This is a genomic window from Burkholderia sp. KBS0801 (assembly GCF_005937855.2).
GTDB lineage: Bacteria > Pseudomonadota > Gammaproteobacteria > Burkholderiales > Burkholderiaceae > Burkholderia > Burkholderia ambifaria.
Window position 1 is genome coordinate 1,585,871 of record NZ_CP042177.1, and the last position, 55,988, is coordinate 1,641,858.

The 55,988-nt window shown below is 66.3% G+C and carries 53 protein-coding genes and 4 tRNA genes (2 of these 57 running past the window's edge); 31 read left to right on the forward strand and 26 right to left on the reverse strand.

Features of this window, described 5'->3' with window-relative positions; all coding sequences use genetic code 11:
• Both zapE and FFI87_RS07610 read left to right on the forward strand, forming a co-directional pair.
• Positions 1–642: the 3' portion of a cell division protein ZapE gene (gene zapE / locus FFI87_RS07605; protein ID WP_006752278.1), read on the forward strand. Its footprint begins 456 nt before the window's first position; the window shows 642 of its 1,098 coding nt (coding positions 457–1,098); its start codon lies off the left edge, out of view; it ends in the stop codon at positions 640–642.
• Positions 643–786: 144 nt separating this feature from the next.
• Positions 787–1,197, forward strand: a complete 411-nt coding sequence (locus FFI87_RS07610) for a transposase (RefSeq protein ID WP_138847813.1) — start codon at positions 787–789, stop codon at positions 1,195–1,197.
• A 99-nt stretch (positions 1,198–1,296) separates the two neighbouring features.
• Here the strand turns inward: FFI87_RS07610 and FFI87_RS07615 are convergent, their stop codons facing one another.
• From FFI87_RS07615 to FFI87_RS07630, 4 genes are all read right to left on the reverse strand, one after another.
• Positions 1,297–1,758 carry a DUF2147 domain-containing protein gene (locus FFI87_RS07615; protein WP_138847812.1) on the reverse strand — a complete coding sequence of 154 codons (462 nt, stop codon included), beginning with the start codon at positions 1,756–1,758 and terminating at the stop codon, positions 1,297–1,299.
• Positions 1,759–1,923: 165 nt separating this feature from the next.
• Entirely contained in the window at positions 1,924–3,609 is a 1,686-nt protein-coding gene (locus FFI87_RS07620; protein WP_012363752.1) for a ShlB/FhaC/HecB family hemolysin secretion/activation protein, read from the reverse strand.
• Positions 3,610–3,751: 142 nt separating this feature from the next.
• The gene (locus tag FFI87_RS07625) at positions 3,752–5,023 is read right to left on the reverse strand and encodes a collagen-like triple helix repeat-containing protein (RefSeq protein ID WP_138847811.1); all 1,272 of its coding nucleotides are present in this window, start codon (positions 5,021–5,023) and stop codon (positions 3,752–3,754) included.
• Positions 5,024–5,063: 40 nt separating this feature from the next.
• A complete protein-coding gene (locus FFI87_RS07630) occupies positions 5,064–6,647 on the reverse strand; it encodes a collagen-like triple helix repeat-containing protein (protein WP_138847810.1) in 1,584 nt (527 codons plus the stop codon).
• A 665-nt stretch (positions 6,648–7,312) separates the two neighbouring features.
• On the opposite strand from FFI87_RS07630, the gene FFI87_RS07640 reads away from it, so the two are divergent.
• The 14 genes from FFI87_RS07640 to FFI87_RS07705 all read left to right on the forward strand — a co-directional run bounded on the left by FFI87_RS07640 (position 7,313) and on the right by FFI87_RS07705 (position 20,914).
• Entirely contained in the window at positions 7,313–7,477 is a 165-nt protein-coding gene (locus FFI87_RS07640; protein WP_011656702.1) for a Flp family type IVb pilin, read from the forward strand.
• Between the two features lie 80 nt (positions 7,478–7,557).
• Positions 7,558–8,058 carry a prepilin peptidase gene (locus FFI87_RS07645; RefSeq protein WP_043174773.1) on the forward strand — a complete coding sequence of 167 codons (501 nt, stop codon included), beginning with the start codon at positions 7,558–7,560 and terminating at the stop codon, positions 8,056–8,058.
• Positions 8,055–8,525, forward strand: coding sequence for a TadE/TadG family type IV pilus assembly protein (locus tag FFI87_RS07650; RefSeq protein WP_011656704.1), 471 nt, complete (start codon positions 8,055–8,057; stop codon positions 8,523–8,525). Before FFI87_RS07645 ends, FFI87_RS07650 begins: the two co-directional genes overlap by 4 nt.
• An 88-nt stretch (positions 8,526–8,613) precedes the next feature.
• Entirely contained in the window at positions 8,614–9,519 is a 906-nt protein-coding gene (cpaB, locus tag FFI87_RS07655; protein WP_138847809.1) for a Flp pilus assembly protein CpaB, read from the forward strand.
• A 64-nt stretch (positions 9,520–9,583) separates the two neighbouring features.
• The gene (locus FFI87_RS07660) at positions 9,584–10,918 is read left to right on the forward strand and encodes a type II and III secretion system protein family protein (RefSeq protein ID WP_138847808.1); all 1,335 of its coding nucleotides are present in this window, start codon (positions 9,584–9,586) and stop codon (positions 10,916–10,918) included.
• Positions 10,919–10,963: 45 nt separating this feature from the next.
• Entirely contained in the window at positions 10,964–12,244 is a 1,281-nt protein-coding gene (locus FFI87_RS07665; RefSeq protein ID WP_138847807.1) for a fimbrial protein, read from the forward strand.
• Between the two features lie 3 nt (positions 12,245–12,247).
• Positions 12,248–13,618, forward strand: coding sequence for a CpaF family protein (locus FFI87_RS07670; RefSeq protein WP_138847806.1), 1,371 nt, complete (start codon positions 12,248–12,250; stop codon positions 13,616–13,618).
• Positions 13,611–14,579 carry a type II secretion system F family protein gene (locus tag FFI87_RS07675; RefSeq protein WP_138847805.1) on the forward strand — a complete coding sequence of 323 codons (969 nt, stop codon included), beginning with the start codon at positions 13,611–13,613 and terminating at the stop codon, positions 14,577–14,579. The genes FFI87_RS07670 and FFI87_RS07675 overlap by 8 nt, the downstream gene beginning before the upstream one ends.
• Positions 14,580–14,583: 4 nt before the next feature.
• On the forward strand, positions 14,584–15,597 hold the full coding sequence (locus FFI87_RS07680; protein ID WP_138847804.1) for a type II secretion system F family protein: 1,014 nt from the start codon (positions 14,584–14,586) through the stop codon (positions 15,595–15,597).
• Positions 15,598–15,621: 24 nt separating this feature from the next.
• Positions 15,622–16,509, forward strand: a complete 888-nt coding sequence (locus tag FFI87_RS07685; RefSeq protein WP_138847803.1) for a pilus assembly protein — start codon at positions 15,622–15,624, stop codon at positions 16,507–16,509.
• A gap of 23 nt (positions 16,510–16,532) precedes the next feature.
• A complete protein-coding gene (locus FFI87_RS07690) occupies positions 16,533–16,865 on the forward strand; it encodes a DUF3613 domain-containing protein (RefSeq protein WP_138847802.1) in 333 nt (110 codons plus the stop codon).
• 11 nt (positions 16,866–16,876) lie between these two features.
• On the forward strand, positions 16,877–18,742 hold the full coding sequence (locus FFI87_RS07695) for a TadG family pilus assembly protein (protein ID WP_138847801.1): 1,866 nt from the start codon (positions 16,877–16,879) through the stop codon (positions 18,740–18,742).
• Between the two features lie 17 nt (positions 18,743–18,759).
• Positions 18,760–20,151: a sigma 54-interacting transcriptional regulator gene (locus FFI87_RS07700; RefSeq protein WP_011656714.1), complete on the forward strand. Its 1,392-nt coding sequence runs from the start codon at positions 18,760–18,762 to the stop codon at positions 20,149–20,151.
• A gap of 55 nt (positions 20,152–20,206) precedes the next feature.
• Positions 20,207–20,914 carry a DUF2968 domain-containing protein gene (locus tag FFI87_RS07705; RefSeq protein WP_138847800.1) on the forward strand — a complete coding sequence of 236 codons (708 nt, stop codon included), beginning with the start codon at positions 20,207–20,209 and terminating at the stop codon, positions 20,912–20,914.
• Between the two features lie 83 nt (positions 20,915–20,997).
• Here FFI87_RS07705 and hfq read toward each other — a convergent pair whose 3' ends face one another.
• Positions 20,998–21,588, reverse strand: coding sequence for an RNA chaperone Hfq (gene hfq / locus FFI87_RS07710; RefSeq protein WP_138848487.1), 591 nt, complete (start codon positions 21,586–21,588; stop codon positions 20,998–21,000).
• Positions 21,589–21,883: 295 nt separating this feature from the next.
• On the opposite strand from hfq, the gene FFI87_RS07715 reads away from it, so the two are divergent.
• Positions 21,884–22,165 carry a hypothetical protein gene (locus tag FFI87_RS07715; protein WP_012363770.1) on the forward strand — a complete coding sequence of 94 codons (282 nt, stop codon included), beginning with the start codon at positions 21,884–21,886 and terminating at the stop codon, positions 22,163–22,165.
• 27 nt (positions 22,166–22,192) lie between these two features.
• Here FFI87_RS07715 and FFI87_RS07720 read toward each other — a convergent pair whose 3' ends face one another.
• The 4 genes from FFI87_RS07720 to FFI87_RS07735 all read right to left on the reverse strand — a co-directional run bounded on the left by FFI87_RS07720 (position 22,193) and on the right by FFI87_RS07735 (position 27,357).
• Positions 22,193–23,113 carry a DUF1571 domain-containing protein gene (locus FFI87_RS07720; protein ID WP_138847799.1) on the reverse strand — a complete coding sequence of 307 codons (921 nt, stop codon included), beginning with the start codon at positions 23,111–23,113 and terminating at the stop codon, positions 22,193–22,195.
• A 29-nt stretch (positions 23,114–23,142) separates the two neighbouring features.
• The gene (locus tag FFI87_RS07725) at positions 23,143–24,897 is read right to left on the reverse strand and encodes an AMP-binding protein (protein WP_138847798.1); all 1,755 of its coding nucleotides are present in this window, start codon (positions 24,895–24,897) and stop codon (positions 23,143–23,145) included.
• Between the two features lie 192 nt (positions 24,898–25,089).
• Positions 25,090–25,920: a TetR/AcrR family transcriptional regulator gene (locus FFI87_RS07730; protein WP_138847797.1), complete on the reverse strand. Its 831-nt coding sequence runs from the start codon at positions 25,918–25,920 to the stop codon at positions 25,090–25,092.
• 216 nt (positions 25,921–26,136) lie between these two features.
• Positions 26,137–27,357 (reverse strand): MFS transporter, encoded by a 1,221-nt coding sequence (locus FFI87_RS07735; protein ID WP_138847796.1) that lies wholly within the window; start codon positions 27,355–27,357, stop codon positions 26,137–26,139.
• A 290-nt stretch (positions 27,358–27,647) separates the two neighbouring features.
• Between FFI87_RS07735 and FFI87_RS07740 the strand changes: the two genes are divergently transcribed.
• The 3 genes from FFI87_RS07740 to FFI87_RS07750 all read left to right on the forward strand — a co-directional run bounded on the left by FFI87_RS07740 (position 27,648) and on the right by FFI87_RS07750 (position 30,699).
• Complete coding sequence (locus FFI87_RS07740; protein WP_138847795.1) at positions 27,648–28,190, forward strand: GNAT family N-acetyltransferase; 543 nt, start codon at positions 27,648–27,650, stop codon at positions 28,188–28,190.
• Between the two features lie 139 nt (positions 28,191–28,329).
• Positions 28,330–28,956 carry a ParB-like protein gene (locus FFI87_RS07745; protein ID WP_138847794.1) on the forward strand — a complete coding sequence of 209 codons (627 nt, stop codon included), beginning with the start codon at positions 28,330–28,332 and terminating at the stop codon, positions 28,954–28,956.
• 24 nt (positions 28,957–28,980) lie between these two features.
• Positions 28,981–30,699, forward strand: coding sequence for a SulP family inorganic anion transporter (locus FFI87_RS07750; RefSeq protein WP_138847793.1), 1,719 nt, complete (start codon positions 28,981–28,983; stop codon positions 30,697–30,699).
• Positions 30,700–30,736: 37 nt separating this feature from the next.
• Here the strand turns inward: FFI87_RS07750 and FFI87_RS07755 are convergent, their stop codons facing one another.
• The 5 genes from FFI87_RS07755 to FFI87_RS07775 all read right to left on the reverse strand — a co-directional run bounded on the left by FFI87_RS07755 (position 30,737) and on the right by FFI87_RS07775 (position 36,717).
• On the reverse strand, positions 30,737–31,687 hold the full coding sequence (locus tag FFI87_RS07755; RefSeq protein ID WP_138847792.1) for a carbohydrate kinase family protein: 951 nt from the start codon (positions 31,685–31,687) through the stop codon (positions 30,737–30,739).
• A 133-nt stretch (positions 31,688–31,820) separates the two neighbouring features.
• Positions 31,821–32,765, reverse strand: coding sequence for an ABC transporter substrate-binding protein (locus FFI87_RS07760; RefSeq protein ID WP_138847791.1), 945 nt, complete (start codon positions 32,763–32,765; stop codon positions 31,821–31,823).
• A gap of 86 nt (positions 32,766–32,851) precedes the next feature.
• Positions 32,852–33,889, reverse strand: coding sequence for an ABC transporter permease subunit (locus tag FFI87_RS07765; protein ID WP_012363780.1), 1,038 nt, complete (start codon positions 33,887–33,889; stop codon positions 32,852–32,854).
• Positions 33,890–33,929: 40 nt separating this feature from the next.
• Complete coding sequence (locus FFI87_RS07770; RefSeq protein WP_138847790.1) at positions 33,930–35,483, reverse strand: sugar ABC transporter ATP-binding protein; 1,554 nt, start codon at positions 35,481–35,483, stop codon at positions 33,930–33,932.
• Positions 35,470–36,717, reverse strand: coding sequence for an ROK family protein (locus FFI87_RS07775; RefSeq protein WP_138847789.1), 1,248 nt, complete (start codon positions 36,715–36,717; stop codon positions 35,470–35,472). Before FFI87_RS07775 ends, FFI87_RS07770 begins: the two co-directional genes overlap by 14 nt.
• Before the next feature lie 142 nt (positions 36,718–36,859).
• On the opposite strand from FFI87_RS07775, the gene FFI87_RS07780 reads away from it, so the two are divergent.
• Positions 36,860–37,069: a hypothetical protein gene (locus tag FFI87_RS07780; protein ID WP_138847788.1), complete on the forward strand. Its 210-nt coding sequence runs from the start codon at positions 36,860–36,862 to the stop codon at positions 37,067–37,069.
• A 102-nt stretch (positions 37,070–37,171) separates the two neighbouring features.
• Here the strand turns inward: FFI87_RS07780 and FFI87_RS07785 are convergent.
• From FFI87_RS07785 to FFI87_RS07800, 4 genes are all read right to left on the reverse strand, one after another.
• Positions 37,172–37,258: transfer RNA gene (locus FFI87_RS07785), tRNA-Leu, on the reverse strand.
• A 247-nt stretch (positions 37,259–37,505) separates the two neighbouring features.
• Positions 37,506–37,592 (reverse strand) — tRNA-Leu (locus FFI87_RS07790).
• A gap of 110 nt (positions 37,593–37,702) precedes the next feature.
• Complete coding sequence (locus FFI87_RS07795) at positions 37,703–38,692, reverse strand: aliphatic sulfonate ABC transporter substrate-binding protein (protein WP_138847787.1); 990 nt, start codon at positions 38,690–38,692, stop codon at positions 37,703–37,705.
• A gap of 182 nt (positions 38,693–38,874) precedes the next feature.
• A tRNA-Leu gene (locus FFI87_RS07800) sits at positions 38,875–38,961 on the reverse strand.
• Between the two features lie 250 nt (positions 38,962–39,211).
• Here FFI87_RS07800 and rnr point away from each other — a divergent pair.
• The 6 genes from rnr (at position 39,212) to FFI87_RS07830 (ending at position 46,442) form a co-directional block, all read left to right on the forward strand.
• Positions 39,212–41,665: a ribonuclease R gene (gene rnr, locus FFI87_RS07805; RefSeq protein WP_138847786.1), complete on the forward strand. Its 2,454-nt coding sequence runs from the start codon at positions 39,212–39,214 to the stop codon at positions 41,663–41,665.
• A 151-nt stretch (positions 41,666–41,816) separates the two neighbouring features.
• Positions 41,817–42,560 (forward strand): 23S rRNA (guanosine(2251)-2'-O)-methyltransferase RlmB, encoded by a 744-nt coding sequence (rlmB, locus tag FFI87_RS07810; RefSeq protein WP_011656749.1) that lies wholly within the window; start codon positions 41,817–41,819, stop codon positions 42,558–42,560.
• A 128-nt stretch (positions 42,561–42,688) separates the two neighbouring features.
• Positions 42,689–43,558 (forward strand): N-acetylmuramoyl-L-alanine amidase, encoded by an 870-nt coding sequence (locus tag FFI87_RS07815; RefSeq protein ID WP_138847785.1) that lies wholly within the window; start codon positions 42,689–42,691, stop codon positions 43,556–43,558.
• 103 nt (positions 43,559–43,661) lie between these two features.
• On the forward strand, positions 43,662–44,354 hold the full coding sequence (gene rpiA / locus FFI87_RS07820) for a ribose-5-phosphate isomerase RpiA (RefSeq protein ID WP_138847784.1): 693 nt from the start codon (positions 43,662–43,664) through the stop codon (positions 44,352–44,354).
• A gap of 283 nt (positions 44,355–44,637) precedes the next feature.
• The gene (locus tag FFI87_RS07825) at positions 44,638–45,354 is read left to right on the forward strand and encodes a FadR/GntR family transcriptional regulator (RefSeq protein WP_006751033.1); all 717 of its coding nucleotides are present in this window, start codon (positions 44,638–44,640) and stop codon (positions 45,352–45,354) included.
• Positions 45,355–45,455: 101 nt separating this feature from the next.
• Positions 45,456–46,442: a Gfo/Idh/MocA family protein gene (locus tag FFI87_RS07830; protein ID WP_138847783.1), complete on the forward strand. Its 987-nt coding sequence runs from the start codon at positions 45,456–45,458 to the stop codon at positions 46,440–46,442.
• A 55-nt stretch (positions 46,443–46,497) separates the two neighbouring features.
• Here FFI87_RS07830 and FFI87_RS07835 read toward each other — a convergent pair whose 3' ends face one another.
• From FFI87_RS07835 to FFI87_RS07865, 7 genes are all read right to left on the reverse strand, one after another.
• A complete protein-coding gene (locus FFI87_RS07835; RefSeq protein WP_006758016.1) occupies positions 46,498–47,190 on the reverse strand; it encodes an amino acid ABC transporter permease in 693 nt (230 codons plus the stop codon).
• Between the two features lie 122 nt (positions 47,191–47,312).
• A complete protein-coding gene (locus FFI87_RS07840) occupies positions 47,313–48,107 on the reverse strand; it encodes a cystine ABC transporter substrate-binding protein (protein WP_138847782.1) in 795 nt (264 codons plus the stop codon).
• A gap of 100 nt (positions 48,108–48,207) precedes the next feature.
• Positions 48,208–49,245: a quinone-dependent dihydroorotate dehydrogenase gene (locus FFI87_RS07845; RefSeq protein ID WP_006751029.1), complete on the reverse strand. Its 1,038-nt coding sequence runs from the start codon at positions 49,243–49,245 to the stop codon at positions 48,208–48,210.
• A gap of 180 nt (positions 49,246–49,425) precedes the next feature.
• Entirely contained in the window at positions 49,426–50,256 is an 831-nt protein-coding gene (locus FFI87_RS07850; RefSeq protein WP_126227785.1) for an arginyltransferase, read from the reverse strand.
• Between the two features lie 33 nt (positions 50,257–50,289).
• On the reverse strand, positions 50,290–51,054 hold the full coding sequence (aat, locus tag FFI87_RS07855; protein ID WP_006751027.1) for a leucyl/phenylalanyl-tRNA--protein transferase: 765 nt from the start codon (positions 51,052–51,054) through the stop codon (positions 50,290–50,292).
• An 11-nt stretch (positions 51,055–51,065) separates the two neighbouring features.
• Positions 51,066–51,611 carry an NUDIX hydrolase gene (locus FFI87_RS07860; RefSeq protein WP_006751026.1) on the reverse strand — a complete coding sequence of 182 codons (546 nt, stop codon included), beginning with the start codon at positions 51,609–51,611 and terminating at the stop codon, positions 51,066–51,068.
• A 172-nt stretch (positions 51,612–51,783) separates the two neighbouring features.
• A tRNA-Met gene (locus FFI87_RS07865) sits at positions 51,784–51,860 on the reverse strand.
• A 226-nt stretch (positions 51,861–52,086) separates the two neighbouring features.
• On the opposite strand from FFI87_RS07865, the gene FFI87_RS07870 reads away from it, so the two are divergent.
• The 3 genes from FFI87_RS07870 to FFI87_RS07880 are packed head-to-tail and all read left to right on the forward strand — an operon-like array spanning position 52,087 to position 54,118.
• Positions 52,087–52,584 (forward strand): heme-degrading domain-containing protein, encoded by a 498-nt coding sequence (locus FFI87_RS07870; protein ID WP_012363789.1) that lies wholly within the window; start codon positions 52,087–52,089, stop codon positions 52,582–52,584.
• Between the two features lie 3 nt (positions 52,585–52,587).
• Complete coding sequence (locus FFI87_RS07875) at positions 52,588–52,926, forward strand: DMT family transporter (RefSeq protein WP_011656759.1); 339 nt, start codon at positions 52,588–52,590, stop codon at positions 52,924–52,926.
• Between the two features lie 31 nt (positions 52,927–52,957).
• A complete protein-coding gene (locus FFI87_RS07880) occupies positions 52,958–54,118 on the forward strand; it encodes an enoyl-CoA hydratase/isomerase family protein (protein ID WP_138847781.1) in 1,161 nt (386 codons plus the stop codon).
• A 119-nt stretch (positions 54,119–54,237) separates the two neighbouring features.
• Here FFI87_RS07880 and FFI87_RS07885 read toward each other — a convergent pair whose 3' ends face one another.
• On the reverse strand, positions 54,238–54,666 hold the full coding sequence (locus FFI87_RS07885) for a hypothetical protein (protein ID WP_012363791.1): 429 nt from the start codon (positions 54,664–54,666) through the stop codon (positions 54,238–54,240).
• 341 nt (positions 54,667–55,007) lie between these two features.
• Between FFI87_RS07885 and ssuD the strand changes: the two genes are divergently transcribed.
• A protein-coding gene (ssuD, locus tag FFI87_RS07890) for an FMNH2-dependent alkanesulfonate monooxygenase (protein ID WP_138847780.1) crosses the window boundary here: on the forward strand, positions 55,008–55,988 show its 5' portion. It continues 177 nt past the right edge of the window; 981 of the gene's 1,158 nt are visible here — the first part of the coding sequence; the start codon lies at positions 55,008–55,010; the stop codon falls past the right edge of the window.

Consider the following 55,988-nt stretch of genomic DNA (forward strand, 5'->3'; position numbering starts at 1 on the left):
GGCGTGCAGTTCGTGATGACGTCCAATTACGATCCCGACGACCTGTATCCCGATGGCCTGCATCGCGACCGCATGCTGCCGGCGATCGCGCTGATCAAGGAAAAGCTCGACGTGCTGAACGTCGACGCGGGCGTCGACTATCGCCAGCGCACGCTCGCGCAGGTGCGGATGTATCACACGCCGCTCGGCGCGGACGCCGATCGCGAACTGCGTCATGCATTCGCGAAGCTCGCCGCGGTGCCCGACGAAAGCCCGATCCTGCACATCGAGAAGCGCGAGCTGAAGGCGTTGCGCAAGGCCGATGGGGTCGTCTGGTTCGATTTCGCGACGCTCTGCGGCGGCCCGCGTTCGCAGAACGACTATCTCGAGCTGGCGAGCCGTTTTCACGCGATCGTGCTGTCCGAAGTGCCGCAGATGTCGCCGCGCATGGCATCGGAGGCGCGGCGCTTCACGTGGCTCATCGACGTGCTGTACGACCACAAGGTCAAGCTGCTGATGTCGGCGGCGGTGCCGGCGGAGCAGTTGTACGTCGAAGGGCCGATGGCGAACGAGTTCGCGCGCACGGTGTCGCGGATCGTCGAGATGCAGTCGAAGGAATACATCGAAACGCCGCGTCGCATCGTCGATACTTCGCTGACCTGAGCGCAGTTTTCGATAAATGACGGGCTTTAAACGTCAATTCCGGTCAAATCATCGCGATCATCGGGTATTTTCGGACTTGTCTTATGTTCATCGTTGAGGTCGGCCGATATCGTTGTGTCATGGTTCCTAAGGCTGGAGATATCCATGACACCGTATCGCGATCTGACCGACCACCAGTGGCACTGCGTCGTGCCGCTTCTTCCTGAAATGCAGCCGCGCACCGAGTTGCGCGGCCGGCCGTTGGCCAACACGCGCGCCGTTCTGAACGGCGTTCTGTGGGTCATCTATAGCGGCGCGACCTGGTCCGCGATGCCGCGTCGTTACCCTTCATACCAGACATGCCATCGCCGCTTCAAGGTCTGGCACGAGACCGGCACGTTGATGCAGGTGATGCGCGAGCTGTATGGCGACGCAGGCGTGAATCTGTGCAACGAACTGTCCACGCGGATGCGCAAGCACACGCAATCGAAGGCGGCAGAGGCGCGGGGTGCCGCGGCGCCGGTATATCGTGCACCGGGCAGCTATGCGTCGGATGCGCTGAAGCACGCAGCGTGATGTCGCCCGGTTTCATTCACGCACGCACCCAAACAAAATCGGCCTGACTACGTCGCAGGCCGATTTTTCATTGCGCCGCGCGTATCGACGCGCGTCGCGTTATTGTGCGCGAACCCAGGTCTGCGACCGGCCGAGCAGCGATACGCCGATGTAGCCGCGCACGACGAGCTTCTGGCCGCCGTCTTCCAGCGACATCTTGCACTTGTAGACCTTGCCGTTTTCCGGGTCGAGAATGTTGCCGCCGTCCCAGTGGCCGCCGTCCTTCTTCATCGCCTTGATGATCGTCATGCCTTTGATGAGCTGATCCTTGCGCTCGTCCGTGCACGCGGTGCAGCGGCGATCGGGCGTGTCGTTGGCGCCGAGGCCCTTGACGACCTTGCCCGACAGCGTACCGTCGCCGTCTTCGGCGATCTGCACGAGTGCCTTCGGCTGATGCGTGTTGTCGTCGATCGTCTGCCACATGCCGACGGGGTTGTCGGCCTGCGCGTAGGTGGGGGCGGCGCAAGCGAGCAGTGCACTTGCGACGGTCAGTGCGCGCAACGGGCGGGTCAGTTGAATCATCGTCTTCCTCCTTGTTTCATGTCGTGTTCGATTCGCCCGCACGACCGCCTGCATGGGGCGTGGCATGTTGCGAGCTTTCCCAGAATACGTGAAACGGCGCGCTGCGTTTGATAGAGGGGGCTCTAATCCAAACAGCCCGCGAGACGCGAGCTGTCTGGTGACCGATCAGTTCAACTGATACGAGAATGCGGCATTCACGCGCGGGCTGCGCGATGCGCTTTCGACCGGTGCATCGCCCACCGGCTTCGCGATATTCAGGTCGAGACTGTAGTAGCGGCTGTCCGAAAATCGTACGCCGATACCGACCGACGACAAGCGGCTCGGCGACGGCGTGCCCGTATGCAGGTACACACGTGCCCTGTCATAAGCGATGTACGGCGTGATCGACTTCATGTACGTCCAGCCCGGCGTGAAGGCGCGATTGACCTCCAGCGACATCCCCCAACCCGAGTCGCCCGACGTTTCGCCGGGCTGGTAGCCGAGCGCATAGCGCGTCGAACCGAACGAGATCTGTTCGGACGTCGGCAGCGAATCGGGGCTGTACTGGCCGGTCAGCGACACCGACGTGCCGATCTTGAACGGCCATTCGTTGGTTTGCGTGAAGGTCGCGCCGGTGCGCACGAACGTCAGCGAAATCGGGCTGTCCACCGACGTCGTGTTCGAGCCGAGCGTGATGTCCTGCGATTTCGACGCGCCGAGAATGTTGAAGCCCTTCGCGACGTTGACGCTGAGTTTCTGAACCTGCTTGGCCGACACGCTCGTGTAGTCGAGCTGCATCTGCAGCACGCGGACCTGCGAGCGCGTGTCGATGCTGTTGCCGGTGATCGTGTTCTGGTAGCGGTCTTCGTTGTGCGACGCATAGCCCGACACGGTGCCGAGCAGGCTGCGCTGGTTGTTCAGCAGCAACGGATAGGATGCCGAAAGACCGAGCTTCTCGTTCTTGACCGTGCGCTCGACGGTCGACGGCAGGCCCGGGTTGTCGGTCGGCTTGCCGCGATACGTGCTGGCGTCGAGTCGCGTGACCAGGCCGCTGCTGCCGACCGGCACCGCGCCGCTGAATGCGACGTAGGTCTGCTTGTCGCGTCCGGGCGGCACCAGCGCGGAAATGCTCAATTGCTCGCCGAACGACGTGAGGCCGTTCTCCGTCGCGGTGATGAGCCCCTGGACGCCCGGGTGATTGAAATCGATGCCGGTGCTGATGTTGAATGCCTTGCGGTCGACGGCGAGTTCGAGCGTCGTCGCGCCGTCGGTCGTTTGCGGCGGCGGCACGTTGGCCTTCACCGTGACGCCGGGCAGGAGGCCGAAGGTGTTCACGTAGCGTTCGAACGTCGCGCGGCGCAGCGGGCGATCGGCCGTGATGTGCGCGGCGATCGCGCGGATCTTCGATTCCATCGCGCCGGGCTTGCCGGTGACCTTGACGTCCGACACGTAGCCTTCGACGACCGTGACGCGCACGACGCCGTTCTCGAACGTCTGCGCGGGAATGAACGCGAACGACAGCGCATAGCCGCGATCCTGGTACAGCCTGGTCACGCCGTTGGCGGTTTCGATCAGCTCGCCGATCGTGATGTCCTTGCCGACGAGGGGCGTGAAGCGACGCGAGATTTCGTCGAACGGCACCGACTTCACGCCTTCGACCTGGAACGTTGTCGGTGTCACGTGCCGCGACAGCAGCTCCTGCAACTGCGGTGCCTGCGGCGCGACCTGCACGGTGACGCTCGGGCCTTTCTTCGGCGCGTTGATCTGGGGGAGGGAGTCGAGGGGGTTGCCTGCTGCGCGCGTCTGTGCCTGTGCCGTGCCTGCTGCTGCGATGGCGAGCAGCATCATCCATGTATCGAATCTGGATTTCATTGTTCTTCCTCGTAGGCCTTTCTTTTCGTCTTCGTTCTAATGCGGGCGCGACATCGGAGTGTCGCGCGCCGCGTGCCGCATGGCCGGTTTGTTTTGTACGGCCGCGCCTCCTGCTCCGGCTGCAAAGGCGCGACCGTCCTCCTTACTTGCCGACGCTACCCAGCGTGCCCAGCAGCCCCGTTACCGGCGCCAGCAGGCCCGTCGAGCCGCCCGACGAGGCCGTCCCCGACACCCCGCCGACGAGCGACGTGACCGGCGCGAGCGGATTCGACGAAGCCCCGGATCCCGCCGCACCACCCACTGCTCCGGTGACAGTATTCAGCAAACCGGTGACCGGCGCGAGAGGGTTTGCCCCGCCTGCGCCACCCGTCGCGCCGCCGACCGCGCCCGTGAGCGAACCGAGCGGCGTCGAGCCGAGGCCGGACAGCAGGCCGCCGAGCGGGTTCGTCGAGCTGGAACCCGACGACGAGCCGTTCTGAACGGTCGTGGTCGAGCCGCCGACGAGGCTCGTGATCAGGCCGGGGATCGGTGCCGCGCCGTTCGGGCCGTTCGGATTCACGAGACCGCCCGCGTTGGTCACGGTGTTGCCGACCGCGGTGACGAGCTGGCCGACGTCGCCGACGAGCGGTTGATTCGACGTGCTACCCACTTGCTTGCCCGCCGAGCTGATCGCGCCGCCGACCTGGCCGAGCAGGCCCGAAACCGGTTGTCCGAGGCCCGTGGTCGTGCCGACCTGTTGCGTGACCTGACCCGCGGTGATCACCAGCGGCGTGATTGCGGAGCTGAGCGGTTGCGTCACTTGCTGCACGGCACCCGACGACAGCGTCGAGCCGATCGTCGTGCCGGCGGCCGTCAGACCGTTGGCGACGGTGTCGAGCACGGTGCCGACCGGCGTCGTCACAGGGGCGAGCGGCGAGAGCTGCCCCGTGCCGAGCGACTTGACCGTCGCGCTCAGCCCGGACACGGTGTTGCTCGTCGCGCCGACGACGTTCCCGAGGCCGGCGACCGTCGTGCCGACGGGGTCCTTGATCGTGCCGGTCTGTCCCAGCCCGTTGCTCAACGCATCGGCGGCCGCGCCGACGATCGTGCCGGTGCTCGAGATGGTGCTGCCGACGCCCTTCGTCACGCCGTCGCCGAGGCCCGGCACGCTGATGTTGCCGACCGTGCTGCCGAGGTCGGTCGCGGTCTGGCCGACCGTGCTGACGACGCCGTTGGTGCCGGTCGGCGTACCGCTGGTGCCACTCGTGCCGCTGGTACCGCTCGTCCCACTGGAGCCGCCGCCGTTGTTGGCGGTCGGCGGCGTGCTGACGCTGTTGCCGCCGCAGGCGGCCAGCAGGCACGCAGCGGCGAATACGGTGACGGGCATGCGCCACTGGCGCAGCGCGACTGTCGTGATGGAACGTTGCTGGGACATGATGGACTCCTCGCTGTCTTGTCGATGAATGGATGTCTGATTACTTGCCGTGCGTGCCGCCGAGCAGGCCGCCGATCAGCGACGTGACCGGTGCGAGCAGATTCGAACCCGAGCCCGAGTTCGTGACGGCGCCGGTGGTGCCGCTCAGTGACGGTGCGCCGCTCGTGCTGGTGACCGCGGTGACCGGAGCGGCGATTGGATTGCCACCGCCCGTTGCGCTGCCGAGCGCGCCGGTGACCGTGGAGAGGAGGCCCGTGACAGGGGCGAGCGGGCCGCCGCTCGTGCCGCCGGCCGCGCCACCGAGTGCACCAGTGACGGTGGAGACGAGGCCGGTGACCGGTGCAAGCGGGCCACCGCTGGTGCCGCCGGCTGCGCCGCCGAGTGCGCCGGTGACGGTGGAGACGAGGCCGGTGACCGGAGCGAGCGGTCCGCCGCTGGTGCCGCCCGCTGCGCCGCCGAGTGTGCCGGTGACGGTGGACACGAGGCCGGTGATCGGAGCGAGCGGTCCGCCGCTGGTGCCGCCCGTTGCGCCGCCGAGCGGGCCGCTGATCGTCGAGAGGAGGCCGGTGAGCGGTGCGAGCGGGTTGGTCGCGCCGCCCGTGCTGCCCGTGAGCAGGCCGCCGACAGCCTTCACGGCATTGCCGGTCGACGAGACGGTGTTGCCGAGGCCGGTCGTGACGGGGTTGCCGCCCGTCGAGGCGATCAGCGCGCCGCCCTGGTTCAGGCCGTTGCCGATCGTGCCGAGCAGCGTGTTGACCGGCGCGCCGAGGCCGGTGGCCGTCCCGATCGTCTGCGTCGTCTGACCGACCATCGTCGTGATCGGCGTGATGGCCGAGCTGACCGTCTGCGTGATCTGCTGGATCGGGCCGGTCGACAGCGCGTTGGACAGCGTGGTGCCACCGTTCGATACCGCGTTGCCGACTTGCGTCACGAGGCCGCCGACGGCGCCGGTGACGGGGGCGAGCGGCGACAGCGGGCCGCTGCCGAGGCTCGTGACGAGGTTGCCCGTCTGCGTGACCGCGCCGCCGAGCTGGTTGACGACGCCGCCCGTGCTCGCGACCGTGACGCCGACCGGGTCTTTCGTCGCGCCGAGCTGGCCGAGGCCGTCGCCCACGCCGGTGCCGAGCGCCGTGACCGCGCCGCCGACGTACTGGATGATGCCGCCGGCGGCCTGCGTCGTGGCCGGATCGACGCCGGGCAGCGACTGGTTCGCGACGGTGCTGCCGAGGCCCGACGCGGTTCCGCCGAGACTCGTGATGACGTTGCTGCCCTGTGCGAGGACACTCCCTACCGGGTTCGCCGACACACCCGAGGTGCCGCTCGTACCGCTGGACGTTCCACTCGTCGTTCCGCTGGTGCTGCCGCTCGTCGAACCGCTCGTGCTGCCGCTGGTCGAGCCGCTGGTGCTGCCCGAGGTGCCGCCGCTCGTCGAACCGGACGTGCCGCCCGAGGTGCCGCCGCCCGACGTGGAGATCGAGTCGCTGCCGCCGGAACCGGAGCCGCCACTGATCCCCTTGCTGATGGAACCCGAGCCGCCGCACGCGGAGAGGGAAAGCATGGCTGCCACGGTGGCCGCGATCATAGTCGTCCGAAGCATGCCATGAGGGATAACCTGAATGTCCATTTCGTCCTCGCATTGAAGCTGATGTTGTGTTGAGTGCTGCGAGGATTACTCTGCAACTGTCGTGCCATTTCGCGAGCCGTCGGCTCGACGATTGGCTTTAAACGACGCAATTCCTTGTCGGAAAAGGAATTTGGGGAAATTGAAAGATTGTTGAAATTATTTAAAAGCAGTCAGATGAGAACGGTTTCGGTCGTTTCGTAACGTAACGTCACAACATTGGCGTTACGCGTGCGGCGTAACGTAGGGCCGGTGCAGGCCCCGCGGGCGGTCTGTTGTTTTACTGGTGGATTAGGCGTGCACATCTAACCTATCGTAAATCCTATGTGTAAGTCGTACCGAAACGCCGTACAAATGCGTGGTGCTCCCGGAAAGTTTTTTCGACCCGTCTTGAAAGAGGTTGGAACTTAAATAGGAACGGATATAGAATCCGGAGCAGATGTAAGGAAATGTACGGATTGGTACACGACGTTCGAGGAGGGGCGCTATCGCGAATGTTAACTTCCATCAAATTGTGATACTCACCCCTCGGGGTGACATATAAAGAAAGCGCACCCGCTTGTCGTTACACAGATAACGAACGGCGCGGGGCACGGGCCAGATATACGGGGATGTACAACGTATAAAAGGCCAAAAAACACGTACATACAGGCACGAGGAATTAAAAAATGAAAGCACTTATCAAGCGCTTCCTCAAGGAAGAAGACGGGGTGACCGCGATCGAGTATGGGTTGATTGCGGGTCTGATTGCAGCCTTGATCATTACCAGCGTGACGACCATCGGCACGAAGATCGCGGCTCTGTTCTCCACGATTGCCAGTTCGCTGCCCTGACCATTGCGGTTCGTTGGGGGCGAGCGAGTCGCGGTCGCGGCTCGCTCGCCGTTACATCGGCATGCGCAGTCGTTCGCGATATGGCACATCTCCTCAGCACCAGCATTTTTTTTGCCTGGGCCGCTCTCGTTGCTGCCGGTGATATTCGATTTCGGCTCGTTCGGAATTCGCTTGTCATCTGCGGAGGCACTGCTGCGCTCGTCAGTTCACTGATACACGCAAATCCATTCGGTATTTCAACCGGGCAGGCATTGATCGGCATGCTGGTCGGTTTGGTCAGTTTCTTCCCGCTTTTTGCGATGCGCGTCATGGGCGCGGCGGACGTCAAGGTATTCGCGGTCCTCGGTGCGTGGTGCGGTTTGCCGATATTGCTTTGGCTGTGGGTGATTGCCAGCCTTGCCGCCGGCGTGCACGTCCTGGGATTGATGCTGCTCACTCGCACGCCGCTCGGCGCGTTATGGGTGCGCGGATTGCCGGCAATGGCGCTGGGCGGACGGCGCTCGACACCGTACGCGGCGTGTCTCGTCGTTCCCGCGGCCATTTGGCTGGGCTATCTGGTCGTTACCTGGAGCGGGCGATGAAACGACAGTATCGACCGGCCGCGTGCTCGAGGGAGCGAGGAGCGACTGCCGTCGAATTCGCGCTGGTATTTCCGCTGTTTTTCCTGATTCTGTACGCGATCGTGACGTTCGGGCTCATTTTCGCGGTTCAGCAGAGCCTCACGCTTGCGGCGACCGAGGGCGCGCGTTCGGCACTGAACTATGTGTATGAGGCCAACGGTTCGGGTTCGCAGGCGCTGACGGACCGGGCGAGCGCGGCAAAGACGACGGCTGCCGGCCTCACTTCATGGCTGGCCCATGTCCAGATCCCCACGCCGGTATCAGGAGCCTGCAGCTACGACCCGGCGATGTATTGCGTGACAGTTACGGTGACCTATCCGTACCAGGCGCATCCGCTGGTTCCGTCGCTGCCGTTGCTGGGTCTCGTCACGCCGGCGCAGCTTACCGGCACGGCCACCGTCCAGATCAATCCGGCAACCATCCTATGAGCCGGGCAGCATACACGGCGGGTCACATGCATACAGCGGTGTCCACGCGCGAACATAACAACATCAATCTACGGCACCGACATTCACCATGGCCAACAACTTGACGAAGATCATCGCCGGGCTGCTGATCGCAATCGCAGTTCTGCTCGGGATCTATGCATGGACGCTTGGTCGCGCGCCGGCTCATCCGCCGGTTGTGGCAACGCCGACCGTCGCGGCGCAATCGGTGCCGCTCGTCGTGGCCGCGCGCGTGCTGCCGGCCGGCCAGCCGATTCCCGCCGATGCTTTGAAGCTTGCACAGGTTCCGATGATGCCGACTGGCGGGTTCAGCGATCCGACGGCCCTTGTCGGTCGAGTGCCGGCGAACGACATTCTTGCCGCAGCACCGGTGCTCGAAGGCGGGTTGACCTCCGGACTGGCCGACCAGGTGGCGCTTGGTGAGCGGGCCATCGCCGTGAAGGTCGACGAATCGAACGCGGTCGGCAACCGGCTGCGTCCCGGCAACTTTGTCGACGTGTTCCTGAATCTGCGGCGTGACGGATCCGGCGGCGCCCAGGTGAATTCTGAGATTCCCGCTACGCAGGCGCGCCTGCTGCTGTCGAGGGTCCGTGTGCTGTCGTTCGGCGATGCGACTTCCGATCGCGACGGCGGTGGCGGACCGAGCGGCGCGGTGCGGACCGCGGTGCTCGCCGTGCCGACCGCACAGGTCGACGCGCTCACGCTCGCCGAGGCAAGCGGTCGTCTGACGCTCGCGCTGCGCAATCCGCGCGACACCGACATCGCGACACAGACGGTCGCGGTTCGTACGGGGGGCGGGGAGGCGACGCCGTCGGCGCAGGCCGCGAGCGGCGTATGGCTGGACGACCTGTCGGGCGGGCGTGCACGCGGGACGCCCCGCACGCCGGTTGTCCCGCGCGCGCCGGTGATGGCCCGGGGGAGCGGCAGCAGTATCGAAGTCATTCGTGGCGGGCGTGCCGAAACGGTTGCCTATTGACATCAACATACGATCATCGACAGCAGCTACGGAACAGAGAAGGCCGCGCGACGGCCCCGACACAATGACAAACAAACTGATTGCATACGCGCTTGCTATCTGGGCCATGACCTTTGGTGTCCTGACGGAGGCTGCCGGTACGAACGCGTCGATTGATCTTGCGGTCGGCTCGCAACGACAGGTCGCTGCCGGCCGCACGCTGCAACGGATCGCGGTTGGCGATCCCGCCGTCGTCGACGTGCTGGTCATGAAGGGGAGCCATGCCGGTTCCGTGCTGCTGGTTGCGAAGGCACCGGGTTCGACGAACGTGTTGCTGTGGGAGCGGGGCCGCGACGAGCCGACGGTGTGGAACGTCAATGTCGTCGATGCGGCCGCTCAGGCGGCACTGGATGGTTCGGGGCCGAAGGTCAAGGGATACGGCGGAGCCGCGGTCCTGTCCGGCTCCTCGGCGTCGCTCGACGCGCATGAACGGGCCGTGGCCGTCGGCAAGCGGATGGGCGGCAAGGACGGCACGGTAATCGATGCGTCGACGGTCGGTAACCGGAGCGTCGTGCAGGTCGACGTGCGCGTCGTCGAATTCAGCCGCTCGGTGCTGAAGGAAGCGGGGCTGAACTTCTTCAAGCAGAGCAACGGATTCGCGTTCGGTGCGTTTTCGCCGGGCGGTCTTCAGTCCGTGACGGGCGGCGCGACGTCGGCCTTCGCGGCGACGGGCGGCATTCCGATCGCGTCGGCGTTCAACCTGGTCGTGAATTCCGCTGGCCGCGGCATTTTCGGCAATATTTCGATTCTCGAAGCGAACAACCTGGCCCGCGTGCTTGCGCAGCCGACGCTGGTGGCGCTGTCGGGGCAGAGCGCGAGTTTTCTCGCGGGCGGCGAAATTCCGGTGCCGGTGCCGCAGGCACTCGGCGCGACGGCGATCGACTGGAAGCAGTACGGCGTTGGTCTCACGCTGACGCCGACCGTGCTGAGCCAGCATCGGATCGCGCTCAAGGTCGCGCCCGAATCGAGCCAGCTCGACTTTCAGCACGGCGTGACGATCAACAGCGTGTCGGTGCCGGCCATCACGACCCGGCGCGCGGATACGACGGTCGAACTGGGCGATGGCGAGAGCTTCGTGATCGGCGGCCTGATCGACCGCGAAACGATGTCGAACATCAGCAAGGTGCCGGTCCTGGGCGATCTGCCGATCATCGGTGCGTTCTTCAAATCGTTGAATTACCAGCAGAACGACAAGGAGCTGGTGATCATCGTGACACCGCATCTGGTGGCGCCCATCGCGAAGGGCGCACCGCTGCCCGCGACGCCGGGCGAACTGTCCGAGCAGCGCGACGGGCCTGTCTGGCGCTCGTATCTTGGCGGTATCGCGTCGCCGGATGCCGCGCCGGGATTTTCGAAATGACCGCACGGCGCGGCATCGCGCGATATGGATTAGGGGGTATTCAACATGAACGCGAGAACCCTTTCATTGGCTGAGCCCGCCGTGACTGATCATTTTGTATGCGCATCCCACCAGGACGAGCATCTGCGCTGGCTGCGGGATACGCTCGTCTCGGCCGGCATGGTGGAAGCGGTATCGCTGGAGCCCGGCGCGCTGGCCCAGCGCATCCTCGGGCTCAACCCGGCGATAGTCTTCATCGATTTTTCCCGTGCCCAGGCCGAAGCGAGTGCTGCCGCGGCGGCGGTGCGTCTTGCACACCCGAGCCTGCCGGTCGTCGCGCTCGGCACGCTGGCGCAGCCGGAAAGCGCGCTTGCGGCGCTCCGGGCCGGCGTGCGCGATTTCATTGACGTTTCCGGCGGTGCGGAAGACGCATTGCGCATCACGCGCGGACTGCTCGAGCATGCCGGCGCGGAACCGGCCAATCGCCACGGCAAGCTGGTCGCGCTGCTCGGTGCGCGCGCCGGGATGGGCGTGAGTACGCTCGCATCGAATCTCGCCGTATGGCTGCACAAGCGCGGCGCTGCCGGCATCGTCGCCGGCGACGCGCCTGCCTTCGGTGTTGCCACGCCGCATGCCCGGCAAACGGCGCTTGTGGATCTGGGTCTGCCGGCGGGCGATAGCGCACTCTTTCTCAACACGCGTTGCGAATTCCATTTCGTCGAGGCCGTGCGCAACCTGCGCCGCATCGACCGGACCTTCGTCAACACGGCGCTCGCCCGACACGCGAGCGGCGTCGCGTTGACGACGCTGCCGCCGAACCTCGCCGATTTGCGCGACGTGTCGTACGCGGCCTGCGTCGGCCTGCTGAACCGGCTGCGCGCATTCTTCGATCAGCAAATTGTCGATCTGGGCGGCTTTACCAACCTGGAGTTCGTCGCGCAGATCGCGGCGGTTGCCGACGAGGCGTGGCTGGTCTGCGATCAGGGCGTCGCGTCGATCGTCTCCGCGGTCGATCTGCTCGAGGGGCTGCGCGATGCGGGGATGGACCTCGGCAAGATGCGTCTCGTTGTCAACCAGTACGACGCGGCACTGAGCCTGACGCCGGCCCAGATCGCAGATCGGCTCGGCATCGCGTTGCTGACGACGCTGCCTGCGCGGCGCGTGTCGATCGGGCAGGCGGCCAACCAGGGGCGACTCATCGTCGACATGGCCGAGCGCGATCCGTATGTGCGTGCGCTCGAGCCGCTCGCGGAGCGACTGGCAGGCACGGTGGCGCCGGCAAAGAGCGCCGCTTCGGGCCTGTCCGTGCTCAAGCGTTTCATTCAACCTTCGTCCAAGCGTTCGTAAGCGATGGCACACGACATTCAATTTGCCGACGGCGCCGCGCCGTTCTCCCAGTCGCAGCAGTTCCATGACATCAAGAATGCCGCGCACGAACATTTGCTGACGCGCATCGAGGAACTGGGGGCCGAATTCGGTCGTTGGTCGCGCCAGGCAATCAATCAGTTCGTCGACCTGGAAATCGACAGCTTCGTGCGTTTGCGGCGCATCCCGCTCAACGAGAACGAGGTCAGGACGATTGCCGAGGCGCTGACCAAGGAGCTTGCCGGGTTCGGGCCGATCGAGGACTTGCTCGCCGATCCGCATGTCGAGGACATCCTGATCAACGGCTACAACGACATCTACGTGTCGCGCCACGGGATCCTGGCCAAGCTGCCGATCCGCTTTACCGATAACGCGCACCTGCTGCGTATCGTGCGACGCATCCTTGCGCCGATCGGCCGACGCCTGGACGAATCGAATCCGATGGTCGATGCGCGCCTGCCGGACGGCGGGCGTGTCAACGTGGTGATCGAGCCGTTGTCGATCGACGGGCCGGTCGTGTCGATCCGGAAATTCCGCAAGGATCCGCTCAAGCCGGCCGATCTGCTCGGCAACGGCACGTTCAATGCGGAGCTCGGCGCACTGCTCGAGGCGGCGGTCGAGGCACGCTGCAACATCCTCGTGTCGGGCGGCACGAGTTCGGGCAAGACTTCGCTGCTCAATGCGCTCGCGTTCCACATTCCCGAGCCGGAGCGCGTCGTGACGATCGAGGATACGGCCGAACTGTCGCTGAATCACCCCCATGTCGTGCGCCTCGAAAGCCGGCCCGGTGGCTTCGACGGGACCGGCGTCGTGTCGATTCGCGATTTGCTGCGCAATACGTTGCGGATGCGTCCGGACCGGATCATCGTCGGTGAAGTGCGCGGCGGCGAGGTGCTCGAAATGCTGCAGGCCATGAACACGGGCCATGACGGCTCGATGGGAACCGTGCATGCGAGTTCGCCGCGCGAGTGCCTCTATCGTCTCGAGATGCTGGCCGGCTTCGCCGGGTTCCAGGGCACCGAGTCGAGCCTGCGCCGGCAGATCGCGAACGCGATCGACTTCATCGTGCAGATTGGCCGTCTGTCCAACGGCCGGCGCCGGATCCTGTCGATTACCGAGGTAACCGGCCTGTCGGACAACATCATTGCGACGCAGGAACTGTATCGCTACGAGGCGCGCGTCACGCCCGAAGGCGAAGAAGTCGACACCTGGGAATCGCTCGGCATTCATCCGCACTCGCCGAAGCTCGCCCGCTTCCGTCAGACGCTGCAGGGCGGCTTCGGCGGTAGCGGCGGCGGTGGCGGTGGCGGGTTCGGCGGCGGATTCGGCCGCGGCGGCGGGGGTTTCAATGTATAGCGTGCTGGCAATGGCGCTTCTGCTCGTGGCCGCCGCGCTGATGCTGTGGCGGCACGGCGAGATGAAGCGCGATCGCGCCGACGTGCAGCGCTTCATCGACAGCCGGATCGAACCCGGCGCGCGAGCGGGCGGTGTGCATCAGCAGCAAGCCCGGCCGGCGGCGCCCGCCGCGGCGCGCGCGGCAGCCGGCGTACCCGCTTCGCAATGGGCACGCTGGCGCGCAGTCGCGACCGAGTATTTCGCCAACGTGGCAAGCCGCGCGGGAATCGAGGACGCGCGCGGCAAGGCGCTGCTTGCGCTGCTGGCGCTGATCGGGGCCGCGTTCGCCGCCGGCGATCGGGGCGGGTGGCTCGGCGGCATCGCCGCGCTCGTCTGCGGGGCCGCGCTGCTCGTGTTCTGGCTGGTGTCGCGCATACATCGGCGGCGCCAGATGATTGTTCGCCAGTTGCCGTCGTTTCTGGACGGCATCGTGCGGCTGGTGACGCTGGGCAATAGCGTGCCGGCCGCGTTCCAGGCCGCGCTGCAGACGACCGAGGCGCCGTTGCGCGGCTGCCTGGACCATGTGTCGAGGATGCTGCGCACGGGCGTCGAGATCGACCGCGCGATGATGCATATCGCGAACGTGTACCACACGAAGGAGTTCGAACTGGTCGGGTCGGTGCTGCGGCTGTCGGTGCGGTACGGCGGTCGCGCGGACATCATGCTCGACCGGATGTCGACGTTCATGCGCGATCTCGAACAGGCCGAGCGGGAACTGGAGGCGATGTCGTCGGAAACGCGTTTGTCTGCATGGGTGCTCGTGATGCTGCCGATCGCGATCGGCAGCTTCGTCATCGCGACCAATCCGCTCTATCTCCAGTCGATGTGGAACGATTACACCGGTCGCCAGTTGCTGGTCCTCGCTTTCATGCTGCAGGCAGCGGGCGGGATCTGGCTTTATCACATGGCCAAACTCAGGTGACGGCATGACAGCCAATCAACTTGGTTCGCTCGCACTGGTGCTTGGCGCACTGGGCATCCTGTTGCTGGCGTTGCTCGCGATCCGCAGCGCGAATGCGCAATTGCGCAGCGGCCGGACACTGACCGACGCACTCGAGCGGCGGCTTGCAGCGCTGGCGGCCGCGAGCGGGCGGGCGGCCCAGGATGCGGACGAATCGTCGCGGAAGGAGTCCGATGCCCGGCAGGCACCCGGTCAGCCGTCGCGACTCGCGCAAATGCAGGCGCGTCTGTCGGTGTTCGGGATGCGCTGGCTGGATACCGGTATCGGTCGGCTGGTCGTGGCCGAAGAGGATCGGCTGCTGCTCGAGCAATGCGGTTTTGTCGATACGCGCACGCGCGGCTTGTTCCTGAGTGCGCGGATCGCCTGCTCGATCGTCATTCCGCTCGCATACATCGGCGTGGTCGGGCCGCATGTGAGTGGCACGCAGTGGTGGCTGGGCGTGGGTATTTCGTTCATCGTCGGATTCATGGTGCCGAAGCTGTACCTGAGGCGCCGTGCCGCGAAGCGTCGACAAGCGGTGACCGACGAGTTGCCGCTGCTGGTCGACATGCTGCGTCTGCTTCAAGGAGTCGGTCTGTCGCTCGATCAGAGTATTCAGGTCGTCACCAACGACTTCAAGGGCATGATGCCCGTGCTCTCGTCGGAAATGGAAATCGCCCAACGGCAGTTCGCGGCGGGGCGAACACGCGAGCAGTCGTTGCAGCGCTTGTCGTCGGGCTTTGAAAACGAGGATCTGCGCGCCATCGTGCGATTGCTGATACAGGTCGACAAGCACGGCGGCGCGGTCCAGGAGCCGCTCAAGCAGTTCGGCGAGCGCTTGCGCGAGGCCCGTCGCGCGATGCTGCGCGAGCGCATCGGTCGATTGACGGTCAAGATGACGGGCGTGATGATCGTGACGCTTCTGCCCGCGCTGCTGATCGTGACGGCCGGGCCGGGGATGATTTCGGTGCTGCGTGCGCTGAACCAGGCGCAGCACTGATGCAGGGAAGGGAAAGGACGGAAAATGAAACGCATCGATGAAGTCGCGAAAGTGGCCGGCATGGTGGCGATGGCGGGCCTGCTCTGCGCGTGTTCGGCGTTCAAGGAAAGCGGGTACGGTGTTGGCCCGCAAGCCGAGCGTGCGGCATTGATGGACGCCGCGGCCCAGAAACAGTCAGCACCCGATACGCCCGGCATGTATCTGGGCCTGATCGAGCGGATGCAGTCGCAAGGACTGTATTACGCGTCGCTCGCGCATATCGATGCGTACGAGAGGCAGTACGGTGCGTCACCGCAGACCATCCTTCTGCGCGCCGATGCGTTGCGCATGACCGACCAGCCGGCCGCGAGCACGGCTGTCTATACGCAACTGCTCAACACGCCGCTGGCGTCGCGCGGGTATCGCGGGCTGGGGCTGATCGCCGGTGCGGCAGGCGATTTCCCGCGCGCCGCGCAGGCATTGGCGCAGGCGACGGTGCTGGCCCCGACCGATGCCGCGACGCTGTCGGATCTCGCCTATGCAAAATTGCGCGGCGGCGATATCGATGGTGCGCGCATCCCGCTGATGAAGGCGGCTGAACTCGACCAGAACAATCCAAAGATCATCAGCAACCTGGTGCTGTATTTGCTCGCGTCCGGCCGTACGCGCGACGCGCAGCGGCTCATGGCACAGCAGAAGCTGTCGGCGGACGTGCGCAACGACATCCGCGGCGACGCGATGAAAATCACGGCGGCAGCGCGTGCGTGGCGCCGCGCGGCACCGCTGCAGGCCTCGGTTGCGACGGTGACGCCGGTCGGCTCGGGCAGCGTGATCGACGTGTCGGGCGCCGATGTCTCACGGCGGCCGTCGCCCGTCGCAAACATTCAGGGATTCGATCCCACCGCGCCGCTACTGCAACGGTTCGCACAATGACAAGGCATTCGGGGAGAAGTGACATGACGAACGACAAACGTTTCAAGCGCCGCGTTGCATGGCTGCATCGCGGCATCACAGTGGTTGCATTGCTGGGGGGGGCGACTGCTGCACATTGCGCGGAATCGATGTCGTCGGCGGCGGAAGTCGGCCATGCGACCGACGCGCTGCTCGCGCTGCAGCGGGACAACCGTGCGGCCGGACCGGCGTTGCCGATGTTGGGCGATACCGCGTCGCTCAGTTACCAGCGCTATCTCGATTCGTTCAAGCACAAGATTCCGGAGTCGATGGGGTCGCCGGTCAACGCGAACGGCAGCGGCGGGGCCGGCGGACAGCATTCCATGCAATCGTATTGAGCGGGACGGTAATGATCGCGGCTCGCCATTCATCGAATCGAGTGACCGGACGGGGGCGCGCCGCGCCGCGGCGACAGCGCGGCGCGGTCGTCGTCATGGCGTCCGTATGGATACTGCTGGCGATGGTCATTCTCGGTTCGGTCGACATCGGCAACGTGTTCCTGGCCCGCCGCGACATGCAGCGCGTCGCCGATCTCGCGGCGTTGGCGGCGGTCCAGCGGCTGGACGATGCGTGTGCGAACGTGACGAGCGTGGCCACGAGCAACGCGTCGACGAACGGCTTTTCCGTCGGCGGCACCACGACCCTGTCGGCCGATTGCGGTTATTGGGCACCGACGGCCACCGGGACGTCGAGCAGTTTCTATTCGTCGAAGACATCGGTTCCCATGCTCACCCAGCTGAATGCGGTCCGGGTCACGATTTCCAAGTCGATGCCGTATTTCTTCTTCGGACCGACGCGCACCGTGATCGCCACGTCGACCGCGAAGGCGACCAACATCGACACGTTCTCGATCGGCGCGACGCTGGCCGCCGTCGGTGGAGTCGGCTGCTCGGGTGTGCCGACCGGCAATCCCGGTCTGGTGAATGCGCTACTGGGCGCGCTGCTGCAAGGCCAGGGAGGTACGCCGCTGACGCTCAATCTTGCGTCCTATCAGGGGCTTGCCTGCGCGAACGTCAAGCTGGGCGATATCGCCGTCGCACTGCAGTCGCTGTCGGTGGGCAACGGGACGATGGGCGGGCTGGTGAATGCGCAGGCATCGGTCGGCACGCTGCTCAAGGCGACGGTGGCGGCAGTCGGGAAGACCACCACCCTCGGCACCGCTCTGCAGTCGAGTGCTACCGGCGCACTGAACAATATCCTCAACCTGAGCCTGCTCAGCAATACCAGCATCAACGTCGCGCGCCTGACCGGACAGGGTGCCGCGTCGCTGCTCACGCTCGGCCTCGCGAATGCGCAGGCGGCGGCCGACGCGACCGTGAACGTGCTCGATCTCGTGATGGCGATGGCGCAGATCTCGCAGAGCGGCAAGCCGGGCGTCGTAATCGGCGCGAATGTGCCGCTTTCGCTGCCGAACGGCACTTCCGTATCGATCGCGCAGTTGCAGGTGCAGGTCATCAGTCCGCCGACCATTGCCGTGGGCGAAGGCGGGAAGGACGCGACCGGCGCATGGCGCACGGTCGCAACGAATGCGCAGATCGGCCTCTACCTCCTCGTCGACCTCGGTGTGAATCCGCTGCCGGTCGTGGCGTCCGCGAACGTGTATCTGCCGCTTTACGTGCAACTCGGCGCGGGCAGCGCAACGCTGTTGTCGACCAATTGCCGGACCTCGCCGAATTCGGCCACGATCAGCGCGCAACCGAGCGTCGCGAATCTGTGTATCGGCCAGCCGCCGCTCAGCGGCAACCTGCTCAACCTGCCGGCGACCTACAGCTGCTCGACGCCCGCCAAGGTGCTGGACGTGCAGCTACTGGCTGGCGCGGTCGAGGTGTCCGCGACCGTCTCCAACGTGTCGGTGGCTCTGGCCGGCAACACGGCGACCAATACGTTTTACGGGCGGGGCGGAAGCGATCCGTCCTACTACTGGACCACCAACACGAATGCGCTGGGTTCAGCCGTGAGCAATGCGTTGGCGGGTCTGAGCTCGGCCACGATCACGCCGAAAGTGGATCTGCTGTTCGGATTCGTCACCGTCCCGCTCACAGCGGATTTTGTTCCGAAACTGCTAGGGGTCCTGACCGGTGTTTTGAGCCCGCTGTTGAGCGCGCTGGACGGTATCATCGATCCACTGCTGGATCTGCTTGGCGTCCAGCTCGGTGCCGCCACGGTACATCAGATGTCGTTGACCTGCGGCGCTGCGCAAACTGTCAGTAATTAGAGAAGCAAGACCACCTGATGAGAAACACGCCCGCAATCGCAGAACTCGATCTGTACGTCTGGGAAGGCAAGGCGGACATTGTCGACCGCGTTGCCCGCTGCATGGCGAGCTTCGACGTCGAAGTGATCCGCGCCGACAATGCGGAAATCTCGCCGGAGCGCGCCGCATTGCGGCCCTCGCTCGCGATCATCAGCGTGACGATGATCGAGACCGGCGCGGCGTTCCTGCGCGACTGGCAAGCCAACATCGGCATGCCGGTCGTCTGGGTCGGCGCGGCGCGCGACCACGACGCATCGCAGTATCCGCCCGACTATTCGCACATTCTGCCGCTCGACTTCACCTGCGCCGAACTGCGCGGGATGATCGGCAAGCTCGTCACGCAGCTGCGCGCGCACGCGGCGGAAACGCTGCAGCCGTCCGAACTCGTCGCGCACTCGGAGTCGATGCAGGCGCTGCTGCACGAAGTCGACACGTTCGCCGACTGCGACACCAACGTGCTGCTGCACGGCGAAACCGGCGTCGGCAAGGAACGCATCGCGCAATTGCTCCACCAAAAGCATTCGCGCTATCGCAACGGCGAATTCGTGCCGGTCAACTGCGGCGCGATCCCCGACGGCCTGTTCGAATCGCTGTTCTTCGGGCATGCGAAAGGTTCGTTCACCGGCGCGGTTGTTGCGCATAAAGGCTATTTCGAACAGGCGGCGGGCGGCACGCTGTTCCTCGACGAAGTCGGTGACCTGCCGTTGTACCAGCAGGTCAAGCTGTTGCGCGTGCTCGAGGACGGCGCCGTGCTGCGGGTCGGCGCGACGTCGCCGATCAAGGTCGATTTCCGTCTCGTCGCGGCCAGCAACAAGAAGCTGCCGCAACTCGTGAAGGACGGCCTGTTCCGCGCGGATCTTTACTATCGGCTCGCAGTGATCGAGCTGAGCATTCCGTCGCTGGAGGAGCGCGGCGCGGTCGACAAGATCGCGCTGTTCAAGTCGTTCGTCGCGGAAGTGGTGGGCGACGAGCGGCTCGCGCAGCTGTCCGATCTGCCTTACTGGCTCGCGGACGCGGTCGCGGACAGCTATTTCCCCGGCAACGTGCGCGAACTGCGCAACCTCGCGGAGCGCGTCGGCGTGACGGTGCGGCAGACGGGCGGCTGGGACGCGGCGCGGCTGCAGCGGCTGGTGGCGCATGCGCGCAACTCGGCGCAGCCGGTGCCGGTGGAAAGCGCGGCGGAAGTCTTCGTCGACCGAAGCAAGTGGGACATGAACGAGCGCAGCCGCGTGATCGCGGCGCTCGACGCAAACGGCTGGCGGCGCCAGGATACGGCGCTGCAGCTCGGCATCAGCCGCAAGGTGTTGTGGGAAAAGATGCGCAAATATCAGATATTCGACGAAGAGCCCGAGACCCGCGAAAGCGAATAATTAATGAGATAAAATCGCGCTGCATTACAACGATACGGGCGGGGAATAAAAATTCATGAGCCATATGACGAGGTTGGCGCGGGCGTGTGTGTTGCTCGCGATGATGGGAGGCGTGCAGGGCGCGTACGCGCAGGGGCTGGCCGGCAATGGAGCGCCGGCGGTACAGCAGGCGTCGGCGCCGGTGGCGGCGATTCCGGTGCTGGATCAGCAGGTGCAAACGTCGGTGCAGCCGCAGGCGGGCGACACGACCGGCCCGAGCACGGTTGACGAGCTGCAGCGCCAGATCCAGGCGCATTCGCTGACGGAAATGCGCACGAGCTATAACGGCAGCTACGGCGCGAGCCTGCTGTTCAGCATGAAGGACGGTGCGTATTTCGTTGCGCTGTTCCAGCAGAAGGCGTTCTGGCGCGTGATCAAGAGTTACGACGAAACGCGGGCGGAAGCGATCTATCGCGATTTCTCGCATCAGGCGGAGCGGCTGGCCGTCAACGAATTGCGTGCGGCGAAGCTGGAATCGCAGAAGGCCCAGATGGACCGGCAGATCGCGCTCACGCAGGAGCGGGCGCGGCGTCTGCAGGCCGACATCTCGATCGCACGCGAGCAGCAGGCCGCGGTCGTGGATCGCCAGAAGAGCGTCCGCAATGAAACGGCGGCGCTGCAGGCGCAACAGGCGGAGCTTCAGTCGCAACTGCGCGCATTGCAGCAGCAGGTGCGTTCGCTGCAGCGCGAGGCCAACGCGGGTTTGCCGGCGACCGCACACTGAGCGATCACGGTACGCCCGGTGCGGCGACATGCCGCGCCGGCCCACGAGGAAAAAGGGCAAGCCGGTTGGCTTGCCCTTTTGTCTTACTGGCCGTCCGGCACGATTCGCCGGCGGCGCGTGACGATCACCGGCCCGTTGCCGCCGCGTGTATCGGACGGCGACGTGTTGCCCGATGCGTCGCCGGCGTCGCGCGGCGCGCTGTAGCCTTCACGCGGTTCACGCGGGGCGCTGTAACCCTCGCGGGGCGCGCCATAACCCTCGCGCGGTTCGCGGGAGCCATAGCTTTCGCGCGGTTCACGGGAGCCGTAGCCTTCACGCGGCTCGCGCGAGCCGTAGCCGCCGTCGCCGCGGGATTCGCGGGAGCCGCCGTGCGAGCCGTACGGGCTGTGACCGCCGCCTTCGCGGCCGCCCGGCCGACCGCCGGTGCGCGGGCCGCGGGGGCCGCCGCCGCCCGGGCGCGAGCCGCCCGTATCGAGCTGGATCGTGGAAATCGCACGCTTGTAGATGCCTTGCAGACCCACGGGGGTGCGCAGCATCACCAGATACTGGTCGAACGACTCGATACACCCCGTCAGACGAATGCCGTTGACGAGATAGATTTCAACACGCTTACGTTCCTTGCGCGCCGAATTGATGAAGTCGTTTTGCGGATGGGATTCTGCGGGATTGGCCATTGAGGTGCGGCAGGAGCCTGCGTCAGAGAATATGTTGTGCGTGTGGATGGCGTGGTCGCCCACCAAGTGTTTGGCGGGATTTTACCCTGTTCGTTCCACCAGCGCGCAGTCGTGATTGTGTCGAACCGTAACCCACTATAGACGTTCCAGCGCGTTTTCGCGATTCGGCCAAATGGCTGGCGCCGTTTCGTTACGTCGCGTTACGACTCTCGCAGCGGCGTAGCACCTGGCCCGGCGCGGCCGGCTTATCTTCATCGCGCGTGCCGGGCAGGCCGGCGGATCAGGGAAGGGAAACATGAACAAGAGGGGATGGGCGGTATCGATCGGGAGTGTGGCGTTGCTCGCTTCCGCCAGTGCAATGGCGCACGTCGACCTGTCGGTGGGCGTCGGTGTGCCGGTCGCGCCGGTCTATGTCGAACCGGAACCGGTCTATGTGGCGCCGCAGCCGGCGGTGGTCGCGTATCCGGGCTACGGATACGGTTACGACGGCGACGAGGACGACGACCGTTACCGGAAATGGCGCAAGCACTATTACAAGCGTTGGCACAAGCATCACCACGACGATGACGACGACTGAGCGCGACCTGCGGCGTGCCGTTGGCGCTCAGAACGCGTAGTCCGGGTTTTTCGGGTCGAACGCGGATTCGTCGAGCGTGGCCGGCGCGATCTTCTCGATGACGATCCGCTCGAAGATCCTGCCGTCGTTGTCATACGATTCGACGGTCCGGAAGTAGGGCGCGTGCAGGTCGAGACCGAGCGTTTCCTTCTTCGCGTAAAACTGCGGCCGGCCGGTCGGCGTCTCGTAGGTGAGCGCAACGACGCGCACACCGCCGATCGTCTTCGCTTCCACCTGCGTCGGCCGCTGCACGCCGGCCTCCTGGTATTTCTTCCCTTCGGTCAGGTACAGGTTCGTGATGAACTCGGTGCCGAGATCCTTTACCTGGTGATTCGACTGCGCGCGCGCGAGTGCGCCGTCGAGCGCCGTCCACAACGGAATCTTGCCGAGCAGGCCGCCGAGATGGCCGTACATCTCGTCCTTGCGCAGGGTCGTGTCGTAGATCGTCTCCTGTCCCGCATGCGCGCCGCCCGGCAGCCATTTCGCATAGACCCGCAGCGGCTCGCGGGTGGTCTTCACGAGCATGCGATCGGGCGTGTCGGACCATTTCCCGCTGATGCGCTCCTGCCGCACCATCGTGAACTGGTACGACGGATAACCGTTGGGACCATTGCGGATATAGAGCGGCACGGCGAGCGGATCGAGCGCCTTGAACAGCGTCGTCAGTGTCGCATCGTCGAGTTGGGCGAGCGTGCCGCGCTGGGCGGCCGTGCGCAGCCAGCGCGCCTGCTGCGCGGGCGGCTCGTGCGCGACCTTCGCCAGCTCCGCCGGCAGCGCGGCGGCCTGGGTCGCGCTCGCGGCTTCGGCCGTTTCCTGCGCATGCAGGCCCGACTGAGCGAGCAACAGCAACAGCATGCAGGCGACCGCAGCGGCCGCCTGCGGCGCGCGGCGCTTGTTTCCTTCGTTCATCGACAGTGTCTCCCGGAGCGATGCGTCGTTCAGCCTTGTTTCGCGGCCTTGATCCTGGCGAGCTCCTCGTCGCGCAGCGCGCGGCGCAGGATCTTGCCGACGTTGGTCTGCGGCAGCGCGTCGCGGAACTCGACGAACTTCGGCATCTTGTAGCCGGTCAGGTTCTTGCGGCAGTGCGCGAGCACGTCGTCCACCGTCAGCGTCGGGTCGCGGCGCACGACGAAGACCTTGATCCGTTCGCCCTGGACTTCGTCCGGGATACCGATGGCAGCGGCTTCGCTGATGCCCGGATGCGTCACCAGCACTTCCTCGATCTCGTTCGGATACACGTTGAAGCCCGACACGAGGATCATGTCCTTCTTGCGGTCGATGAGGCGGATGAAGCCGCGCTCGTCCATCACGCCGATGTCGCCGGTGGCGAGCCAGCCGTCGGCGTCGATCACCTTCGCGGTCTCGTCGGGCCGCCGCCAGTAGCCGCGCATCACCTGCGGCCCGTGCACGCACAGCTCGCCGGGTTCGCCGACGGCGGCCCAGGTGCCGTCCTCGCGGCGAAAGCGCACGAGCGTCGATGGCGCGGGCAGGCCGATGGAGCCGCTGAATTCGGCCATGTCGTTCAGGTTCACCGGATTCATCGTGACGATCGGCGAGCATTCGGTGAGGCCGTAGCCTTCGACGACCGGCCGCCCCGTGACCTGCTGGAAGCGCTCCGCGACCGCGCGCTGCATCGCCATCCCGCCCGCCATCGCGAGCTTGAGCTGCGAGAAGTCGCGCTTGCGGAATTCCTCGTTGTCGAGGAACGCGTTGTACAGCGTGTTGATGCCGGTGATCCCGGTAAACGTTTCGTTGCGGATGATCTTCATCACCATCTTCATGTCGCGCGGGTTCGCGATCAGGATGTTGCGCCCGCCGAGCCCCATGAAGATGAACGCGTTCACCGTCAGCGAATAGATGTGATAGAGCGGCAGCGGCGTCAGCACGGTCTCGACGTCGCCCGACACCTGATCGGCGATCCACGCCTTGGCCTGCAGCAGGTTCGCGATCAGGTTGCCGTGCGTGAGCATCGCGCCTTTCGCGACGCCGGTCGTGCCGCCGGTGTATTGCAGGAATGCGAGATCGTCGCGCGTCGTTGGCACCGGCTGCGGTTTGCCGCGCGCGCCGAGCGCGAGGGCGGAGCGCAGCCGGATCGCCTGCGGCAGGCTGTAGTCAGGCACCAGCTTCTTCACGTGCTTCAGCACGAAGTTGATCAGGCGTCCCTTCGCATTGAAACCGTCGGCGAGCAGGTCGCCGAGCGCGGTGACGACGATGTTCTTCACCTGCGTTTCCGGCAGCGCTTCCTGCAGCGTGCGTGCGAAGTTCTCGAACACGACGATCGTCTGCGCGCCGCTGTCCTTCAATTGGTGCGCGAGTTCGCGCGCGGTATAGAGCGGATTCACGTTGACGACGATCGCGCCGGCCTTCAGCGTGCCGAACAGCGCGACCGGATACTGGAACGTGTTCGGCAGCATGATCGCGACGCGGTCGCCGGGCTTTACGCCGATGCTTTGCAGATACGACGCGAACGCGTCGACTTTCTGCGCGAGCGTGCGGTAGGTCATCGATGCGCCTGCGCTCACGTACGCGACCCGCTCGGCGAAGCGCGTCGTGCATTCGTCGAAGAACTGCACGAGCGACGCGTATTGCGTGACGTCGATCTCGTGCGGCACGCCGGGCGGATACGACGCGTACCAGACGCCGTCGCTGTTCGGCGGGAGCTGGGCCGTTGCGGTTGCTGCGGATGAGGACATGATGTGTCTCCAATGCTGTGCGGTGGACGAGCGTCGGCGCTTCAGCGCGTTGCGCTCGTCCCATGCTTTTCGTCGACGAAAGCCGGCCAGCCTTGGCTCCCGCCGCATGACATTCGTACGGCCCGGGCCGGCGCATCAACGCCGGCCCGGGCCGCCCAAATCGTGAATCGCCGCCTGCGCGGCGTGACGCAATCAGCTCGCCGAATGTGCGGCCGCCGTATCGGCCGAGGCCGCGGCTGTGCCCGTACCCGGCGACAGCCCGAACGCTTCGCTCGCGCCCGCATCGTCGAGCACGGCCGCGAAGATCGACAACTGCGTGCTGTCGGGCATCGGCGCCTTCAGCGCGGCGACGATCAGCGACGACAGCCGCGCGATCATCTGCACGTCGTTCATCGTGCGGCGTTGCGAGAATTCGTCGATCAGGCTTTCGGTTTCGGCACCGGCCAGCGCGCCGGACAGCGCGCCGATCGCGAAGTGCAGCCGCCAGCCGAGCTCAGTGCGCGGCAGATGCGGCAGCGCGCGCTGGAACGCATCGAAGAAGCGGCCCGCGACGCTCGCATAGTGCGCGGTCAGGAAGTTGCGCACGAACGGCGACGGGTCGGTGTACGCACGGCCGATCAAGCGAAGGAACGCGGGGCCGCCGCGATCGGGGTCGCGCGACGCCTTCAATGCGGGAATGAACATCGCGCCGAGTACGTGCTCGCAGGTGATGTGCGCACCGAGCTGCGCATCGAAGCGGTCGAGGATGCCGAGGCGTTCCTGGTTGAGCTGGTCGAGCCGACGCGATAGCATCGCGTGGATCAACGCTTCCTTGCTGCCGAAGTGGTAGTTGACCGCGGCCAGGTTCACCGCCGCGCGCGACGTGATCTGCCTCATCGACATCGCTTCGAAGCCATGCTCGATGAACAGGTCCTCGGCCGCATCGAGGATGCGCGCCTTCGTTCCGCCGGCCTGCCGATTGCCGGGTGCCCGCGTCCCGGACGGCCGTCCCGCGGACGATCGTCCCTCCTGAATTACTGCCATGTCCCGCCTCCCTATGCCGGTCGCGCGGCCGCGAACAGGTGATTTGATTATGCAATTCAAACAGCCGTTTTTATTAAGATAAAAAAACGCAGGCGGCGCGGGCAAGCAGGGAATCTGGACAAATTCCTCTAGTTCGATGTGCGGCTGCGGGATACATCGCGTGCGGCCCCGGCGGGACGGGGCCTACGCGATGATGCAATGCGGCAACGCGCGGGTTCAGCCGACGGCGGTACGCGTATTGACCGATTGCGTCATGTCGATGCCGCGGCGTTCGCGGCTGAATATGATAAGCACGGCGATCACGACGGCGACGGTGCCGGCAACGAGCGCGAGCGCAAAACTGTAGTTGTTGCCCTGCGAAACCGCGAGCGACGCCTGCATCGTCGCGTTACCCGACGCCAGCAGGTTGCCGAGCTGGTAGACGACGCCCGGGAACGTCGCGCGGATCTCGTCGGGCGAGATCTCGTTCAGGTGGACGGGGATCACGCCCCACGCCCCCTGCACCGAGATCTGCATCAGGAACGCGCCGGCGGCGAGCGCGACCGGGCCGCTCGAGAACGCCCACAGCGGCAGCACCGGCAGCGCGATCAGCGCCGCGATGAAGATCGCGCGCCGGCGGCCGATCCGCTCCGAGATCGCGCCGAACGACAGGCCGCCGACGATCGCACCGAGGTTCAGCACGATCGTGATCCACGACACGGTGTGCGGATCGAAGTGATGCTGTTCGCGCAGGAAGGTCGGGTAGAGATCCTGCGTGCCGTGCGAGAAGAAGTTGAACGCGGTCATCAGCACGATCGCGTAGATCGTGAGCTTCCAGTTCTGCTGCAGCGTCGCGCCGAGGCTCGGCCGCGGACGCTTTTCCATCTGCTTCCAGGCAGGCGACTCGGGCACGTGCGCACGCACGTACAGCACGAGCAGCGCGGGCAGCACGCCGACCATGAACATCCCGCGCCAGCCGATGTATTGGTAGAGCAGGCCGAACACGACGGACGCGAGCAGATAGCCGCTCGGATAACCGGCCTGCAGCAAGCCCGACACGAAGCCGCGCGCATGGGTCGGCACGGTTTCCATCGTCAGCGCGGAGCCGACGCCCCATTCGCCGCCCATCGCGATGCCGAACAGCGCGCGCAGCACCAGCAGCGCGGTCAGGCTCGGCGCGAAGCCCGACGCGAGTTCGAACAGCGAATAGCACGCGATGTTGACCATCAGCGTCGGGCGGCGGCCGAAGCGATCGGCGAGCCGGCCGAAGATCAACGCACCGATCGGGCGCATCGCGAGCGTCAGCGTGAGCGCGAACGCGACGGCGGGGATCGTCGACGCGAATTCGGCGGCGATGTCCTTCAGCACGAAGACCATCAGGAAAAAGTCGAACGCGTCGAGCGTCCAGCCGAGGTAGGCGGCGATCGTGACGTTGCGTTGTTCGCGGGTCCAGCTCATGTCCGAGATCTCCTCGTTGGGCTTCTTGCGCTCACGATCTGAAGGCGGATGCCCGCCCGGCTGGCGCGCGGCACGGGGGCATGGGTCGAGTGTAGGCCGCGATGCCGTCCGATGTGGGGCGCGATAATCGTGAATCGGGAATAATCCCTACGAAATGATCTGTTGAGCAAGCGGAAACAACGGCGTGCGAGACAAGCGTCAGGCGCCTGTATTCTTCCGGAAGGCTTTTTGTAGTAGTTATGTAATGCGTGATGCGCACGATGCGCATCGCCCCCGCATCAGGAGTCCCGATGACCGAATCTTCCGTGGCCGCATTGCCTGTGCTCGAGACCGAGCGGTTGTGGCTGCGCCCGCGCGTGCTGGCCGATCTCGACGCGAGCATCGAGATGGATCGCGATCCGGAGGTCACGCGCTACATCGCGGGCCCGTGGCATGACCCGGACGAACATTGCCGCTTCGTCACGCACCGGATCACGCGCGACTATCCGCCGGGCCTCGGCTACTGGTCGATCTTCGAGAAGGCCGCGCCAGACACGTTCATCGGCTGGATCCTGCTGATTCCCGACTATGCGAACGGCGCGCGCGACGTCGAGATCGGCTGGCGGCTCGTGCGCGCGGCGTGGGGGCGCGGCATCGCGTGCGAGGCCGCCGCGGCCGTCGTGCGTCATGCGTTCGACACCGTGCGGCTGCCGCGCGTGATCGCCGATATCGCCGAGGCGAACACGGGCTCGCTGAACGTCGCACGCAAGCTCGGGATGCGGCGCGTGGGCGTCGTGCACGACGGGATTCCGTACGTGCGTCATCGTCTCGAGCGCGACGACCTGCGAGCATGACGCGGTGACGCGATGCGGTGCGATGGCGACGCCGGTTTGTTGGCGAAGGTCAAGCGCATGCTTATCCTCGTCGCGAGGGATTAGCAGTTCGCACGATCAGGAGTATCGTTGCCGGAAATTCCCAACATGGGGTACGACCATGGCACTCGGCAACGACGTTCATCTCATTCCCGTGCGGCTCGACGCATTGCGTCCGACGCAAATGACGGTCGGCTATCGCGAAGTGAAAGCGAAGCGCAGGCACTGGAAAGCGCTCGACAAGCGCGCGCGCAAGGCCGCGATCGACTCGCACTGGTTTCCGGCCGTCCTCGGCCCGGGCGGCCTCTACTACATCACCGATCATCACCATCTCGGGCTCGCGCTGATCGAGGAAGGGCAGACGCGCGTGAACGCGATGCTGCTCAAGGATCTGTCGTGGCTCGAGGACACGATCTTCTGGCGGATGATGGAACACAACCAGTGGGTGCATCCGTTCGGTCCGGACGGCTCGCGTCGCGACTACGCGAATCTGCCGAAGGTGTTGACGGCGCTCGAGGACGATCCGTACCGCAGCCTCGCCGGCGAACTGCGCACGGCGGGCGGCTATGCGAAGGATGCGACGCCGTTCAGCGAATTCCTGTGGGCCGACTACCTGCGCCAGCATGTGACGCTCGACCAGATCCGCAAGAACTTCTCGAAGGCGCTGGACGTCTCGCTGCGCCGGGCACACGACCAGGACGCGCGCTATCTGCCCGGCTGGTCGGGTGTCATCGCCGCCAAACCCTGACATGCGCACGGCGCCTACCGCCTCATGACGACCGCCTCGCCCCGTCCGGATGCCGGCCCGCAGCATCCCGAGCATTTCGCCGCACTCGATGCGGCAACGCCGCGGCCCACGCGGCGCATCGGCCTTGACGCGCTGGCCGGTCTGTCGATCGCCGGGCTGCTGATTCCGGAGGCGGTCGCGTATGCGGGGCTCGCCAACCTGCCGCCGCAGGCCGGTCTCATCGCACTGCTGTCGGGGCTCGTGGTGTATGCGCTGACCGGCAGCAGCCGCTTTGCAATCGTGTCGTCGACCTCGTCGTCGGCGGCCGTGCTCGCGGCGACCGTGCTGGCCGAATCGGGGATCGCGCTCGCCGCGCAACTCGCGCTGGCGGCCGCACTCGTCGCGATGACCGGCGTGCTGTTCATCCTGGCGGGCGCGGCACGGCTCGGCGGCATGTCGGATTTCGTCGCGCGGCCGGTCCTGCGCGGGTTCACGTTCGGACTGGCGCTGACGATCGTCCTCAAGCAACTCCCGAAGATCCTCGCGATTACCGTGCAGCACAGCGATGCGCCGCATGTCGCGCTCGACCTCGTCGCCGGTGCGCCGCGTGCGAACCTCGCGAGCGTCGCGCTCGGCGGGAGCGCGCTTGCGCTGCTGTTCCTGCTCGGGCGCAGCAAGCGGGTGCCGGCCACGCTCGTCGTGATCGTGCTGTCGATCGCGGCCGGCTATATGGTCGACTGGCAACACTACGGGATCGCGATCGTCGGACACATCGATTTCCAGCACCTCGCATTCGGGCTGCCGCAACTCGACCGCAACGCATGGATGCAGACGGTCGAGCTCGCTTTCGCGCTGATGCTGATCCTGTATGCGGAGTCGTACGGATCGATCCGCAACTTCGCGCTGAAGCACGGCGACAGCGTGTCGCCGAACCGCGACCTCGTCGCGCTCGGCTGCGCGAACCTCGTGTCGGGGCTGCTGCACGGGATGCCGGTCGGCGCCGGCTATTCGGCGACAGCGGCGAACGAGGCGGCCGGCGCGCAATCGCGTTTGTCGAGCCTGTGGGCGGCCGGCGTGGTCGCGCTGATCGTATGGCTGCTGCTGCCGCAGCTCGCGCGTACGCCGGAGCCCGTGCTCGCGGCTATCGTCATCTTCGCGGTCAGCCATTCGCTGCATCCGTCGGTGTTCCGGCCGTACTGGGTCTGGCATCGCGACCGGCTCGTCGTGGCCGCCGCGCTGTTCGCCGTGCTCGTGCTCGGCGTGCTGCACGGGCTGCTCGCGGCCATCGGCGTGAGCCTGCTGCTGACGCTGCGCAAGTTGTCGGAACCGAACGTCAGCGTGCTCGGCCGGCTGCGCGACGGGCACGACTTCGTCGACGTCGCGAATCACGCCGATGCGAAGCCGATACCCGGCGTGCTGATCGTGCGGCCCGAGGCGCAGCTGTTCTTCGCGAACGCCGACCGGATGCTCAATCGCGTGCGCGCGCTGCTGAAGGCCGCGCCCGATACGCATACCGTGATGCTGAGTCTCGAGGAAACGCCGGACGTCGACGGCACGACGATCGAGTCGTTGCGCACGTTCGCGGCCGAATGCGCGGCACGCGGGCTGCAGTTTGCGATCGTGCGGCTCAAGGAGCACGCGCTGCATGCGCTGAGTCGCGCGACCGACGATACGCTGCGTGACGCGGCGATGTCGGAGCTGAGCGTCGACGAGAGCCTGCAACTGCTGCAGGCGCGCGGCCATGTCGGGAAGGCCGGCGCGTGAGCCTGCGGGCACACGCGCGGGCTGGCTGCGGTGCCGCCTAGTGCGATAGCGCGGCGTCAGCTGCTTCGGCGCTCGCGCGGCCGGCGATGACGTCGGCGACTTCGGCAGCGGTCGGCGCATACGCGCCCGCATGCGCACAGGCGACCGCCGCGCAGGCTGCCGCGTAGCGTAGATGGTCGGCGGCCGATGCGCCGGGATGCATGAGCTGGCTGGCGAGCCAGCCGCCGATGCTGGCGTCGCCGCAGCCGACGGTGTCGGCGACGTCGGTCGCGAACGCCGGCTGAAACAGCTCGGTGTCGCGGTGCAGGAGTTGCATGCCGGCCGCGCCGCGCGTGACGAGCACGGTCGCATCGGGCGCCCAGGCGCACAATTGCGCGAGCGCGGCGGCTTCGTCGAGTTCGGGAAACAGGCCGCGCAAGTCCTCGTCGGATACCTTGATCCAGTCGGCGAGACCGGCCAGCGTGCGCAGCGTGTCGCGATACGACGGCGCGGCCATCGGCGCGCGATAGTTCGGGTCGAACGAGATCCGCTTGCCGGCCGCGCGGGCAGCCCGCACGACTTCGATCAGTCGCGGCGCGAGCGGCTCGCGCACGACGCCGAGCGAGCCCACATGCACGATCTCGGCCGCGTCGAGCGCGCCAGCGGGCAGGTCGGCCGGATCGAACGCGAGGTCGGCGCTGTTCTCGCCGATGAAGAAATAGTCGGGCGGCTGTTTCGACACGACCATCGCGAGCAGCGGCGGGCGATCGACCTGTCGCATGAAACGCAGGTCGAGCCCGGCATCGGCGCTGCGGCGCATCAGTTCGTCGCCGAAGATGTCGCGGCTGACCGTGCCGGCGAACGCGGTCGGCACGGTCAGCCGCGCGCCGACGCGCGCGACGTTCCAGCACGAGCCGCCGGCGACGCTGCGCCAGTGGTGCGCATCGTCGCGGATGAAATCGGTCAGCGCTTCGCCGAATACGATCAGGCGGGGGAACGTCGTCGTCATGTCGAAATCTCGTGCCGCGGCGTGTCGCGCGGCGGTGCGGCGGTTGAGTGGCCGGACGGGCAGGGCGCGCGTCGCACGCGGCGACGCGGCCCGGCGCCGCCCGGGGGCGCGGGTCGAGGGTTCCGCAGCGCGCTCAGCGCGGGCTGGTCCAGCCCTTGTAGCCCTTCACGTTGTCGCGCGTGACGAGCGTCGGCTCGATCAGGATCATCGGATTGGCCGGCTTCTGGCCGTTCATGATTCCGTAGCCGACATTGACGGCCTGCTGCGCCATCGCCCACGGATCCTGGCTCGACGATGCCTGCACGAGCGTGTTGGACTTGAGCGCCACCTCGATGTCGGGCGCGCCGTCGACCGACGTGATCACGATGTTCGGGCGATTCAGCTGTTTCGCCGCGAGATCGCTGCCGATCGCCTGCGGGTCGTTGATCGTGAACACGCCGTCGAGCTTCGGAAAGCGCGTCAGGTAGCCCTGCATCGAGTTCATCCCGCCTTCGCGCGAGCCCTTGCCGTCCTGGTCGCTCGACAGCAGCTTGATGCCAGGGTTCTTCGCGAGCACCGCCTTGCAGCCGTTCACGCGATCGATCACGGCCGACACTTGCGGGCCGTTCTCGATGATCACGTTACCCTTGCCGTTGAGTTTCTTCGCGAGATAGTCGCACGCCAGCTCGCCGGCCTTCACGTTGTTGGTCTGCACGGTCGCGTTCGCGCCGGCCGCCGCGACGTCCACCGCGACGACCGTGATGCCGGCCGCCTGCGCCTTCTTCACCGCCGGCTCGATCGCCTTCGGATCGGTCGCGTTGAGCAGGATCATGTCGACGTGCGCGGAGATGAAGTTGTCGATCTGCGTGAACTGCTTGTTCAGGTCGTAGTCGGCCGATACCGCGGTCACCTTCGCGTTCGGGTTGAGCTGTTTCGCGCGCGCTTCGGCGCCTTTCACGATCGTGACGAAGTACGGATTGCCGAGCGATCCGACCGTGACGCCGATCGATTTCAGCGGCTTGTCGGCTGCATGGGCGGCGGCAGCGCCGAATGCGAGCGTGCAGGCGACGGCGGTCAGGGCGGCTTTGTGCTTGAACATGTCGTTGTGTCTCCGGAAGGTCCGTTGGCGGACGGGCGCAGGAGGACCTGCCTGCGCCCTGATGGTTGAATGGTGAGGAAAGCGTTTCAGGTGCGGGCCGAGTCGCGCTGGCGATATCGGTCGAGCGCGACCGCGCCGATGATCACGAGGCCCTTGATGATGTACTGCCAGATGTCCGACACGCCGAGCAGCACGAGGCCGTTGGTCAGTACCGCGATGATCAGCGCGCCGATCAGCGTGCCGACGATCGAGCCGACGCCGCCGACGAAGCTCGTGCCGCCGAGGATCACCGCGGCAATCGCGTCGAGTTCGTACGACTGGCCGAGCTGCAGGCCGTTGGCCGCATAGAGCCGCGCGGACGACATCACCGCGCCGAGACCGGCGAGCAGCCCCGACGCCGCATAGACGAACAGCTGGATCGCCCGCACGTTGATGCCGGACAGCCGCGCGGCTTCCGGATTGCCGCCGACCGAATAGATCCGCATCCCGAGCACCGTGCGCCGCAGGATGAACCACGACAATGCGATCACCGCGCAGGCGATCACGACGAGCCACGGCACGCCGAGGATCGTGCCATTGCCGATGAACGCGAACGGCAGTTGCGGGTTGAAGAGGGTCGTGTCGTTGCCGATCAGGCGGGCGACCCCGCGCACGGCCGTCATCGCGCCGAGCGTGACGATGAACGGCGGCAGGCGCAGGAACGAGATCAGGCCGCCGTTGATCACGCCGAACGCGAGGCCGACGGCGAGCGCGATCGGCACGCCGAGCCAGCCCCAGCCGGGGATGGTCGACGCGAGCAGCGCGGCGACGGCCGATGCGGCGAGTACCGAGCCGACCGACAGGTCGATGCCGCCCGTCAGGATCACGAAGGTCATGCCGGCCGCGAGCACGATGTTGATCGACGCCTGCTGCGTGACGATCGACAGGTTCTGCAGCGTGAAGAAGCCGTCGGTCAGGAATCCGAAGCCGATGCAGAGGACCAGCAGCACCGGCAGCATGCCGGCGGTGCGCATCAGCGACTGCATGCGTGCGCGATGATCGGCGCCGCGCATCAGCGGCGTACGGGTGGCCACCGGATGGGCCGTCGCGGAAGCGAGGTTCCGCTGCTTGGTCGGGTTGATCATTTCGGTACCTTGAATGAAGAAGGAAATGAAAAGGCCGTGGTCAGTGCGCGTCGGCGAGTTCGGCCTGCGAGCCGGTCGCGAGCGCGATGATCGCTTCCTGCGTGATGGGCGTGTGCGTGTGGCCGCCGAGTTCGCCGGCGATCTCGCCTTCGCGCATCACGAGCACGCGGTCGGCGACACCGATGATTTCCGGCAGTTCGCTCGAGATCACGATCACGCCGACGCCCGCGCGGGCCAGTTCGTTGATGATCCGGTAGATCTCGGATTTCGCGCCGATGTCGACGCCGCGCGTCGGTTCGTCGAGAATCAGCACGCGCGGCTTCGTCTCGAGCAGGCGCGACAGCAGCACTTTCTGCTGGTTGCCCCCGGACAGCGCGCCGACGTTGACGTTGGCGTTCGGCACGCGGATCGACAGCGAGGCGATCGCGTCGCGTGCGCGTTGCGCACCGCGGGCGAGATCGAGCGCACCGAGCCGCGCATCGCGGTTGCACACCGAGATATTGATGTTGTCGCGTACGCTCATGTCGAGGAACAGGCCCTGGCGCTTGCGGTCTTCCGTCAGGTAGACGAGGCCGGCGTCGATCGCGTCGCGCGGCGAGTGCGCGCCGAACGCGCGGTCGCCGAGCTTCACGTCGCCGCGCGTGCGCGGTTCCGCGCCGAAGATCAGCCGCGCCAGTTCGGTGCGGCCCGCGCCGACGAGCCCGGCGATGCCGAGCACCTCGCCGGCGTGCAGGTCGAGGCTGCAGCCGCGCACGCGCTCGGCGTCAGCGATGTCGCGCACCGACAGCAGCAGGTGGCCGGGGTCGTACGGCGCATGTTCCTTCTTGTAGAAGCCGGAGATGTCGCGGCCCACCATCATCGCGACGAGCCGCTCGGCCGACAGCGATTCGCGCTCGAGCGTGCCGACGTACGAGCCGTCGCGCAGCACCGACACGCGGTCGGACAGTTCATAGATTTCCGCCATCCGGTGGCTGATGTAGATGATCGCGAGACCTTCCTCGCGCAGCTGGCGGATCAGGCCGAACAGATGCTCGGTCTCGCGCGACGACAGCGGCGTCGTCGGTTCGTCCATCACGAGGATGCGCGCGCGGGTGTGCACGGCGCGCGCGATCTCGACGAGCTGCTGCTCGGCGATCGACAGCGTGCCGACCAGCGTGTCCGGACCGAACGGCGCACCGAGACGGGCGAGCACGTCCTGGCAGCCGCGCGCCATCGCCGCGCGGTCGATGGTGCCCCAGCGCCGGTTGCCACGCCGCAGTTCGCGGCCGACGTAGATGTTTTCCGCGACGGTCAGGTTCGGCGCCAGGCACAGCTCCTGGTAGATCACCGCGACGCCCGCATCGCGCGCGGCGAGCGGGCCGTCGACGTCGATGCGCTCGCCGTCGATCAGGATCTCGCCGCCGGCGTCGGCGCGGTACGCACCGGACAGGATCTTCATCAGCGTCGACTTGCCTGCGCCGTTCTCGCCCATCAGCGAATGGATCTCGCCCGGATAGACGGTCAGGCTGACGTTGTCGAGCGCGCGCACGGCCGGGAACGTCTTGCTGATCCGGCGCATCTCGAGCAGCGGCCGGGACGACTCAGAACGCGACATGGTTGACCTCCTGCGATTCGGTGCGGGCGCCCTTGAGGATGCCGGCCCGCGGGGAGAAGTTAAAGAACATCGGCAGCGTCGCGGCGCCGATCGCGCCGGCGTCGGCGCCGAACGTGCCGCGCACGAGCGTCGGCGTGCCGCGCGCTTCCGGCGCGGTGGCGACGAGGGCCGCGCGCAGGCGGGTCGTCACCGCGTCGAGCAGGCCGGCGTCGGTATCGGCGTCGAGCACCACCACCGGCGCATCGACGACGCACAGCACCGCGCGCAATGCCGGTGCGAGCGCGTCGACGCAGTCGTCGATCCACTCGTCGACCGCCGGCAGGCCGCGCGCGATGCAGGCCTCGAGATCGGCGCGATTCTCGACCGTCTCGCCGTGATGGCGCAGGTGGCGCACGAGCGCATGCAGCGAAGCGCGGGCGAGCAGGATGTCCCACGGGCCGCGCGGCGGCGGTGCGGACGCCAGCCGGCTCGGCGGCACGGGAATCACGGCGATGTCGCCGGCATTGCCGGTCACGCCGCGCAGGCAGTCTCCGTCGACCGCGATGCCGCCGCCGATCGCGGGGCCGATGAACAGGTAGACGAAGTCGTCGCACTGCCGGCCGTACCCGTAGAACAGTTCGGCGATCGCGGCGGCGTTGCCGTCGTTTTCGCCGAACACGGGCAGCGACAGCATGCGCCCGAGATCGCTCGCGAAATCGACGTCTTCCCATGCGCGGAACGTGTCGGGCGCGAGGCCGAGCTCGCGCATCCACGCGCCGAGGTTGTACGGCTGGGCGACGCCGACGCCGGTGAGGCGTGCGCGCTCATGCGCGGGGAGCAGATCCTGCATCGCATCGATGTCGCGGCGCACGATGTCGAGCACGTCGGCGGGCGGGGGAAGCAGCGTGTCGTGCGAGCGGCGGCCGAGCACGTCGCCCGCGAAATTGACGAGCGCCGTCTCGATGCGCATCCGGTCGAGATGGACGCCGATGCCGAACGCACCGCGCGGATCGAGACGGATCAGCGATGCCGGCTGGCCGCGCTGGCCCTCGGTGCGGCCGGCGAATTCGATCAGCTTCGCGTCGGCGAGCGACGCGATGATGCTGCCGACCGCCGTGCCCGTCATGCTCGCGAGACGCGCAAGGTCGGCCTTCGACGCGCTGCCCGCACGGCGCAGCGTCTTCAACAGCAGGCGCTCGTTGTAACGGCGCACGTTGGCCGAGTTGCTTCCCTGGCCGATGTGCGGGCTTCTCATGGCGTCTCCTTCCATGGGCGCGTCGTCTGTCGACGCATTAAATAAATCACGTTGATTTATTTAACCGCGTGAGCGCCGACGTGTCAGCCTAGGGAAATCCCGGCTTCGGCCGGAGAGGCAGGCGGGGTGGGGGTTTGCGGGCATGGTGCGTTTTCAGGGTGCGTCATTGCTGGTGGCGACGAGGTGGGGGATCGGGCTGCCGGCCGACCTCGCGGTCGTGGTCGGCGCAACGTTTCAGCGCGATCCGGCGGATCGTTTGCTAGGCGCCGATGAGGCGCGTGAGCTCGTCGCGAAGGCCGAGGAGATTTGTCGTTGCGCGAAGATGACGAGGGAGGGAATGCGGTACGCCTGACGCGCGTATTCGGGAGGTGTGAGTCGCGATGTGAACGCGATATCGCGCTTCCGGAAGCGGAAATGAAAAAGGCCGGCATAAGCCGACCTTTTTAAAAACAGATGGTGCCCAGGAGAGGACTCGAACCTCCACGATGTTGCCACCGCTAGGACCTGAACCTAGTGCGTCTACCAATTCCGCCACCTGGGCACGTTTTGCAGTAGCTGCCTGCTGCAAAGAAGCGAAATTATAGCGCGTCAGAAGGATCTGTCAATGGGTTGCGAACGAAAATTATTTGATGGCTTGCCCGCGACGTTGGGCGAGGGCCTGGGCGGCAACGCATCGCCGATGCGTCGTGACGTCGGGTATGTGGACAGATGCCGCCGCGAGCGAGCGTATCAATCCGACGCCGGAAATGAAAAAAGGCCGGCATAAGCCGACCTTTTCAAAAAACAGTTGGTGCCCAGGAGAGGACTCGAACCTCCACGATGTTGCCACCGCTAGGACCTGAACCTAGTGCGTCTACCAATTCCGCCACCTGGGCACGTTTCGCTTGCTGCGATGCGAAGACCGCTATTTTAGCGTGTTCGAAGAGGCTGTCAACATAATTTGATCGACGGTGATAAAAATATCGTGCGTTGCATGTGCGAGGCATCAGGCGCCGATCGGCTCCGCGCGCTTGGCCGCGAAATTCCAGCGCAACGCATCGCCCGTGTCGACGCGGGTGGGCAGCAAGCCGGCTGCGAGGAACGTATCGGCGATCTTCTGCTGCTCACCGAAATTCTGCGTGACCACGGCGCGCACGAGGTAGCTGCGTCGCGCGTTGGCGCGCTCGATCGTCTTCGCGTCGAGTCCCCAGATCGGCGCGAGGGTATCGGCGGCTTCCCGCTGATGCTCGCGCAGCCACGCGCCGGCCTGCGACAGACGGTCGAAGACGATCTGGACGACGTCGGGGCGCGCGGCGGCAAAGCTGCTCGACGCGAGGTAATAGCGCTGGTACGAAGCAAGCCCGTTGCCGTCGGCCAGAATCCGCACGTCGGGGTTCGAGTCGACGGACGCGACATACGGATCCCACGCGATCCACGCATCGACGCTGCCGCGCTCGAACGCCGCGCGGCCGTCCGCCGGTGTCAGGTAGTGGATCGCGGTGTCGGTTGGGGCGACCTTGGCTCGCGCGAGGGCGGCAAGCAGCAGATAGTGGCTGCCGGCGGCCTTCGTGACGGCGATGCGCTTGGCTCTGAGGTCGGCGAGCGTGCGCAGCGTGCTGCCGGTCTTGACGATGACGGCCTGCGCTTTGGGCGACGGCGCTTCCTGTGCGACGTACACGAACCGCGCATGCGCGGCCTGTGCGAAGACGGGAACCGTGTCGGCCACGTCGGCGCTGAAATCGATCGCGCCGACGTTGAGCGCTTCGGTCAGCGGCAAGCCGCTCGCGAATTCATGCCACGACACGCTCAGGTCCAGCGGCGCGAGCGACTGCTCGAGCGTGCCGCGCGTCTTGAGCAGCGTGATGAGCGTCGACGATTTCTGATAACCGATACGCAGCGTGGATGGCGTGTTCTCGGCGTGCGTCCGGATGCCGGCGGCGCCCAGGCCGGCGGCCAGCATCGCCTGCACGAACGCGCGGCGGTTCATCGACGTCATGGAGCGGGTTCCCTGTTGGGTTCGGTGAAAGCAACGCGGCTAACGTACCAACGGGGAGGGCAATCGATAACCGATTAATTCTGCTATCGATCGGTGTGACGGGCATATGGCGCGGCCAGTGCGCGTCATGCCAGGCCGCAAATGAAAAAAGGCCGGCATAAGCCGACCTTTTTAAAAACAGATGGTGCCCAGGAGAGGACTCGAACCTCCACGATGTTGCCACCGCTAGGACCTGAACCTAGTGCGTCTACCAATTCCGCCACCTGGGCACGTTTTGCAGTAGCTGCCTGCTGCAAAGAAGTGAAATTATAGCGCCCCAATTTTCCGTGTCAACACATTTTTGCGATGCGCCGCGAACCGGCCGCCGTGGCGCCTGCAGGCGGCATTCGCGGTTATTTGGCGCCACTGTCGGATGATAGAATGACCCGCCGCCGTCACTATAGAACTGTCTGACGGACACTTCTATGTTGATGCCGTGCACCATCAGTCAACGCAACGAGAACAATCATCGACAAACCCTTGAGCAAATATCCGTACCCCATTCCGAGCCGTGAAGAAATTCTCGGCGTGCTGCGTACGAGCGACGCGCCGCTGGCCGCCAACGACATCGCCGAAGCGCTGTCGATCAAGCGCCAGGAACGCGAGGGGTTCTTCCGGCGTGTCGCCGCAATGGAACGCGACGGCCAGATCCGCCTCGACAAGCGCGGCCACTACCAGCTCACTCATCCGTCGAACTTCGTTGCCGGTCGCGTGCAAGGGCACCGCGACGGCTACGGCTTCGTGATCCGCGACGACGGCCAGGACGACCTGTTCTTGCCGAACGGCGAGATGCAGAAGGTGATGCACAACGACCGCGTGCTCGCGCGGATCGTCGGCTACGATCGCCGCGGCCGGCCGGAAGGCCATGTCGTCGAGGTCACCGAGCGCGCGAACAAGCGCGTGATCGGCCGCCTGCTCAACGAGAACGGCGCGCTGATCGTCGCGCCCGAAGACAAGCGCATCGGCCACGACATCCTGATCACGCAGAACGTGAAGAAGGCGAAGGTCGGGCAGGTCGTCGTCGTCGAACTGACCGACTTCCCGAGCCGCCATTCGCAACCGCTCGGTCGCGTTGTCGAAGTGCTCGGCGACATCGACGATCCAGGCATGGAAATCGAGATCGCCGTGCGCAAATACGGCGTGCCGCACGAATTCGGTCAGCGGGCGCTCGACGATGCCGCCGCGCTGCCGGACGCGGTACGTCCGGCCGACCTGCGCTTCCGCGTCGATTTGCGCGACGTGCCGCTCGTGACGATCGACGGCGAGGACGCCCGCGACTTCGACGATGCCGTCTACTGCGAGCCGACCAAGGTCGGGCGCGGCGACGGCTACCGCCTGATCGTCGCGATCGCCGACGTGTCGCACTACGTGCAGCCGGGCAGCGGCCTCGACGCCGACGCGCTGGAGCGCAGCACGTCGGTCTATTTCCCGCGGCGCGTGATCCCGATGCTGCCGGAGAAGCTGTCGAACGGGCTGTGCTCGCTGAATCCGCAGGTCGACCGCTGCGTGCTCGTGTGCGACATGGTGATTACCGCGCGCGGCGAGATCAAGGCGTACCAGTTCTATCCGGCGGTCATCCATTCGGCCGCGCGCCTGACGTACACCGAAGTCGCGGCCGTGCTGTCGAACACGAAGGGGCCGGAGGCCGCGCGCCGCGCGGACCTGCTGCCGCACCTGCAGGATCTGTACGGCGTCTACAAGTCGCTGTTCGCCGCACGCCAGAAGCGCGGCGCGATCGACTTCGACACGACCGAGACGTACATCGTCTGCAACTCGCAGGGCAAGATCGAACAGATCGTGCCGCGCCAGCGCAACGATGCGCACAAGCTGATCGAGGAATGCATGCTGGCCGCGAACGTCTGCGCGGCCGACTTCCTGAAGCGCAACAAGCATGCGGGCCTGTACCGCGTGCACGCGGGGCCGACGCCGGAAAAGCTCGAGAACCTGCGCGCGTTCCTGCGCGGCATGGGCCTGTCGCTCGGCGGCGGCGAGAAGCCGCATGCGAGCGACTATGCGGCGCTGATGGCGCAGATTCGCGACCGGCCCGACGCGCAGATGCTGCAGCCGATGCTGCTGCGCTCGATGCAGCAGGCCGTCTACAGCCCGGACAACATCGGCCACTTCGGTCTCGCGTATGAGGCGTACGCGCACTTCACGAGCCCGATCCGCCGCTATCCCGACCTGCTCACGCACCGCGCGATCTACGCGATCCTGTCGGGCAAGAAGTACACGCCGAAGGCACCGGACGGCTTCGAGCTGAACACCGCGCTGTCGCCGCGCGCCCGCGCGATGCAGCAGGCCGACGACGAAGCGCGCGGCCGTTCGCGCGTGAACACCGCGATCTGGGAAGAGCTCGGCCTGCATTGCTCGGCGAACGAGCGGCGTGCCGACGAAGCGTCGCGCGACGTCGAGGCCTGGCTCAAGTGCTACTTCATGCGCGACAAGCTCGGCGAGGAATACGGCGGGATGGTGAACGGCGTCACGTCGTTCGGCATCTTCGTGCAGCTCGACACGCTGTTCATCGAAGGGCTCGTGCACGTCACGGAACTCGGCTCGGACTACTTCCAGTACGACGAGATCAAGAACGAGCTGCGCGGCGAGCGCACGGGCATCCGTTATCGCCTGTCGGATCGCGTGCGCGTGCAGGTGAGCCGCGTCGATCTCGATGCGCGCAAGATCGACTTCCGCCTCGTGCGCGACACGCCGGTGAAGGCGCCGCGTCCCGCACCGGCGCCGGTTGCTGTCGGCAACGGCAACGATCGCGGCGGCCCGCGCGTGCGCTCGTTGCCGCCGGTGGAGGAAGCCGCGCCGCGTCGCAAGCGGACGGCCAGCGCACCGGCCGCCGCGGTGAACGACACGCGTGCGGCGAAGAAGAAGGGCGGCGCGCCGGCGAAGACGGCCGCGAAGAAGACACACGCCCGCAAGAAGTATTGAGCGTTCGGGGCGGCGCATGCGCACGCCCTTGCAGTATCGAGAGACGCCGCGTTCTACCGGTCACCGGCCGGCAACGCGGCGCTTTCCTTTTCCATGGATCGCGGCTGCGCGCGTTGCGCGGCCGCACGTTTGATCGAAGGTTGTTCCAGTCATGTCACGTCTGAAGGTTCTTTACGGTTTTCATGCGGTGACCGCACGTTTGCGGCACGATGCATCGACGGTTGCGGAGGTGCTGTACGACCAGACGCGCCGCGACCGCCGCATGCAGGACTTCCTGCACACCGCGAAGGAAGCGGGCGTGCGGCTGATCGCGGCCGACGAAACTCGCCTGTGGGGCCTCGCGCATACCGAGCGCCACCAGGGCGTCGTCGCGCGCGTCGAGGACGTCCCCCTCGCGCAGAATCTGTCCGAACTGCTCGACGGCATCCAGGGCCCGGCGCTTCTGCTGGTGCTCGACGGTGTCACCGATCCGCACAACCTGGGCGCATGCCTGCGTGTCGCCGATTCGGCAGGCGCGCATGCGGTGATCGCGCCGCGTGACCGCGCGGTCGGCCTGAACGCGACCGCGGCGAAGGTCGCGAGCGGCGCGGCCGACACGGTGCCGTACATCACGGTCACGAACCTCGCCCGCGCGCTGCGCGAGCTGAAGGAAGCGGGCGTATGGATCATCGGCACGTCGGACGACGCGTCGGCGACGCTGTACGACACGAAGCTCGACGGCCCCGTCGCCATCGTGATGGGCGCGGAAGGCGAAGGCATGCGCCGGCTCACGCGCGACACCTGCGACGACGTGATGAGCATCCCGATGGCCGGCAGCGTGGAAAGCCTGAACGTGTCGGTTGCAAGCGGCGTGTGCCTGTACGAAGCGGTGCGGCAGCGGCGCGTGAAGGGCTGATTCACCGGCTGATTCATCGGCCGACTCACGGGCAGACGCACGCGGTCTCGCGCGATGCGCGGGCCGCCACGACCCGAACGACGCGTGCCGCGATTGTGCGCGGCACGCGGCCCCGGAACTCGCGAACCATGACCCTGATTCGCCTCGGCGCATCGTGCGCCATCCTTGGCCTGCTGGCCGCCTGCACGTCGCCGTCGCTGATCGAGCGCGGCAGCTACTACGCCGACACGGGCCTGCACGCGCGCGGCGCCGATGCGCGGATCCGCTTTCTCGTGATGCATTACACCGAAAGCGACGAAGCGAAATCGCTGCGCACGCTGACCGGCGATTCGGTCAGCGTGCACTACGTCGTGCCGCCGCAACCGCGCATCGAACACGGGATGCCGGTCGTCTATCAGCTCGTTCCCGAATCGAAGCGCGCATGGCATGCGGGCATCAGCGAATGGCAGCGCACGACCGAACTCAATGCGGCGTCGATCGGCATCGAGAACGTGAATCGCGGCCCGCTCGATCCGCAAAACCTCACTTGGCAGCCGTATTCGCCCGAGCAGGTCGATGCGCTGATTCGTCTGTCGAAGGATATCGTCGCGCGCTACGGGATTGCGCCGACGCGCGTGGTCGGACACAGCGATATCGCACCGCAACGCAAGATCGATCCCGGTCCGCTGTTCCCGTGGCATGCGCTCGCGCAGGCCGGCGTCGGCGCATGGCCGGACGATGCGACCGTGGCCGCGCGGCTCGGCGATCGCGATCCGCACGCGCTCGTCGACGTGCGCGAATTGCAGCTGAAGCTCGCGCGCTACGGCTACGACGTGCCGACCGACGGCGTGCTCGACGCGCGCACGCGCCGCGTATTCGCCGCATTCCAGATGCACTTCCGGCCATCCGACTACGCAGGCAACCCGGACGCCGAGACCGACGCGATCGCACAGGCGCTGCTCGACAAGTATTTCCCTGCTGCGCCTGCCGGCAACGTGTCCGCCGACGGCACGCCGTGACCGTCGGCTTGTCCGGGGCCGACATCCGCGCGGAAAAAGCCCGGGGCGTGTTGCGAGTCCGGTAAACTGGCGGTTTTCCGCAATCCCGCTGTATTCCCACCTCATGACTCAAGACGAACTCAAACGCCTGGTCGGCCAGGCGGCCGCCGATTATGTGATCCAGAACGTGCCGGAAGGCGCCGTGATCGGCGTCGGCACCGGCTCGACCGCCAACTGCTTCATCGACGCGCTCGCGGCCGTCAAATCGCGCTATCGCGGCGCCGTGTCGAGCTCGGTCGCGACGACCGAACGCCTGAAATCGCACGGCATCAAGGTGTTCGACCTGAACGAGGTCGAGTCGCTGCAGGTGTACGTCGACGGGGCCGACGAGATCGACGCAAGCGGTGCAATGATCAAGGGTGGCGGCGGTGCGCTGACGCGCGAAAAGATCGTCGCGTCGGTGGCCGATACGTTCGTCTGCATCGCGGACGGCAGCAAGCGCGTGCCGGTGCTCGGCGCATTCCCGCTGCCGATCGAGGTCGTGCCGATGGCGCGCACGGCGATCGGCCGGCGCGTGACCGCGCTCGGCGGCGTGCCGGTGCTGCGCGTGACGCAGGACGGCGCGCCGTACATCACCGACAACGGCAACGAGATCATCGACGTGAAGGGGCTGCAGATCGTCGATCCGCGCGGTTTCGAAGCGCAAATCAATGCGTGGCCGGGCGTCGTGACGGTCGGCCTGTTCGCCGAGCGCGGCGCAAATCTGTGCCTGCTCGGCACACCGAACGGCGTCGAGACGATCGTTTATCCCGCTTAATCAAGACTGAATGAGAAGCAGTCCGTAATGGCGTCAACAAGCCGTAATGGATTGCATGGTTAAATCTTGTGGAAGTCCCGGCCCGGCAAGCGCAGCGCGCTTTCCGGGCTTTTTTTGAAGCCTTATAAATCACCTCTTCCAAAAGAGGGATAACCCTGTCAGGTGTTTACCAGATAGCGGAATATCCCCGAAATCATCAACTTATAGATCATAAGAACAGTCGTAACCAGGGCCGGCGGAACTGCGGAGCAGGTGTTCGCAAATCGACGCACGGGGAGGTGTCATGGAGCAGGGCAAAGACCGGTCACTGGTCGCCAAAGTGATGGATGGGCTTGTCGCGGGTATCGTCGAGGACAAGTACGGCGGCATTTTGCCGCCGCAGGACGTGCTGTCGAAAGAGTTCGACGTGAGCCGCACGGTGATGCGCGAAGCATTGTCGATGTTGCTTGCGCGCGACATGCTCGACGTGCGTCCGAAAGTCGGTACGCGCGTTCGACCGATGCGCGACTGGCGCATGATCGATGAAGACGTCGTGAGCTGGCGGTTTCGTGCGAAACCGGATCCGCAATTCATGCGCGACGTCATCGAATTCCGGATGCTGATCGAACCGCGCGCGACCGCGCAGGCGGCGGTGCGTGCAACGGCCGTCGACATCGCGGGTATCCGCGAGGCATTCGACGCGTTCAAGGTGCTGCAACCGGGCGACCCCGGCTACGACACGGCGGACGAACTGCTGCACACGCGGATCGTTCAAGCGAGCGGCAATCAGTTCTTCCAGCAGATGGCGGCGATCGTACGCGGCGCAGTGCGGCTCGTGAATCCGCGCGTCGTGCAGAAGGATGGCGCGCACGACATCGCGGTCAAGGCGCATGCACGCGTCGTCGATGCGATCGAACGCCGTGATCCGCGCGAAGCCGAAGCGGCATCGCTCGCCCTGATCGATTTCAGCGCCGACGAGATCTCGCGCGATTTCTCCGTCGACGTGCCCGCCCGCGCCTGAATCCACCCGCGTCGCTTAGCCGTGAGCCGGCGAGCCGTTTATCATGACGGCCGGCCGGCAGCGTGTCGGCCACCGCCATACGAACGACACGGAAGATCCGGATGAACGACCTCGACAACCGCCCGGTGCGCTTCGGCATCGTCGGCGCAGGCAGCATCGCACGCCGTTTCGCGCAAAGCCTCGCTCACGTGCCGGGTGCCGCGCTCGCCGGCGTGTGGGCACGCCGCGCCGACGCGGCAGCCGCCTTCTGCGACAGCTGCGGCGGCACGCCCGCGGCCAGCCTCGACGCGCTCCTCGCGAGCGACATCGACGCGATCTACATCGCGACCCTCCACGATAGCCATGCGCAGTACGCGCAGGCGGCGCTCGCCGCCGGCAAGGCCGTGCTGTGCGAAAAGCCGGCGACGCTGAACGCAGCGCAACTCGACGCGGTGCTGGACGCGGCGCGCGCTGCCGAACGGCTCTTCATGGAAGCGATGAAGCCGCCGTTCTTTCCGCTGTACCGGCAGTTACGTGCGCACCTGCGTGACGATCCGATCGGCGAGATCCGGCTCGTGCGCGCGGGCTGCGCGTCGTCGTCGGTGCCGGACGATCATTCCGTCTATCGACTCGACCGCGCCGGCGGCGCGCTGCTCGACATCGGGATCTACGAAGCGTTTCTCGCGGTCGACTGGCTCGGCGCCGCACTTGATGTGCAGACGCTCGGCCGTATCGGCGCGACGGGCGTCGACGTCTTCGCGAGCCTGAACAGCCGCCACGCGAATGGCGGCATCGCGCAGCTCTTTTGCGGGCTCGACGTGATGGGGCGCGGCGACGCGCTGATCGCCGCGGCGGGCGGACACGTGACGATTCACGAGAAGTGGTGGAACCCCATGCGGGCGACGATCCGCTATGCCGACGGACGTACCGTCGAACTCGATGCACCGTTCGACGGCGGCGGCCTGAACTACGAGACCGCGCATTTCTGCGACCTGCTGCGCGCGGGTGAACTGGAGAGCCCGATCATGACGCACGACCATTCACGACAGATGATCGCGATGACCGACGCGGCACGCGCGGCGCTCGGCGTGCGCTATTCGGGCGAGTAGGCGGGAAGGAAGGGGCCGGGCGCGCAGCCGCGGCCCGGAGAGCGATGCAGCGTGCTCAGTGCCGCGCGGGCAGCGACAGGCGCTTTTCGTACCAGCGCTGGACCCATTCGAGGATCTGGCACAGCACCCAGTAGACAGCGGCGGCGGCGAGGTACAGCGGCAACGGCTGATAGGTCGCCGCGATCACTTCCTGCGCGCTGCGCAGCAGCTCGGTCACGGTGATCACGGACACGAGCGACGTGTCCTTGATCAGGCTGATCAGGCTGTTCGACAGGCTCGGCACCGCGATGCGCAGCGCCTGCGGGCCGATCACGTAGCGCAGCGTCTGCCCCCACGACAGCCCGAGGCTGTAGGCGGCCAGCCATTGGCCGCGCGCGATCCCGTTGATCGCGCCGCGCATGCTTTCGGACATGTAAGCGGCGACGTTCGCGGACAGCGCGATGACGCCGGCCGGCGTCGGATCGAGCGAGATGCCGAGGCTCGGCAATCCGTAATAAATCACGAAGATCTGCACGAGCAGCGGCGTGCCGCGCATCAGGCTCACATACGCGCGTGCAAGCCACGCGAGCGCGTTGACCCAGATGCGTTCGAAGCCTTCGAGCGGTTCGCTTTGCCGGATGCCCATCATCGCGAGCATGACGGCGCCGAGCAGGCCGAACACCATCGACAGCACGGCGAACTTGACGGTCAGTACGGCACCCTGGGCGAGCACCGGCAGCGATTGGACGAGCAGGGACGTTGTCGACATGGAATACGAAGCGAGTGCGTGCGCGAAAGCGCAATCATAAACCGGACCGATAAAACAAAGGGCGGCATCGTTTCGGATGCCGCCCATTCCGGCCCGCCGTCAGGCGGGAAACAGAGGCGTGCTTACTTGATCGGCTTCGTCACGTCGATACCGAACCACTTGTCCGAGATCTTCGTGAACGTGCCGTCGGCCTCGAGTTGCGCCATGGCGTCGTCGATCGCCTTCTGGAACTTCGGGTTGCCCTTCCTGAACGGGATGCCCGACGGATTCGCCGAGCCGACGTTCGCGCCCGGGCGCAGCGGCAGTTGCGAGTTCTTCGTCAGGTACGCGAGCATCAGTCGGTCGTTCAGTGCTGCGTCGAGACGGCCCGCCGCGAGGTCGCGCAGATACTCGGGCGCGCCCGGGTACGTTTTCACGTCGATGCCGGGCACCGACTTCGCCATGTCCATGTAGTTCGTGCCGAGCGCGACGCCGAGCTTCTTGCCCTTCAGGTCTTCGAGCGACTTGAACTGGCGCGTATCGTCCTTGCGCTGGATCAGCTGCGCGGACGAGTACGTGTACGCCGGCGAGAAGTCGAGCGTTTCCTTGCGCTTGTCGGTGATGCCGACCTGGTTGGCGATCACGTCGAACTTGCCGGCCTGCAGGCCCGCGATGATGCCGCTCCATTCGGTCGTGACGAACTCGGCCTTCACGCCGAGCTTCGCGGCGACAGCCTTCGCGATGTCGACGTCGAAGCCGACCAGCTCGCCTTGCGGGTTCTTCGAGTTGAACGGCGGGAACGTGCCTTCGAGGCCGACGCGCAGCGTGCCGCGTTGCTTCACCTGGTCGAGGAGGTCGGCCGCATGCGCGGTGGCGGCGGCGAGCGACGTGCCGATCAGGCCGGCAACGAGCAGCTTCTTCAGCAGCGAAATTTTCATCGTGTGAGCTTCCTTGCCCCGGCGGGGCTTGAGTCTGACAATGGAGCCGATCATAGCAAAAACGCAATCGACCACTAAATATCGTTTGTTTATGACTATATTACGCGGTGCGTTCGCGCGCGATGGCCTTCACGCATTCGGCCACGAGCGCGGGGCCGCGATAGATGAAGCCCGTATACAGCTGGACGAGCGATGCGCCGGCCGCGAGCTTCACGCGGGCGTCCTCGCCCGAGAAAATGCCGCCGACGCCGATGATCGGCACCGCGCTGCCGACTTCGGCATGCAGCTTGCGGATCACTTCGTTCGACGCGTCGAACACCGGGCGGCCCGACAGGCCGCCGGCTTCGTCCGCATGCGGCAGGCCCTGCACGGCCGCGCGCGACAGCGTCGTGTTGGTGGCGATCACTGCCTCGATCTTGTGGCGCAGCAGCGTGTCGCCGATTTCCTTCACCTGTTCGTCGTCGAGATCGGGGGCGATCTTCAGCGCGAGCGGCACGAGCTTGCCGTGCAGGTCGGCGAGGCGTTGCTGCTTGTCCTTCAGCGCGGCGAGCAGCGCGTCGAGTTCGCCCGCGCCCTGCAGCTGGCGCAGGTTCTTCGTGTTCGGCGACGAAATATTGATCGTCACGTAGCTCGCGAACGGGTACACGCGCTCGAGGCAGTAGAGATAGTCTTCCGCCGCGCGCTCGATCGGCGTGTCGGCGTTCTTGCCGATGTTCAGGCCGAGGATGCCGCGATAGCGGGCTGCCTGGACGTTCTTCACGAACTGGTCGACACCGTGATTGTTGAAGCCCATCCGGTTGATCAGCGCGTCGGCCTGCGGCAGGCGGAACATCCGCGGGCGTGGATTGCCCGGCTGCGGGCGCGGCGTGACGGTGCCGACCTCGATGAAGCCGAAGCCGAGCGACGCGAGGCCGTCGATGGCTGCACCGTCCTTGTCGAGGCCGGCCGCGAGGCCGACCGGGTTGCGGAACGTGAGCCCCATCACGGTGCGCGGCGCATCGGGCACGCGCGCGGACAGCGCGCAGGCAAGGCCCGTGCGGCCGGCCGCGCCGAGCGCGCGCAGCGTGAGGTGGTGAGCGTCTTCCGCATCCATCTTGAACAGGGATGCGCGGGCCAGCGGATAGAGGGAACTGAACACGGGAATGGGGCGGACGGCCGGAATGAATGACAACCCGCTATTTTACCGGGAGTTGCGCGGCACGGGCGGGCTTTGCTTCGCGCGCGCCGGCGGGGGCGCGTCTCGTGCGGTGCGGCGGCGTATGCACGGGTGGAAATGGTGCCGGCTGCAGGCGCGAAGCCGCGCCGCGGAAGCGGATGGTCAACCCGACCCGGAATGTCCGCCCGGCAGCGGCGCGCGCGCCAGTGCCGCGTCGACCGGCGGCAGCTCGACACGATCGGGATCGAGTACTTTCCAGCGGCCGTCGAGCAATCCTTCGAGCGGATGGAAGTTCGCCTTGTAGGCCATCTTCGGGCTCTCGCGGATCCAGTAGCCGAGATACACGTACGGCAGGCCGAGGCTCTTCGCCTGTTCGATCTGCCACAGGATGTTGTAGGTGCCGTAGCTCGTGTGCTGGTCGTCGGGCTCGAAGAACGTGTAGACCGACGATAGCCCGTCGCCGAGGATGTCGATCATGCTGACCATGCGCAGCTTGCCCGGCTCGCCGCCCGGCGCGTCGAGGTCGCGGAATTCGACGAGGCGCGAATTGATCCGGCTCTGAAGCAGGAATTGCTCGTACTGGTCGCGGCTGTCGCGGTCCATGCCGCCGCCCGCGTGGCGCGCGGACTGGTAGCGCATGTAGAGCGCGTAGTGCTCCTCGTCGTAGTGCAGCGGCGAGACGGTCGCGACGAGCGCGCGGTGCCGCTTCCACATCCGGCGCTGCGTGCGCGACGGCGTGAACGCGCCGACCGGCACGCGCACCGGTACGCAGGCGCGGCAGCCGTCGCAGTACGGGCGATACGTGAAGACGCCCGAGCGCCGGAAGCCGGCCTTCACGAGCTCGGTATAGATGTCGGAGTTGATCAGGTGGCTCGGCGTCGCGACTTGCGAGCGCGCGATGCGGCCGTCCAGATAGCTGCACGGATAGGGCGCCGTTGCATAGAATTGCAGCGCCGAAAGCGGTGAAAGCGGCAGCTCAGTCGGGTGAGTCATGGGCAGCTCTCGATGCAGGGAAGGAGTGCCGCGCTAGCGCTCGATCCCGGAGGGCGCCGCCGGTTCGGCGGGGCCCGTCAGCGCGGCGAGCACGCGCTTGTCGAACTGCCACGGAATCGGCGGTTCGGCCACCGCGCGGCGCACGTGAGCAACAAAGGCCTTGCGTGCGATCTCGCGGCCACCGAGCGACGCTAGATGCGACGTATTCTGCTGGCAGTCTATCATCTCCAGCCCCTGCTCGCGAAGGTGGGCGACCAGCGTCGCCAGCGCGATTTTCGACGCATCGGTGGCATCCGCGTACATCGACTCGCCGAAGAACATCCGTCCGAACGCCACCCCGTAGAGGCCGCCGATGCGGCGCCCGTCGTGCCAGGTCTCGATGCTGTGCGCGTTGCCGGAGCGGTAGAGCGACGTATAGGCGTCGATGATCTCGGCTGTAATCCAGGTGCCGCGCTGCCCGCGGCGCGGCGCCTGCGCGCACGCGCGCATCACGCCCGCAAAGTCATGGTCGACGCGCACTTCCCACGCGGGTTCGCGCAGCACGCGCCGGAGCGTCTTGCGCAGCGACGGTGACACCTTGAATTCGGCCGGTGCGAGGATCATCCGCGGGTCGGGGCTCCACCAGAGCACGGGCTGGCCATCCGAATACCACGGGAAGATGCCGCGCAGGTAGGCCTCGATCAGGCGCGACGGCAGCAGGTCGGCACTCGCGGCGAGCAGGCCCGGCGCGCCGGTCGCGGGGCCCAGCGCACGTTCGACGGGCGGAAACGGATCGTCCGGGCCGAGCCAGGGGACCATGGGTGGCGTGCTCAGCCGTTGCGCAGCGAGCGGAAGATATCGCCGGTATGCACGCCGTAGTCGCCGGCGGCGCGATCGGCGAAGAAGAAGCGCAGGGTCTGGCTGACGGTCGGGAACGCGATCTCGTCCCACGGAATGTCGGCTTCGTCGAACAGCTTGACCTCGAGGCTTTCCTCGCCGGCCTCGTAAGCCGGATCGACGAGCCGCGCCAGGTAGAACAGGTGGACCTGATGCACGTGCGGCACGTTGAGCAGCGTGAACAGGTTCTGCACCTCGACACGCGCGCCGGCTTCCTCGAGCGTTTCGCGCGCGGCGGCCTCGGCCGTCGTCTCGCCCATTTCCATGAAGCCCGCCGGCAGCGTCCAGAACCCGTAGCGCGGTTCGATCGCGCGGCGGCACAGCAGCACCTGATCGCCCCAGACCGGCACCGTGCCGACCACGTTGCGCGGATTCTGATAATGGATCGTGCCGCAGTGATCGCAAATGAAGCGCTCGCGGTTATCGCCCGGAGGAATGCGTGCGATGACGTCGTGACCGCAGACGGAGCAGAATTTCATGTCGAGTGGAAGGGACGAGGTGAATGCGAGTGTATCACCGGGGCGCGGCATTCTCGAACGCGAGCGCATGCACGCGGCGTGCCGCGCGAAGCGCAACCGCAATGTGGGGGAACGGGCGCGGAAAAACAAAAAGCCCGGCGCGGAGCCGGGCTTTTTGCATGAATCGGGACGTTGGTTGCGGGGGTAGGATTTGAACCTACGACCTTCGGGTTATGAGCCCGACGAGCTGCCAGACTGCTCCACCCCGCGTCCGTCGAAGAAATGAATTATATGGACTATCCCAAACGCATGCAAGCACTTTTTGACAATCGCGGCGCAGGCGCGCGTTGGCAGCTTGTGGGGCCGGTACGGCGGGGGCGTGCGCTAGAATCGAACGGTTTGCTCGTGTCGTTCATTCCTGCAGCGAAGCCGTGCGCGATCGCATCGGTGCCGTTGCAATGCTCACCACTGTTGTTACTACTGCATCGACGGATTCATGGACATCGCTCACGATCTGCAATCGATCGGCGCGCAGGAACAGGCGCTCGTGTTTCCCCATTTCGACCCGGCCCGCGCGTGGGCGCTCGGCAACCGCATGCATGCGCTCGCGACGGCGCGCGGTCACGCGATCGCGATCGACATCGTCACGTTCGGCCAGCCGCTGTTCTACGCGGCGCTCGCCGGCGCGACGCCCGACAACGCCGACTGGGTGCGCCGCAAGCGCAACGTCGTCGCGCATTTCCGCCGCAGTTCGTATGCGATCGGCCTGCGCATGCAGCAGGCCGGCGCGTCGCTCGCGGACAAGCACGGGCTGCCCCTCTCCGACTATTCGCCGCATGGCGGTTCGTTTCCGCTGACCGTCGCGGGGGCCGGCGTGATCGGCTCGATCACCGCATCGGGGCTGCCGCAGCGCGCGGATCACGAGTTCGTCGTCGAAGCACTGTGCGCCGAGCTCGGGCAGGACTACGCCGCGCTCGCGCTTGCGAGGAGCTGAGCGATGCAGCTTCCGGGTTACGCATGGCTCGCGATCGCGATCGTCGCGGAAGTGGTCGGCACGTCCGCGCTGCGCGCGGCGGACGGCTTCACGCGCTTCTGGCCGTCGGCGCTCGTCGTGGCCGGTTACGGCATCGCGTTCTATTGTCTGTCGCTCACGCTGCGCACGATGCCGGTCGGCATCATCTATGCGGTGTGGTCGGGCGCCGGCATCGTGCTGATCACGCTCGTCGCGATGCTGCTCTATCGTCAGGTGCCGGACGTGCCGGCGGTGATCGGCCTCGGCCTGATCGTCGCGGGCGTCGTGGTGCTGAACCTGTTCTCGAAGATGCAGGCGCACTGAGCGTGCGCCCGCGATACGCCGGACGGCTCACATGACCGATTCCGCTTCCATTTCCGATTCCGCTTCCGCCGAACCCGCGCAGCCCGAGGTGCGCACGTATGTCGCGAACCGCATCGGCTATCTCGAACTGAACCGGCCGAAGGCGCTGAATGCGCTGTCGGTCGGGATGATCCGCGTGATGCAGCAGGCGCTCGATGCGTGGCGCGACGACGCCGACGTGCTGGCCGTCGTCGTGCACAGCCCGCACCCGCGCGCGTTCTGCGCGGGCGGCGACGTGCGCTTCTTCCACGACGCGTGGCAGCGCGGCGACCGCGATGCGATCGACGGGTTCTTTATCGACGAATACACGCTCAACCACACGATCTTCACCTATCCGAAACCGTACATCGCGCTGATGCACGGCGTCGTGATGGGCGGCGGCATGGGCATTTCGCAGGCCGCGCGGCATACGGGCGGCCTGCGCGTCGTCACCGATTCGACGAAGATGGCGATGCCCGAAACGCGCATCGGCCTGTTCCCGGACGTCGGGATGAGCTGGTTCCTCGCGCGCACGCCGGGCGCGATCGGCCGCTATCTCGCGGTGACCGGCGCGTCGCTCGACGCGGCCGGCGCCCTGTATGCGCAGCTCGCCGACGTCTATCTGCCCGATGCCGCGCTGCCGGCGCTGCTCGATACGCTGCGCAGCGCGCGCATCGACAGCGGCGCACAGGCGGTCGCGTGCGTGGCCGACGCGGCCGCCGCGCACAAGGTCGTGCCGACGCCCGACACGTCGGCGCTGGCCGACGCGCGCGCCGGGATCGATCGGCATTTCGCGCAACCCGATATCGGCGCGATCCTCGCGTCACTCGACGCCGAGCAGGATTGCGCGGCCGTCGACGGATGGGTCGAGAAGGCGACCCATGCGATGCGCAGCCAGTTGTCGCCGCTGTCGATGGCCGTGTCGCTCGAAGTCGTCGAACGGGCGCGTGGCGCGACGATGGCCGATTGCCTGCGGCGCGATCTCGACCTCACGCGCTCGACGTTCGCGCACGGCGACGTGATCGAAGGCGTGCGTGCGCTGATCGTCGACAAGGACCACCAGCCGCTCTGGCGCTTCAAGTCGGCCGCCGATATCGACCGCGCCGACGTGCTCGCGATGTTCGACAGCCCGTGGACGCCCGACACGCATCCGCTGCGCGACCTGAAGGACTGACGCGCGCGCTATCGGCGTGAAAAGCAAAAAGGCCGCCTGCAGGTGCAGGCGGCCTTTTCATTGGCGGATGCCGGTCGGGCTCGGCGGCAGCGGGCCGGGGCCTCGCCGCGAGACGTGCGTCAGTCGTCGCCGGCATCGTCCGACATGAACGCACGCATGAACACGAGCGCGCCGAAGCCCCAGACCGCGTTCGCGGCGAAGCCAGACGCGAGCACCGGCATCATGTTCCCCGACGGCCAGATTCCGCGCAGCGGATCGATCGCGAACACGCGGGCGGCCGTCAGCACGATGCCGCCGAACACCAGCGCGCCGATCCACGGCGCCTCGCGCTCCGGCGACACGCGCAGCAGCCACGCCATCGGGATCGCACAGCACGCGCTGATCAGCGCGTTCGCGACAAATTCAGGAATGCCGAGCGGTGCGAACGGTTGCGTGGAGAACCCGGCCGCGGCGATCAGGTCGGCCGTGTGCAGCAGCGCGAGCGTCGCTTCGCGAAAGAAGAGGGCGGCCAGGAAGCCGGACAGGAATGGCAGGATGACTTTCTGCATCGGTGAGTGCATTGCAGGCGCGGCTGGCCGGGGCCGTCCGCGCGAAGTTGTTCGGATTGGTGCGCCATTATAGGGCCCGGCCGCCGCGATATTCGCTGGAGCGTCGTGCTAATCACGAAAGCGGAAAACCTAAGCTCAAAAAAATCGTTCCAAAGCCCCGCACCGATCCATAGACTGATTTCCCAGAAACAGCCGTGCAATCGCGTACTCGCCCGCTGCACGGCCTGACCGGCGAGCCATCCCGATTCGAACGCACATCATGCATGCGTCGCTCATCCGCGACGCGAGCAGGGCCTCGTTTTATCCAGATTCCGGCAAGGACAGTCAAGCAGGAGCAGCAGATGAATGTTTTCTGGTTTATTCCCACGCACGGCGACAGCCGTTACCTCGGTACCGCCGAAGGTGCGCGCGCCGCGGATTACGATTACTTCAAGCAGATCGCCGTCGCGGCCGACACGCTCGGCTATGAAGGCGTGCTGCTGCCGACCGGCCGCTCCTGCGAGGATGCGTGGGTCGTCGCGTCGAGCCTGATTCCCGCGACGCGGCGCCTGAAGTTCCTGGTCGCCGTGCGCCCGGGCATCGCATCACCCGGCCTCGCGGCGCGGATGGCCGCGACGTTCGACCGCCTGTCGGGCGGCCGCCTGCTGATCAACGTCGTGACGGGCGGCGACGCCGCCGAGCTCGAGGGCGACGGACTGTTCGCCGATCACGACACGCGCTACGAGATCACCGACGATTTCCTGCACATCTGGCGCGGGCTGCTCGCCGCATCGCACGACAACGGCGGCTTCGACTACATCGGCAAGCACCTTCAGTCGAAGGGCGGCAAGGCGCTTTATCCGCCCGTGCAGCGCCCGCATCCGCCGTTGTGGTTCGGCGGGTCGTCGCCGGCCGCGCACACGATCGCCGCGGATCACATCGATACCTATCTGACCTGGGGCGAGCCGCCCGAGGCCGTCGCGAAGAAGATCGCCGACATCCGCGCGCGCGCCGAATCGCGCGGCCGCAAGATCCGCTTCGGCATCCGCATGCACGTCATCGTGCGCGAGACCGAGGACGAAGCGTGGCGCGATGCCGAGCGCCTCATCAGCCGGCTCGACGACGAGACGATCGCCCGCGCGCAGAAGGCATTCGCGAACATGGATTCGGAAGGCCAGCGCCGGATGGCCGCGCTGCACGGCGGCAAGCGCGGCGGCCGCGACGCGCTCGAGGTGTATCCGAACCTGTGGGCCGGTGTCGGGCTCGTCCGGGGCGGCGCCGGGACCGCGCTCGTCGGCAATCCCGAGCAGGTCGCCGAACGCATGCGCGAATACGCGGATCTC

Excerpts from the sequence above, each read along its gene's own strand:
- FFI87_RS07795 (WP_138847787.1), bottom strand. The coding sequence starts at position 38,692 with ATGACGTCGATGAACCGCCGCGCGTTCGTGCAGGCGATGCTGGCCGCC.
- FFI87_RS07780 (WP_138847788.1), top strand. The coding sequence starts at position 36,860 with ATGGTGCGTTTTCAGGGTGCGTCATTGCTGGTGGCGACGAGGTGGGGG.
- FFI87_RS07690 (WP_138847802.1), top strand. The coding sequence starts at position 16,533 with ATGACGAACGACAAACGTTTCAAGCGCCGCGTTGCATGGCTGCATCGC.
- FFI87_RS07850 (WP_126227785.1), bottom strand. The coding sequence starts at position 50,256 with ATGACTCACCCGACTGAGCTGCCGCTTTCACCGCTTTCGGCGCTGCAA.
- FFI87_RS07650 (WP_011656704.1), top strand. The coding sequence starts at position 8,055 with ATGAAACGACAGTATCGACCGGCCGCGTGCTCGAGGGAGCGAGGAGCG.
- FFI87_RS07775 (WP_138847789.1), bottom strand. The coding sequence starts at position 36,717 with ATGAGAAGCCCGCACATCGGCCAGGGAAGCAACTCGGCCAACGTGCGC.
- FFI87_RS07770 (WP_138847790.1), bottom strand. The coding sequence starts at position 35,483 with ATGTCGCGTTCTGAGTCGTCCCGGCCGCTGCTCGAGATGCGCCGGATC.
- FFI87_RS07840 (WP_138847782.1), bottom strand. The coding sequence starts at position 48,107 with ATGAAAATTTCGCTGCTGAAGAAGCTGCTCGTTGCCGGCCTGATCGGC.
- FFI87_RS07735 (WP_138847796.1), bottom strand. The coding sequence starts at position 27,357 with ATGAGCTGGACCCGCGAACAACGCAACGTCACGATCGCCGCCTACCTC.
- FFI87_RS07670 (WP_138847806.1), top strand. The coding sequence starts at position 12,248 with ATGGCACACGACATTCAATTTGCCGACGGCGCCGCGCCGTTCTCCCAG.
- FFI87_RS07640 (WP_011656702.1), top strand. The coding sequence starts at position 7,313 with ATGAAAGCACTTATCAAGCGCTTCCTCAAGGAAGAAGACGGGGTGACC.
- FFI87_RS07675 (WP_138847805.1), top strand. The coding sequence starts at position 13,611 with ATGTATAGCGTGCTGGCAATGGCGCTTCTGCTCGTGGCCGCCGCGCTG.
- FFI87_RS07725 (WP_138847798.1), bottom strand. The coding sequence starts at position 24,897 with ATGTCCTCATCCGCAGCAACCGCAACGGCCCAGCTCCCGCCGAACAGC.
- rpiA (WP_138847784.1), top strand. The coding sequence starts at position 43,662 with ATGACTCAAGACGAACTCAAACGCCTGGTCGGCCAGGCGGCCGCCGAT.
- FFI87_RS07680 (WP_138847804.1), top strand. The coding sequence starts at position 14,584 with ATGACAGCCAATCAACTTGGTTCGCTCGCACTGGTGCTTGGCGCACTG.
- FFI87_RS07715 (WP_012363770.1), top strand. The coding sequence starts at position 21,884 with ATGAACAAGAGGGGATGGGCGGTATCGATCGGGAGTGTGGCGTTGCTC.
- FFI87_RS07860 (WP_006751026.1), bottom strand. The coding sequence starts at position 51,611 with ATGAAATTCTGCTCCGTCTGCGGTCACGACGTCATCGCACGCATTCCT.
- FFI87_RS07815 (WP_138847785.1), top strand. The coding sequence starts at position 42,689 with ATGACCCTGATTCGCCTCGGCGCATCGTGCGCCATCCTTGGCCTGCTG.
- FFI87_RS07870 (WP_012363789.1), top strand. The coding sequence starts at position 52,087 with ATGGACATCGCTCACGATCTGCAATCGATCGGCGCGCAGGAACAGGCG.
- FFI87_RS07695 (WP_138847801.1), top strand. The coding sequence starts at position 16,877 with ATGATCGCGGCTCGCCATTCATCGAATCGAGTGACCGGACGGGGGCGC.
- FFI87_RS07610 (WP_138847813.1), top strand. The coding sequence starts at position 787 with ATGACACCGTATCGCGATCTGACCGACCACCAGTGGCACTGCGTCGTG.
- FFI87_RS07740 (WP_138847795.1), top strand. The coding sequence starts at position 27,648 with ATGACCGAATCTTCCGTGGCCGCATTGCCTGTGCTCGAGACCGAGCGG.
- FFI87_RS07625 (WP_138847811.1), bottom strand. The coding sequence starts at position 5,023 with ATGTCCCAGCAACGTTCCATCACGACAGTCGCGCTGCGCCAGTGGCGC.
- FFI87_RS07755 (WP_138847792.1), bottom strand. The coding sequence starts at position 31,687 with ATGACGACGACGTTCCCCCGCCTGATCGTATTCGGCGAAGCGCTGACC.
- FFI87_RS07830 (WP_138847783.1), top strand. The coding sequence starts at position 45,456 with ATGAACGACCTCGACAACCGCCCGGTGCGCTTCGGCATCGTCGGCGCA.
- FFI87_RS07765 (WP_012363780.1), bottom strand. The coding sequence starts at position 33,889 with ATGATCAACCCGACCAAGCAGCGGAACCTCGCTTCCGCGACGGCCCAT.
- FFI87_RS07620 (WP_012363752.1), bottom strand. The coding sequence starts at position 3,609 with ATGAAATCCAGATTCGATACATGGATGATGCTGCTCGCCATCGCAGCA.
- FFI87_RS07630 (WP_138847810.1), bottom strand. The coding sequence starts at position 6,647 with ATGGACATTCAGGTTATCCCTCATGGCATGCTTCGGACGACTATGATC.
- FFI87_RS07880 (WP_138847781.1), top strand. The coding sequence starts at position 52,958 with ATGACCGATTCCGCTTCCATTTCCGATTCCGCTTCCGCCGAACCCGCG.
- FFI87_RS07885 (WP_012363791.1), bottom strand. The coding sequence starts at position 54,666 with ATGCAGAAAGTCATCCTGCCATTCCTGTCCGGCTTCCTGGCCGCCCTC.
- FFI87_RS07705 (WP_138847800.1), top strand. The coding sequence starts at position 20,207 with ATGAGCCATATGACGAGGTTGGCGCGGGCGTGTGTGTTGCTCGCGATG.
- FFI87_RS07645 (WP_043174773.1), top strand. The coding sequence starts at position 7,558 with ATGGCACATCTCCTCAGCACCAGCATTTTTTTTGCCTGGGCCGCTCTC.
- FFI87_RS07720 (WP_138847799.1), bottom strand. The coding sequence starts at position 23,113 with ATGAACGAAGGAAACAAGCGCCGCGCGCCGCAGGCGGCCGCTGCGGTC.
- FFI87_RS07685 (WP_138847803.1), top strand. The coding sequence starts at position 15,622 with ATGAAACGCATCGATGAAGTCGCGAAAGTGGCCGGCATGGTGGCGATG.
- FFI87_RS07665 (WP_138847807.1), top strand. The coding sequence starts at position 10,964 with ATGAACGCGAGAACCCTTTCATTGGCTGAGCCCGCCGTGACTGATCAT.
- FFI87_RS07730 (WP_138847797.1), bottom strand. The coding sequence starts at position 25,920 with ATGGCAGTAATTCAGGAGGGACGATCGTCCGCGGGACGGCCGTCCGGG.
- cpaB (WP_138847809.1), top strand. The coding sequence starts at position 8,614 with ATGGCCAACAACTTGACGAAGATCATCGCCGGGCTGCTGATCGCAATC.
- rlmB (WP_011656749.1), top strand. The coding sequence starts at position 41,817 with ATGTCACGTCTGAAGGTTCTTTACGGTTTTCATGCGGTGACCGCACGT.
- FFI87_RS07660 (WP_138847808.1), top strand. The coding sequence starts at position 9,584 with ATGACAAACAAACTGATTGCATACGCGCTTGCTATCTGGGCCATGACC.
- FFI87_RS07835 (WP_006758016.1), bottom strand. The coding sequence starts at position 47,190 with ATGTCGACAACGTCCCTGCTCGTCCAATCGCTGCCGGTGCTCGCCCAG.
- FFI87_RS07875 (WP_011656759.1), top strand. The coding sequence starts at position 52,588 with ATGCAGCTTCCGGGTTACGCATGGCTCGCGATCGCGATCGTCGCGGAA.
- FFI87_RS07615 (WP_138847812.1), bottom strand. The coding sequence starts at position 1,758 with ATGATTCAACTGACCCGCCCGTTGCGCGCACTGACCGTCGCAAGTGCA.
- FFI87_RS07745 (WP_138847794.1), top strand. The coding sequence starts at position 28,330 with ATGGCACTCGGCAACGACGTTCATCTCATTCCCGTGCGGCTCGACGCA.
- FFI87_RS07760 (WP_138847791.1), bottom strand. The coding sequence starts at position 32,765 with ATGTTCAAGCACAAAGCCGCCCTGACCGCCGTCGCCTGCACGCTCGCA.
- hfq (WP_138848487.1), bottom strand. The coding sequence starts at position 21,588 with ATGGCCAATCCCGCAGAATCCCATCCGCAAAACGACTTCATCAATTCG.
- FFI87_RS07700 (WP_011656714.1), top strand. The coding sequence starts at position 18,760 with ATGAGAAACACGCCCGCAATCGCAGAACTCGATCTGTACGTCTGGGAA.
- FFI87_RS07750 (WP_138847793.1), top strand. The coding sequence starts at position 28,981 with ATGACGACCGCCTCGCCCCGTCCGGATGCCGGCCCGCAGCATCCCGAG.
- aat (WP_006751027.1), bottom strand. The coding sequence starts at position 51,054 with ATGGTCCCCTGGCTCGGCCCGGACGATCCGTTTCCGCCCGTCGAACGT.
- FFI87_RS07825 (WP_006751033.1), top strand. The coding sequence starts at position 44,638 with ATGGAGCAGGGCAAAGACCGGTCACTGGTCGCCAAAGTGATGGATGGG.